Origin of the sequence: Chlorobaculum tepidum TLS, assembly GCF_000006985.1 — a bacterium.
In the GTDB taxonomy this organism is placed as follows: Bacteria; Bacteroidota; Chlorobiia; order Chlorobiales; family Chlorobiaceae; genus Chlorobaculum; species Chlorobaculum tepidum.
The window spans coordinates 147,501-205,035 of record NC_002932.3; the positions used below are offsets into that span (position 1 = coordinate 147,501).

Genomic DNA, 57,535 nt, shown 5'->3' on the forward strand with positions numbered 1-57,535 from the left:
CGTGCTCAACGGTGGCGCTCATGCTGACAATACGGTTGATTTCCAGGAGTTCATGATTATGCCGATCGGCTTCGAGCGCTATTCCGATGCGCTTCGGTGCGGAGCCGAGGTGTTTCACTCGCTCAAGTCCCTGCTACACGATCGCGGTCTGAGCACGGCGGTGGGCGACGAAGGCGGATTTGCGCCGAACGTGGAGTCCAACGAACAGGCCATCGAGCTGGTGATCGAGGCCATCGGCATGGCTGGCTACAAAGCTGGTGCGCCGACTGACAGGGGAGGCCTCGGCGATGGTCATGTCATGATCGCACTCGATCCGGCCAGCTCTGAGTTCTACGACGCCGAAAAGAAAAAGTACGTTTTCAAGAAATCCTCCGGACGCGAACTTTCGTCAGAAGAGATGGCCAGCTACTGGGCCGACTGGGCGAGCCGCTATCCGATCATCTCGATCGAAGATGGCATGGCTGAGGATGACTGGGAAGGCTGGAAGATGCTGACCGACAAGATCGGCGGCCGTGTGCAGCTTGTGGGTGATGACCTGTTCGTGACCAACAGCAAGCGCCTTGCCGAAGGTATCGAGAAGGGCGTCGGCAACTCGATTCTCATCAAGGTCAACCAGATCGGCACTCTGACCGAAACCCTTCAGGCCATCGAGCTGGCCAAGCGCAACGGCTACACCTCGGTCATCAGCCATCGCAGCGGCGAGACCGAAGACACCACCATTGCGCAGATCGCCGTGGCGACCAACGCCGGACAGATCAAGACCGGCAGCATGTCGCGCTCCGACCGCATGGCCAAGTACAACGAGCTGCTCAGAATCGAGGAAGAGCTTGGCAGCACGGCGCTCTATCCGGGCATCGGGGCCTTCCGGGTCTGACGGCGTCGGATTGCTGTTTTTGGAATCATTTCGAGGCGCCATGCCTGGCGATCTGGCAGGCATGGCGCTGAAAACTGCTACTGGCCCATGACGAAATACCTGACGGAACTCTGGGACCTCATCCGGCTGAATCCGAAAAAGTTCGTGATTCGGGCCCTCCTTGTGCTCGCAGCCATCGGATTTATCTTCGGTGATTTTGGCTTGGTGACCCGCATTAGCATGGAGTTGGAGAACCGGAAGCTCGAAAAGCTTCTGGCCGAAGAGCAGGAGAAGATCGTTGAGCTCCGTAGTACGATCAAAAATGCCTACCAGCCCGACAGCGTCGAAAAGGTGGCTCGGGAACGCTTCAATTTCCACAAAAAAGGCGAGACGGTATTTATCATAAGGGAGAAGTGACCCCGAACGAGGCCTGAAAGTGGACGTTGTGAACAGATGGTGAACTCAAAAGCATCGTCTTTCCGGTTTTCCTTTTTCATTCATAATTCGGCATTTATTATTCTCTTTCCCCCATCTTTCTCCCGCCTTTTATTTATCCCGGCCATTGGCTACCTTCAGGATCATCTTCAATCACTTTCAACCAGCCGTCTTATGAGCGAAGAGCGTCTTGTTTCAGGCAATATCATCGATTATCCGGCGCCAGTGTACAGTTATCGCCGGCGAGTCACCAGGGAAGTCCCTTTCGGGACGATCTTCCTTGGCGGATATTTGCCGATCCGGGTGGAGTCCATGATTACCGCTCACACGATGGATACGGCGGCTTCGGTGGAGCAGTGTCGGCGTTTGTACGAGGCGGGGTGTGAAATCATCAGGTTGACCGTGCCGACCGAGAAAGATGCGGAGAATCTCAAAAACATCCGTGAGCAGCTCCGGCGGGATGGTATCGACACGCCGCTGGTGGCGGATATTCATTTTTCAGCCAAGGCGGCGATGAAGGCGGTGGAGTTCGTCGAGAACATCCGTATCAATCCCGGCAACTACGCCACCGGCGCGAAGTTTTCGAGCAAGGATTACACCGATGACGAGTATCGCGCTGAACTCGACAAGGTACGTGAGGAGTTCACGCCGCTGGTGCGAAAGGCCAGGTCGCTTGGCGTCTCCATGCGCATTGGCACCAACCACGGTTCCCTCTCCGACCGCATCGTGAGCCGCTACGGCAATTCGCCGGAGGGCATGGTCGAGGCGGCGCTCGAATTCTCCAGAATCTGCGAGGACGAAGGCTATTACGACCAGCTCTTTTCGATGAAGTCATCGAACGTCAGGGTGATGATCCAGGCCTACCGGCTGCTCGTCGCCCGTGCCGATGCGGAGCTGCGCTACGCCTACCCGCTGCATCTCGGCGTGACCGAGGCGGGTGATGGCGACGAGGGGCGCATCAAGTCGGCGATGGGCATCGGCGCTTTGCTCGAAGATGGTCTCGGTGACACTATTCGCGTGTCGCTCACCGAAGATCCGGTCAACGAGGTGCCGGTTGGTTTCGCTATCGTCAAGAAGTACAACGACATGCTGCTGGTGCGGGGCGACCGGGCGCATCTTCCGGTCAAACACGTGATTGAGCACGAGCGCAAGAGCGCCGGACATGTGCAGCTGCCGTTCGAGCCGTTCAGCTACTCGCGGCGTCCTTCCATCAGCATCGATGGTGCGGGCATACCGGTCGGAGGCGATGCCTTGCCCGGGGTTGAAACTGCTGCCCATGCGCCCATCACTGATACGGAATCGCTCCGCGACGAGATTCTCGCGAGGCTCGATCCGGGCAAGCCGGAGGATGCGATCCGCTCGGAGCTGGTCAGTGTTGGCGTCGGTAGTGCCGAAGATATTTCGTTGCTCAAGGCATTGCTCGATTCGCTGGGAAATTTGCGCGAAAAGATTGTCGTTTCGACTGCCGATACCTCGATTGTTCCGGCGTTGTTGCCGCTCTGCGGGCGAGTGCGGCTCGATATCGTCGAAGGTGAAACGCTCGGCACCGGCTTGATTGAATCGCTCCACGACAGGAACGCCGCTATCGAGTTCTGCTTTATCCACGAAAAATCTTCGGAGAATGTGCCTGCCGAGGTGCTGGTCCGTCTTGCTGCCAAGCTGAAAGCGAGAGGGTTGCAGCGGGTCATGCTCTCTATCGTTTCCGATGCACCGCTCTATTCTACCAGAAAACTCGCGCTCGAGCTGAAAAAAGCCGGGCTCGACTATCCGATTGCCGTGCGTTACCGTCGGCTCGACGGTGAGCGCTCCGGCGTGCTCATCCAGAGTGCCATTCAGGCGGGCACCTTGTTCTGCGACGGTATCGGCGACCTCATTGCGCTTGAGACGAATATGCCAGCCAGCGAAGAGGTGAGCCTTTGCTTTAACATCCTTCAGGCGGCCAGAATCAGGATGTCCAAAACCGAGTTCATCTCCTGCCCTGGATGCGGACGAACCTACTTCGAGCTTGAGAAGACCACGGCGCTCATCAAGCAGCGTGTCTCGCACCTCAAGGGGTTGAAGATCGGCATCATGGGCTGCATCGTCAACGGCCCCGGCGAAATGGCCGACGCCGATTTCGGCTACGTTGGCTCCGGTAAGGGGCGCGTCAGCCTCTACGTCGGCAAAGAGTGTGTCGAGGAGAACATCCCGGAGGCAGAGGCGCTTGAGCGGCTGATTGAGCTGATCCGGCAGAACGGCAAGTGGGTTGATCCTGTATGAGCTTTTATACGCTGATTACGGGCGCGTCCACCGGTATCGGCCGGCGACTTGCTGAAGAGTTTGCCTCGATGGGCGACAACCTCGTGCTGGTTGCCCGCTCGCAGGATAAGCTTGAAACGCTGGCTGCGGAGTTGCGTCGCTCATGCGGTATCGAGGTGCAGGTCTGTTGCCAGGATCTTGCGGAGGTTGGCGCTGCGTTGAAGGTTTTCGGATTCTGCGAGGAGAGAGGGCTGCCCATCGATAAACTGGTCAACTGCGCCGGATTCTCCATAGCGGGCAACTTTGAGCGGATGGACGAAGAGACGTTCGTGCAGATGGTCTTGGTCAATATGGTCGCCGTGGCTGCGCTGACCCGCCGGTTTCTTCCGGCGATGCGCGCCCGCCGCCGGGGTGTGGTGATCAATATCGCTTCGCTCGCCGGATTCCAGGGTGTGCCGGGTATGGCCGGCTACTCCGCCAGCAAGGCGTTTGTGGTCAATCTGACCGAAGCGCTCTCTGTCGAGCTTCAGGGCACTGGCGTCCGAATCTTCGCCGTCTGTCCCAGCTTTCTCGACAACGATCTCTTTTACAGCCGTGCCGGTCATGACCGGAGCCGCATCGTCACGCCGGTTTCCAGTCCGGAGGTGGTCGTGAAGGCCGTCCACCGCGGACTCGACGGAAAACAGGTGCTGATTCTGCCGACCGTTCTGGATCGTCTCATGGTTTTTGTCCAGCGTTTCACACCACGGAAAATCGTGGTGTTGCTGGCCGATATCTTCGCCGGAGCCAGGGAGAGGGGGGGGAGTAATGGGTGATGACTGTACGTGCCGTGTGGTTTTCCTGTCGCGATTTCCGTCATTTATGCTCATTACGCCCATCAAGTTCACTTTGGCCGCGGTTTTTCATGAAATTTTTATTTTTTCCTTTTGCATTTTTTGATCAGGCTGTGTTATATTACCGGCCCTGTATTTTTGGTGAGCTGCTGGTGTAGCTCAATTGGTAGAGCAGCTGACTTGTAATCAGCAGGTTGCGGGTTCGAGTCCCATCACCAGCTCGAAGCGCCAGTACATGGGTAGGTAGCGAAGCGGTCAAACGCAACAGACTGTAAATCTGTCGACATATGTCTTCGGAGGTTCGAATCCTCCCCTACCCACTTGCTTTTGTTGGTGACAAGCTGATGTAGCTCAGTCGGTAGAGCACTTCCTTGGTAAGGAAGAGGTCATCGGTTCAAGTCCGATCATCAGCTCCGGTTCCTGGGGGAGCGGTATACGTCAGTAGCTTAATTGGTAGAGCAGCGGTCTCCAAAACCGCAGGTTGGGGGTTCGAGTCCCTCCTGACGTGCAGGCAGGCTGGATTTGAATGCTGTTCACGATCTTTTACCTCGTTGCTCAATCATGAAGAAATATATCGAGAAGGTTGATAAGTACTATCGTGATGTTGTTGGCGAGATGCGCAAGGTGTCGTGGCCGACAAGGGAGGAGGTGAAGGATATGACGATTGTTGTGTTGACGGTTTCAGGTATTCTTGCCTTGTTTACCTTTGTGGTGGATTGGGTCATCAGTACGGTGATGGGGAAATTATTGTAAGACTAAGGAGATTTTCGAGGTAACGAGATGAGCGCCAAAAAAAAGGTGGTGAAAGAACAGCATCCCCCGCAACTTCATTGGTACGCTCTCAGGATCTATTCTGGCCATGAGCGCAAGGTCAAAGAGAGTATCGAGATGGAGGTCGAGCGATGCGGTCTTTCCGAAAGCATCAAGCAGGTTTACATCCCCTACGAACGTTTCGTCGAGGTTAAAAACGGCAAAAAGCGCAGTCTGACCAAGAACGCTTTTCCCGGCTACGTGCTGATCGAAGCCGTGCTCGACAAGCAGACCCGAAACCTGATCATGGATATTCCGTCGGTCATGGGCTTTCTCGGCGTCGATGATAATCCCACTCCTTTGCGTCCCGATGAGGTAGAGAAGATTCTCGTCCCCGGTGGAGCGATCGAGCACCGTGCGGTGGTTGAAGCTCCTTTCAAGGTCGGCGATTCGGTCAAGGTGATAGATGGGCCATTCAGCTCGCTGACCGGGATCGTGCACGAGGTCTGCACCGAGCGGATGAAAGTCAAGGTCATGATCAACTTCTTCGGCAGGAGCACCCCGACCGAACTCGATTTTTCCCAGGTCAAGCCCGTTTCGCAATAACAGGGATCACAGAGGTCATAGTATTCATTCAAGCTGTTGAAAGAGAGATAATTTATGGCAAAAAAGATAACAGGGTTCATCAAGTTGCAAATTCCTGCAGGAGGCGCCAATCCTGCACCCCCCGTCGGTCCGGCGCTTGGTCAGAAGGGTGTGAATATCATGGAGTTCTGCAAGCAGTTCAACGCCAAAACGCAGTCTGAGGCTGGTATGATCATCCCTGTGGTGATCACGGTTTACTCCGACAAGTCTTTCACCTTTGTCACCAAAACGCCGCCTGCCGCCGTGCTCCTGCTCAAGGAGGCCAAGCTGCAAAAGGGTTCCGGCGAGCCGAACCGCAACAAGGTCGGTACGGTCACGATGGATCAGGTGCGCAAGATCGCCGAGCTGAAGAGGCCCGATCTGAACTCCATCGATCTCGAAGGTGCGACCCAGATGGTTATAGGCACGGCCCGCAGCATGGGTATCGTCGTCGAGGGCTGAGAAGCAAGTTTTTTTCGTGGGAGGCCTGACAAGCCGCTTTTACAACCACTAATATCATAAATGTCAATGGCAGGAAAGAATTACAGAAACGCAAGTGCAAAGGTGAACCGCGCTCAAGAGTATGAGCTCGCGGAAGCCATCGAGAAGGTTAAGGAGATCACCACCACCAAATTCGACGCCACGGTCGATGTTGCCATAAAGCTCGGGGTCGATCCCCGTCATGCCGATCAGGTCGTTCGTGGAACGGTCATGCTTCCTTACGGCACGGGTAAAACCGTTTCCGTCCTGGTTGTCTGCAAAGAGAACAAGGCGGAAGAGGCTCGCGAGGCTGGCGCTGATTTCGTTGGTTTCGAAGACTATATCGAGAAAATCCAGAACGGCTGGACCGATGTCGATGTGATCGTTGCGACTCCCGACGTTATGGGCCAGCTCGGCAAGGTTGCCCGAATCCTCGGCCCTCGCGGCCTGATGCCGAACCCGAAATCGGGTACGGTCACGATGGATGTCGCCAAAGCCGTCAAGGAGGTCAAGGCAGGTAAAATCGAGTTCAGGGTCGACAAAGCGGGCAACATCCACGCTCCGGTCGGCAAAGTTTCCTTCGATAGTGCAAACCTTGCTGGTAATATCACCAGCTTCATCAAAGAGGTCGTTCGCCTGAAGCCGTCGGCTGCAAAAGGTCAGTACCTCCAGGGGATCACCATTTCGAGCACCATGTCCCCCGGCGTGAAGGTGAAGAAGGATAAATTTGTTGCCTAACATTAAAGATTGTGCACCGATATGATGAAGCGTGATACAAAAGAGCAGATCGCTCAGGAAATAGCAGAGAAGTTCCAGAAGTCACAGGGCTTCTACTTTACCGAGTTTCAGGGGCTCGATGTCCAGAAGATGAGCCAGTTGCGCCTCGAGTTTCGCAAGGCCGGTATCGAGTACCGGGTGGTCAAGAACACCCTGATCAAAAAGGCGCTCAAGGATGCCGCCGACGTCGACAAGCTGGCTGCTGGTTTGAAGAACACCACCGCAGTAGCGTTCGCTTACGACGATCCGATCGCTCCGGCCAAGATCATCAAGAAGTTCAGCAAAGACAACGAAGCGTTGAAGTTCAAGATGGCCTCTATCGATGGACAGGTGTTTGGTTCCGATTCGCTGCCCCAGCTCTCCGAGATGCTCAGCAAGACCGAGAACATTGGTCGCCTTGCCGGCCTCTTGAACAACATGGTTGCTTCTGTGCCGATGGTCATGAATGCGGTGATGAGAAACCTCGTTTCCGTGATCGACCAGGTCGGAAAGCTCGAGAAATAAACGAATTACGCACTCAAAGCTTCAATATTTTCAATTCAAACTGAGAGAGGAAATAATGTCATCTATCGAAACCCTTGTAGAAGAGATTGGTAAACTTACCCTTACCGAAGCTTCCGAGTTGGTGAAAGCACTTGAGGAGAAGTTCGGCGTGAGCGCTGCTCCTGCCGTTATGGCTGGCGCCGTTATGGCCGCTCCTGCCGGTGAAGCTGCCGCTGCAGAAGAGAAGACCGAGTTCGACGTCGTACTCAAGTCTGCTGGCGCCAACAAGATCAACGTCATCAAGGTTGTTCGCGCAATCACCGGTCTTGGTCTGAAAGAGGCCAAGGACATGGTTGACGGTGCACCGAAGACCGTCAAAGAGGCTGTCTCCAAGGACGAGGCTGAAAAGATCGCCAAAGAGCTCAAGGACGCCGGCGCTGAAGTCGAGCTGAACTGATCGTTCGGCAGGTCAAGTAGCTGACAAGCTCCGTGCCGTTTCCGGTACGGAGCTTTGTCCTTTTGTGGTAAGAAATTTCTTTTCGCCGTTACGCGGCTTAAAAACCGCAGAACGATGACCCCACTTCGATAGGGTATTGACGAATCCTGTAATGACCAAAGAGTACCACTGATTACTGCCGTGAGCGATTCGAGTGAGCGGTTGTCGAAGTGCGGAGCCTGAATGTGCCGGCCTGTCGGGACATAAGGAGTGCAGCACCGGCTGACGTCGCCGGTCGCAAAACGGAGCAAAGCGGGCTCCAGATCGATGTCGCGAATACATATTGGTTGCGACTTCGAACGATGAGACCTGAAAGAGAATTGCCCATTAACTGTTAAGTACTCCCTGCAATTGACTAAAAGCGAGGTGCATGTGAAAGTGGCTGATGCAACACCAACACCGTGTATTGACTTTTCCAAGATCCAGAGTATCATAAATCCCCCCGACCTTCTCAAGGTACAGCTCGATTCGTTTCATAATTTCATCCAGGACAGCGTTCCCCTTGAAAAACGCAAGGATCAGGGGCTTGAAAAAGTGCTCAGGAGCGCCTTTCCCATTACCGATACCAGGGGGCTCTATCTCCTGGAATATATCTCCTACAGCTTCGACAAGCCGAAATATACCGTCGAGGAGTGCATTGAGCGCGGCCTGACCTACGATGTTTCGCTCAAGATCAAGCTCAAGCTCTCCTATAAGGATGAGGCCGACGAGCCGGACTGGAAGGAGACCATCCAGCAGGAGGTCTATCTCGGCAGGATTCCCTATATGACCGACCGCGGGACCTTTATCATCAACGGCGCCGAGCGCGTCGTGGTGGCGCAGCTTCACCGTTCGCCGGGCGTGGTGTTCAGCGAGGCCGTACACCCGAACGGTAAAAAGATGTACTCGGCCAAAATCGTGCCGACTCGCGGTTCCTGGATCGAGTTCCAGACCGACATCAACAACCAGATTTTCGTCTACATCGACCAGAAGAAGAACTTCCTGGTCACAGCGCTGCTCAGGGCGATCGGTTTTGCCAAGGATGAGGATATTCTCGGACTGTTCGATCTGGTCGAGGAGGTCGAGGTTTCGTCCAAGAGCTCGAAGCGCGAGCAGCTTCTTGGCCAGTATCTGGCTTCCGATATCATCGACATGACTACCGGTGAGGTAGTGCCTGCAAGGGCAGCCATTACCGAGGAGATCATAGACCAGATCGTCGCTGCCGGTTACAAAACGGTCAAGGTGATGAAGACCACCTCCCCCGAGAAAGGCGTGGACAAGTCGGTTATCATCAACACGATTCTCAATGACAGTTCCGCCACCGAGGAAGAGGCGCTTGAAATTGTCTACGAGGAGCTTCGCTCCAACGAAGCGCCGGACATCGATGCCGCCAGAAGCTTCCTCGAACGCACCTTTTTCAATCAGAAGAAATACGATCTCGGCGATGTTGGTCGCTATCGCATTCAGAAGAAGCTTCAGAACGAGCTTGCCGAGCTTTCGGCTTATCTTGAAAAGCGCCCTGAACTGAAGGAACTCTCCGACGCTATTTACGAGCGCATTCTCCAGACGATCAGCACCTACTCCGAGGAGCCGATCGGTGAGGATATTCTGGTGCTGACCCACTACGACATCATTGCGGTCATCAATTATCTGATCAAGCTGATCAACGGCATGGCCGAGGTCGATGACGTCGATCACCTGGCCAACCGCCGCGTGCGCTCGGTGGGCGAGCAACTCGCTGCGCAGTTCGTGATCGGTCTGGCGAGAATGGGCAAGAATGTTCGCGAAAAGCTCAACTCGCGCGATACCGACAAGATCGCTCCGGCTGATCTGATCAATGCGCGAACCGTGTCGAGCGTGGTGTCGAGCTTCTTTGCCACCAGCCAGCTCTCGCAGTTTATGGACCAGACCAATCCTCTGGCCGAAATGACCAACAAGCGCAGGGTTTCGGCTCTTGGCCCCGGTGGCCTGACCCGCGAGCGTGCAGGTTTCGAGGTTCGCGATGTTCACTACACTCATTACGGACGTCTTTGCCCGATCGAGACCCCTGAAGGCCCGAACATCGGTCTGATTTCGTCGCTGTCGGTCTATGCCGAAATCAACGACAAGGGCTTCATCCAGACCCCGTACCGCGTGGTCGAAAATGGTCAGGTCACCGACAAGGTCGTGATGCTCTCCGCAGAGGATGAGGAGAACAAGATCACCGTGCCGGTCAGCATCGAGCTTGACGAGAACAACCGCATCGCGGCCGAGTCGGTGCAGGCCAGAACCAAGGGTGACTACCCGCTGGTGCTTGCCGAAGAGGTCAACTACATGGACGTCTCTCCGGTTCAGATTGTCAGCGCGGCAGCCGCGCTCATCCCGTTCCTTGAGCACGATGACGGTAACCGCGCGCTCATGGGCGCGAACATGCAGCGCCAGGCAGTGCCGCTGCTCGTTTCCGAAGCGCCGATCGTTGGCACCGGCATGGAGGCCAAGGTGGCCCGTGATTCTCGCGCGGTGATCGTGGCCGAGGGGCCCGGCGTGGTGCAGTGCGTCACGGCGGATCGCATCGAAGTGCGCTACGATCTCGATCCGGAAAACAACACCGTTTCGTTGCTTGACCCAGACGAAGGCGTCAAGGTCTACAAGCTCATCAAATTCAAGCGCTCCAACCAGGACACCTGCATCTCGCAGCGCCCGCTGGTGCACAATGGCCAGAGGGTCAACGCCGGCGACGTGCTGGCCGACAGCTCCTCGACCGACAATGGCGAACTGGCGCTCGGTAAAAACGTGCTGGTAGCCTTCATGCCCTGGCGCGGTTACAACTTCGAGGACGCTATTGTGCTCAGTGAGCGCCTCGTCTATGACGACGTCTTTACCTCGATCCACGTGCACGAGTTCGAGTCGAGCGTGCGCGACACCAAGCGCGGCGAGGAGCAATTTACTCGCGACATCTACAACGTCAGCGAGGATGCGCTGCGCAACCTCGACGAGAACGGCATCGTGCGCATCGGCGCCGAGGTCAAGGAGCGCGACATTCTGGTCGGTAAGATCACCCCGAAAGGCGAGAGCGATCCGACTCCGGAAGAAAAGCTCCTGCGTGCCATCTTCGGCGACAAGTCGAGCGACGTGAAAGACGCCTCGATGCACGTGCCGGCCGGCATGAAAGGTATCGTCATCAAGACCAAGCTGTTCAGCCGCAAGAAAAAGATCGGCATGGACGTAAAAGAGCGCATGGAGGCGATCGACAAGCAGTTCGATCTGAAAGAGGCCGACCTGCGCAGCCGCTTTGCCAAATGGATGAAGCAGTATCTCAACGGCAAGAAGAGCGTTGCCATCACCAGCGACAAAGGCAAGGTGCTCGTTCCCGAAGGCACGGTCATCGATGAAGCGCTGCTGGCCAAGTTCAACGGCTTGCCGTTCCTCGAATCGATTGATCTGTCGAAAGGCATTGTGAGCGGAGCCAAAACCAACGAAAACGTCGTCCGCCTGATTCGTGAATACCGTCTCAAGCTGAAGGATCTGTCTGACGAGCGTGAGAACGAGAAGTACAAAATCAACGTCGGCGATGAATTGCCGCCCGGTATCGAAGAGTTGGCCAAGGTTTATATCGCCCAGAAGAGGAAAATCCAGGTGGGTGACAAGATGGCCGGTCGTCACGGTAACAAGGGTGTGGTCGGCAAGATTCTGCCGATCGAGGATATGCCCTTCATGGAGGATGGGACCCCGGTCGATATCGTGCTCAACCCGCTTGGTGTGCCGAGCCGTATGAACATCGGCCAGCTGTACGAAACCTCGCTCGGCTGGGCGGGCAAGAAGCTCGGTGTCAAGTTCAAGACCCCGATCTTCAGCGGTGCAACCTACACCGAGGTGCAGGAGTATCTTGAAAAAGCTGGTCTGCCTGGGCACGGCAAGGTCAAGCTGTTCGACGGACGTACCGGCGAGCAGTTCCACGACGAGGTCACGGTTGGTTATATCTACATGCTCAAACTGAGCCACCTGGTCGACGACAAGATTCATGCTAGGTCCATCGGACCATACTCGCTTATCACCCAGCAGCCGCTCGGTGGCAAGGCACAGTTCGGTGGCCAAAGGTTTGGTGAAATGGAGGTCTGGGCGCTCGAAGCCTACGGCGCGGCCAACATCCTGCGAGAGATGCTCACGGTCAAATCCGATGACGTGATCGGCAGGAACAAAACCTATGAAGCGATTGTCAAGGGACAGAATCTTCCGGAACCCGGAACGCCTGAATCGTTCAACGTGCTTATCAGGGAGCTGCAGGGGCTTGGCCTCGAGATCAGGATCGACGACAGAGTGCCCTGAAATGATGTAACGATATGCCGGATCGATCACTTCGGCAATTGAAAAGAAGTAACGAAGATAATTTCAAGGTTGTTTTAACAGGGATATCGACCATGATATTTTCACAGGGATCATCACCGCTCAAGGGTGATTTTTCGAAGATAAAGTTCAGCATCGCCTCTCCGGAGAGTATTCTGGCCCATTCGCGTGGCGAGGTGCTCAAGCCGGAAACCATAAACTACCGTACCTTCAAGCCGGAACGTGACGGCCTGATGTGCGAAAAGATATTCGGTCCTACCAAGGACTGGGAATGCTATTGCGGCAAGTACAAGAGGGTGCGCTACAAGGGCATCATCTGCGACCGCTGCGGCGTTGAAGTCACCACCAAGAGCGTGCGCCGCGAGCGCATGGGCCATATCTCGCTGGCCGTGCCGGTGGTGCACACCTGGTTTTTCCGCTCCGTGCCGAGCAAGATCGGCGCGCTGCTCGATCTCTCCACCAAGGAGCTGGAGCGCATCATCTACTACGAAGTGTACGTGGTCATCAACCCCGGCGAGCCGGGCGAGAAGCAGGGCATCAAAAAGTTCGACCGCCTGACCGAGGAGCAGTATTTCCAGATCATCACCGAGTACGAAGACAACCAGGACCTCGAAGATAACGATCCGGCCAAGTTCGTCGCCAAAATGGGTGGCGAGGCGATCCATATGTTGCTGAAAGGCTTGAACCTCGACGAGATCGCACTCAACCTTCGCAAGGTTCTCAAGGAGAGCGGCTCGGAGCAGAAACGCGCCGATGCGCTCAAGCGCCTCAAGGTTGTCGAGGCTTTCAGAAAGAGCTACGAGCCGCAGAAGCGCACCCGCAAAAAATCGACCGGTCTTTTCCCTGAGGAGGATTCTCCGGAGCTGTACATTTACGAAGGCAACAAGCCCGAGTACATGGTGATGGAGGTCGTGCCGGTGATTCCGCCGGAACTTCGTCCTCTCGTGCCGCTCGAAGGTGGCCGTTTCGCCACCTCAGATCTGAACGATCTGTATCGCCGCGTGATTATCCGCAACAACCGTCTGAAAAAGCTGATCGACATCCGCGCTCCCGAGGTGATTTTGCGCAACGAAAAGCGCATGTTGCAGGAGGCGGTCGACGCCCTGTTCGACAACTCGCGCAAGGCCAATGCGGTGAAAACCGGCGAGTCCAACCGCCCGCTCAAGTCGCTTTCCGACGCTCTTAAGGGCAAGCAGGGGCGTTTTCGCCAGAACCTGCTCGGCAAGCGCGTTGACTACTCCGGTCGTTCGGTTATCGTGGTCGGCCCGGAGCTGAAACTGCACCAGTGCGGTCTGCCGAAGAGCATGGCCATTGAGCTGTTCCAGCCGTTCGTTATCCGCCGCCTTGTCGAGCGCGGCATCGCCAAGTCGGTCAAGTCGGCCAAGAAGCTCATCGACAAGAAAGACCCGGTAGTCTGGGATGTGCTTGAAAAGGTGATCGACGGCCATCCGGTGCTTCTGAACCGTGCGCCGACCCTGCACCGCCTTGGTATCCAGGCTTTCCAGCCGACCCTCATCGAGGGCAAGGCGATCCAGCTCCATCCGCTCGTCTGTACGGCCTTCAACGCTGACTTCGACGGCGACCAGATGGCCGTGCACGTGCCGCTTTCGCCTGAAGCGCAGCTCGAAGCGTCGCTCTTGATGCTCTCGTCGCACAACCTCATTCTGCCGCAGTCCGGTAAGCCGGTTACGGTTCCGTCGCAGGACATGGTGCTCGGTATGTACTACCTGACCAAGGCGCGTTTCGGAGATGTAGGCCAGGGACAGCTCTTCTACTCGATGGAAGAGGTGATCATCGCTTACAACGAGGAGCGTGTAGGTCTCCATGCCCAGATTTTTGTTAAGTACGACGGCAAGGTCGACCAGGTCTCCGACCCGGTTCGCCTGGTTGATACGCTTGTCCCCGAAGAACAGGCAGAAAGGAGAGCGTGGCTGAAGAGCCAGATTGAGCAGAAGAAGCTGCTTGTCACCACGGTTGGTCGAGTGATTTTCAACCAGCATATGCCTGAAGAGATCGGCTTCATCAACAAGCTGATCAACAAGAAGGTGGCCAAGGAGCTGATCGCACAGCTCTCCAGCGAGGTCGGTAACGTTGAGACGGCCCGCTTCCTTGACAACATCAAAGAGGTCGGTTTCGACTACGCTATGAGAGGTGGCCTGTCCATCGGCCTGTCCGACGCGATCGTGCCTGAAACCAAGGTGAAGCACATCAAGAACGCCCAGCGTGACAGCGCCAAGATCATCAAGGAGTACAACCGAGGCACGCTGACCGACAACGAACGGTACAACCAGATCGTTGATGTCTGGCAGAAGACCTCCAACCTCGTGGCCGACGAGTCCTACGAAAAGCTCAAGAAAGATCGCGACGGCTTCAACCCGCTCTATATGATGCTCGATTCGGGTGCCCGAGGCTCCCGCGAGCAGGTTAGGCAGTTGACCGGTATGAGGGGTCTGATCGCCCGTCCGCAGAAGTCCATGTCTGGCCAGCCGGGCGAGATCATCGAGAACCCGATTATCTCGAACCTCAAGGAGGGGCTGACGGTGCTCGAATACTTCATCTCGACGCACGGTGCCCGTAAGGGTCTGTCTGATACCTCGCTCAAGACGGCTGACGCCGGTTACCTGACCAGGCGTCTGCACGACGTGGCGCAGGATGTGATCGTCACCATTGACGACTGCGGCACCACGCGCGGTCTGCACGTCGAGCGCAACATCGAGGAGGAGACCAGCGGACAGATCAAGTTCCGCGAAAAGATCAAGGGGCGCGTGGCGGCCCGCGACATCGTCGATGTCATCAACGACAAAGTTGTTGTCAAGGCCGGTGAAATTATCACCGATGAGCTTGCTGCCGCCATTCAGGACAACATTGGTGTTGAAGAGGCCGAGATTCGTTCCGTGCTCACCTGCGAGTCGAAGGTCGGTATCTGTGCGAAGTGCTACGGCACCAACTTGTCGGTGCACAAGCTCGTCGAAATAGGTGAGGCAGTCGGCGTGATTGCAGCACAGTCCATTGGTGAGCCGGGAACGCAGCTGACGCTTCGTACCTTCCACCAGGGCGGTGCGGCGCAGGGCGGTATCGCCGAGACCGAGACCAAGGCGTTCTATGAAGGCCAGGTTGAACTTGAAGATGTGAAGAGTGTCGAACACTCCATCATCACCGAGGACGGTATCGAGGAGACACGCCAGATCGTCATTCAGAAGAACGGCAAACTCAACATCATTGACCCAGATTCGGGCAAGGTTCTTAAGCGTTATGTGGTGCCGCATGGCGCGCATCTCAACGTCGAGCACGGTCAGATGGTGCGTAAGGAGCAGGTGCTCTTCAGCAGCGAACCGAACAGCACCCAGATTATTGCCGAGATGCCCGGTTTTGCGAAATTTATCGACATCGAAAAAGGCGTCACCTACAAGGAGGAAGTTGACCCGCAGACCGGTTTCGCTCAGCACACCATCATCAACTGGCGCTCCAAGCTGCGCGCATCCGAGACTCGCGAGCCGCGTGTTGCCATTGTGAGCGAATCGGGTGAAATCAGGAAGACCTATCCGGTGCCGATCAAGTCCAACCTCTATGTCGAGGATGGCCAGAAGATCGTGCCCGGCGATATTATTGCCAAGGTGCCGAGGAACCTCGATCGCGTCGGCGGCGACATTACCGCCGGTTTGCCAAAGGTGACCGAGCTGTTCGAAGCGCGTATTCCAACCGATCCGGCTATCGTCTCTGAAATCGACGGTTACGTGAGCTTCGGCTCGCAGCGCCGCAGCAGCAAGGAGATCAGGGTCAAGAATGACTTTGGCGAAGAGAAGGTATACTACGTCCAGGTCGGTAAGCATGTGCTTGCCACCGAAGGGGACGAGGTCAAGGCAGGTGATCCGCTGACCGACGGCGCGGTCTCACCGCAGGACATCCTGCGCATCCAGGGCCCCAACGCCGTGCAGCAGTATCTGGTCAACGAAATTCAGAAGGTGTATCAGATCAACGCCGGTGTGGAGATCAACGACAAGCACCTTGAGGTGATCGTGCGCCAGATGCTGCAGAAGGTACGCGTTGAAGAGCCTGGTGATACCGATCTGCTTCCGGGCGACCTGATCGATCGAAGCACCTTTATTGAAGCCAACGAAGCCGTGGCCGAAAAGGTCAGGGTGATCGACCGTGGCGATGCTCCGGCAAGGATCATCGAGGGCCAGCTCTACAAGCAGCGCGACATCACCAAGTTGAATCGCGAGCTACGCCGCAACGGCAAGTCGCTCATTACTATCGAGCCGGCGTTGCAGGCAACCTCGCATCCGGTGTTGCTGGGTATTACCAGCGCTGCCTTGCAGACCGAAAGCGTCATCTCTGCAGCCTCCTTCCAGGAGACCACCAAGGTGCTGACCGATGCAGCCGTGGCTGGCAAGGTTGATCACCTCGTCGGCCTGAAAGAGAATGTCATTGTCGGCAAGCTCATTCCGGCCGGTACGGGTTTGCGCAAATACCGCTCAATCCGGCTTCGCGACAACGAAGCTGAAGAGGCTGAAGCTGTTGAGGCAGCATCGGACGAGGAAATTTGAGCGTAAGGCGAGAGAAATAACGGCATCTTGTTGAGAGTAATGCCGCCCTGTAACTCAAACAGGGCGGTATTTTTTTTGTGCAATGTTGAGCCTTGTATGCAACAACTCCCGTTCTTGAAACCATTCGCGCCCGAAGCTCCCTGTAACGGAATTCGCTTGAGCGCAGGTTCAAGCCGCATCGGGCCAGTGCCCTGAGAATGCTTCGCGGTTTTCTCGAAAGGTGAAAAGTCCCGGAAATCCCGGCAAGCTTATCTAGCAAGAGAGAGTGGCGAATGTCAATAACAGCCGTGAGTTGACGGTCGGGGTGGGCGGAGGATCGATACAATCAAACCGTGGCTTCAAATGATCCGTCACCACGGCGCAGAGGTGTGGGGCGTGGATCAAATTGAGCCTCTGGGAAAGTCAGCAGGTATAGGGCTGGTTGTTTCGGGAATTTTCTGCCGGAAAAATAATGATCAAACCCTGCAGCCATTTAGTAAACAAATGGTTATTACATTACAGGGTTTGAAAATGGTCGGGTGCACTATGAAGAGAGGAGCGGCGTTCTCTTTGTTCAGGGTTACGGTTTCTCGAACCTGAAGCTGTCGAGGAAGCTCGTGTCGAACTCTCCGCTTCTGAACACCGGATCGTGCATCACCTGCTTGTGGAAAGGGATGGTGGTTTTGATGCCCATGATGATGAACTCGTCGAGAGCCCTCGACATGCGGGCGATCGCTTCGTCACGGTTGTGGGCAGTGACGATGAGCTTGCCGATCATCGAGTCGTAGTTCGATGGCACGACGTAGCTTGCGTAGCAGTGCGAGTCGATCCTGACGCCGGGGCCTCCGGGCGTATGAAAGACCTGAATCTCTCCCGGCGAAGGCCTGAACATGTGCTCAGGGTCTTCGGCATTGATGCGGCACTCGATGGAGTGGCCTCTCGGAATGAAGGTTTTCCCTTCCAGGCTTCCTCCAGCGGCGATGCTGATCTGTTCCCTGACGATATCGACGTCGTAGCGCTGCTCGGTTATGGGATGCTCCACTTGGATGCGGGTGTTCATCTCCATGAAGTAGAAGTTTTTGTGCTTGTCGAGCAGGAACTCGATGGTGCCGGCGCCTTCGTAGTTGATCGCCTTGGCGGCGGCCACGGCCGCTTCGCCCATCTTCGTGCGCAGGGCTTCATCGACTACCGGTGAGGGAGTCTCCTCGATCAGCTTCTGGTGGCGGCGCTGCACGGTGCAGTCGCGTTCGCCGAGGTGCACCACGTTGCCGTGCTGGTCGGCCAGAATCTGAATTTCGATGTGGCGGGGATTTTCAAGGAACTTCTCGATATAGACGCCGCTGTTGCCGAAGGCCATGCCGGCCTCGCTCTGGGCGGTCTTAAGGTTTTTTTCGAGCTGGCTCTCTTCGTGTACCACCCGCATCCCTTTTCCGCCACCCCCAGCTGTCGGTTTGATGATGACGGGATAGCCGATCTTTTTGGCGGTCTCAATGGCGTGAGCCACATCTTCGACCAGACCTTCACTTCCCGGGACGACTGGCACGCCTGCAGCAATCATGGTCGATTTGGCGGTGTTTTTGTCGCCCATCTTGTTGATCATCTCCGCGGAAGGGCCAATGAACTTGATGTTCGAGGAGCTGCATACTTCCGCAAAATCGGCGTTTTCGGCCAGAAAGCCGTAGCCAGGATGAATCGCGTCAGCGTTGGTGACCTCGGCAGCGGCGATGATGCGCGGAATATTCAGGTAGCTTTCTCTCGAAAGCGGCGGTCCGATGCAGACCGCTTCGTCTGCGTACCTGACATGAAGGGAATCGGCATCGGCGGTCGAATAGACGGCCACGGTGCAAATGCCCATCTCGCGGCAGGTATGCATGACCCGCAAGGCGATCTCCCCACGGTTTGCTATGAGTATTTTTTTAAACAAGGTGCAGTGAGTATTGAAGTTATGGCTTGACTCGGAAGAGAGCCTGATTGTATTCGACCGGCTGGCCGTTTTCGACGAGAATCTCGACAATGGTTCCTGAAACCTCCGACTCGATCTCGTTCATCAGCTTCATGGCTTCGATAATGCAAAGTACATCACCGGGTTTGACCTTGTCGCCTTCGTTGACGAACGGAAGAGAATCCGGAGATGGTGAGCGGTAGAAGGTGCCCACGATAGGTGAATAGATTTCGATCAGATCACTCACGGCAGGTTCTGCGGCAGCCGGGGCCGGTTGTTCCTGCACGGCCTGACGCACTGCAGGCAGGGGGGCCGGGATGGGTTGCGCGACGACGGGAGCGGTTGGTAAGACAGCCTGTGCCTTCGAGTTGTTTCGTCTCAGTGTGATTTCGGACTGGCCATCCTTGATGATCACTTCATCAAGAGCAGATACGTTGACGATCTCGATAAGCTGCTGAATTTCCTTGAGGTTCATGATTGTGGTCTTAAGATTTTACGCGCAATTCGGTAATAACATAACAACAGTCAAAACAGTCACTTTTTAACCCGCTCCATGTACTCGCCGCTACGGGTGTCGATGCGGATGATGCTGCCGGTCTGGATGAACATCGGCACGTTTACCTCGGCGCCGGTTTCGACGATGGCCGGTTTGGTGCCGCTAGTGGCGCGGTCGTCCTTGCTTGCCGGGCTGGTTTCTGTGACTTCGAGTTCGACAAAGGTTGGCAATTCAACTTCGAGGATCGATCCGTCATCGGCAAAAACGATATCGACCATCACGGAATCCTTGAGGAAACGTGAGGCTGGCCCAATGGCCACTTCTGGCACATTGATCTGATCGAAGGTCTCGGTGTCCATCATGACATAGTCTTCACCATCACGATAAAGGTACTGGTATTTCTTTCTCTCGGTGACGATGACATCGACCTGTTCGGTGGCGCTGAAGCGGTATTCGACGTTGCGGCCAGTCTTGAGGTTTTTCATGCTGGCCTGGTAGAAGGCGCGAAGGTTGCCGGGGGTACGGTGGACAAGGCTTTCGATGCTGTGTGGCGCCCCATTCCAGCGGATGATGGCACCTCTTGAGACATTGCTGATTGAAACCATGACTTGACTTGCAGATAGGTGATACAGTACTGAGTCTGAATATCGATGTTGAAAAGTTAAAGACACATAATATAACACAGCCAGAACTGAATAACAATGACAAGCCAAAACCCGCTTGGCACAAGGGAGAAAAACAAATTGGATGTTTGTTGGGCAGTCTTTAAATTGAATTATTGTAGTAATTGGAAATAGGCAACCTGATTTTCCTCAAACATTTAAACGGTAAACTACTTATTATGTCGAAAGCCGAGTTAGCAGAAAAGATTGCAGAGCAGACCGGTTTGACCAAGGCTGATGCTGAAAGAGCGGTCAATGCATTCATCAATGTGGTGACCTCGACCCTGAAAAGCGGTGATGATGTGACCCTGGTGGGCTTTGGTACTTTTACCACCGGCGACCGGGCAGAGCGCCAGGGCCGCAATCCCCAGACAGGCAAGACCATTACCATTGCCGCCAAGAAGGTTGTCAAGTTCAAGCCTGGCAAAGCGCTGAAAGAAGAGGTCGGTGGCTGAGCCATTACCGGAGCTTACAAGCTCATCGAACGAGTTTTCAAGGTCCATCATTGGCATGAGCAGTGATGGACTTTTTTTTAAGGAGCAAGCATACTATGGCGGCGAAAGTAGTTCTCGATTTTGAAAAACCCCTTTATGAGCTTGAAGAGAAGCTCAATGAAATGAGGGTTTACTTGAAAAGCGGCGAGGTCGATTCAATGTCGGAAGGCCGCGCAGGCCTGAAGCGCGAGATCGAATCGCTTGAAGCAAAGGTCGAATCGCTTCGCAAAACGATCTACAAGAATCTGACCCGCTGGCAGAAGGTGCAGCTGGCCCGGCACCCGGAACGCCCCTATACGCTCGATTACATCTACATGATGATGAAGGATTTCGTCGAGCTGTCAGGTGATCGTAACTTTGGCGATGACAAAGCGATCATCGGCGGCTTTGCCCGGCTTGAGGACGAATCAGCCGGTTTCTCGCAAAGCGTGATGGTCATCGGCCACCAGAAGGGGCGTGACACCAAATCGAACCTTTACCGCAACTTCGGCATGGCGCAGCCCGAGGGCTACCGCAAGGCGCTGCGTCTCATGAAGCTCGCGGAGAAGTTCCGCAAACCCGTCATCACGCTGATCGATACTCCGGGTGCGTTTCCTGGCATCGAGGCCGAGGAGCGCGGACAGGCCGAGGCCATTGCTCGCAACCTTTATGAAATGGCTGCTCTGAAAGTGCCGGTCATCTGCGTTATCATCGGCGAAGGGGCCAGCGGGGGAGCTATCGGCATCGGCGTCGGCGACCGTATTCTCATGGCTGAAAACGCCTGGTACTCGGTCATCTCGCCGGAAAGCTGTTCATCAATTCTCTGGCGGAGCTGGAACTTCAAGGAGCAGGCCGCAGAAGCGCTCAAGCTCACGGCGGACGATCTGCTCGCTCAGGGCATCATCGACCGGATCGTGACCGAACCTCTCGGTGGCGCGCATCACAACCCCGAACAGATGGCCTCAACGCTCAAGTCGATTTTGATCGAGGAGTTGCAGGGCTTGCTCACAAAAGATGCTCGTACACTGGTGGACGAACGAATCGCGAAGTTCTCAGGAATGGGCGTGTGGGAAGAGAGCTGACCGTTTTTCAAAGCGAAACCCGAAAAGCAGTCTCGACTTGTCGGGACTGTTTTTTTTACGTCATCGTTTTCTTGTTCTGTTCACGCCATTTACCAAGTCCACATCGTCCATCGAAGTTTTGGGCCAATAAAAACCCCCGGCGATGAACCGGGGGTTTTTGTGCGTATGTCGGATCGTGATCAGTTGATCGTCCAGGTGCTGTTGCCAGCAAGCAGTTCTTCGAGGGTGCCTTCGCCTTTTTCCTGCGCCTTGTCGATCTGGGCGCTCAGAGCCTGTTCGTAGGTGAAGCGATCCTCCACATAGAAGATACCGAACGGCCTCGGGAGGAACTCCTCGGTGCTGTTCGGATCGTCGAAGAAGCGCGACAGGATGTTTGCCTTGATGAGGTCGTTTTCGTCGTGAATCCAGAGGTCATCTTTTGAAACGCCCGATTTTTCGAGGTCAATCACCGTTGGTTTGAAACCGTCGAGGTAGATGCCCTTCGAGCCGTTCGCACCGAACACCAGCGGCTGGCCCTGTTCGAGGTAAAGCGTCGTGTCGTCCTTCCGCTCCTTGTCGCTGAAGGCTCTAAACGCGCCGTCGTTGAAAATCGGGCAGTTCTGGTAAATCTCGACGATCGAGGTGCCTTTGTGGTTGTGGGCGCGCTTGAAAATCTCCTTCATCAGCTTGCCGTCGCGATCCATGACGCGGGCCACGAAGGTGCCTCCTGCGCCAAGGGTGAGGGCGATGGTGTTGATCGGATAATCCACCACGCCGGTCGGAGAGGTGACGGTTCTCAAACCCACTTTCGAGGTCGGCGAGTACTGTCCCTTGGTCAGGCCGTAAATCTCGTTGTTGAACAGCACGACGTTGATGTCGAGGTTCCGTCTGACCGTGTGGATGTAATGGTTGCCGCCGATGGAGAGGGCGTCGCCATCGCCGGTGCCGACCCAGACGCTGAGGTCAGGGCGGGCAACCTTCAGACCGGAAGCCATCGCCATGGCGCGCCCGTGGATGCCGTGCACGCCGTAGGTGTTGATATAGTATGGCAGCCTTGACGAGCAGCCAATGCCCGATACCACGACAACCTCTTCGGTTTTCAGGCACAGTTCAGCCATCGCGTTCTTGAGTTGCTGGAGAACCATGAAGTCACCACAGCCGGGGCACCATTTCGGTTCCTGGTTCGACGTGAAATCCTTGGCGGTAAGGCAGGTATGTGTATCGGTCATGATTCAGAGCTCCTTTAAGATATCGGTGATTTTTTCTTCGATTTCCATCTCGTTGAACGGCAGGCCCTGAACCTTGCTGAAGCCGACCGGTTCGATGAGGAACTTGTCCCTGATGAGGCTGAGCAGCTGCCCGCAGTTGTTTTCGGGAATCAGCACTTTTTTGAAGTTTCCGAGCATCGCGCCGAGATTTTTCGGGAACGGGTTGATATAGCGGAGGTGCGCGTGGGCAACGTCAAGTCCGCCTTCGCGAGCCTGCTCGACGGCTTTCTTGATGGCGCCATAGGTCGAACCCCAGCCGAGGACGAGCAGATCGCCTTTTTCCGGGCCGTTGTCGATGGTGAGATCAGGAATAATATCGGCGACCTTTGCAACCTTTTCAGCACGCAATCTGGTCATGAGTGCATGGTTTTCCGGATCGTGCGAAACGTGGCCGGTTTCATTCTGCTTTTCGAGACCGCCGATGCGGTGTTCGAGACCAGGTGTGCCGGGGATGCCCCACGGCCTGACGCAGCGCTCGTCGCGCTTGTACGGCAGATACGGCGGATCGTCGGCTTTGCGCTCTGGCGAGAACATGGGAGTGATCGAGGCCAGCTCGTCCGGCGATGGCACCAGCATCGGCTCAGAGCTGAGTGCGAGGTAGCCGTCGGTGAGGCAAAGGACAGGAGTCATGTACTCGACGGCGATCTTCGCGGCTTCGTAGGCGGCGTAGAAGCAGTCAACCGGCGACATGGCCGCGATGACCGGCATCGGCGCTTCGCCGTGACGTCCGTACATAGCCATGAGCAGATCGGACTGCTCCGGCTTGGTCGGCAGACCGGTGGACGGGCCGCCGCGCATCACATTGATGATCACCAGCGGAAGTTCGAGGATAACCGCCAAACCCATCCCTTCGGTTTTGAGCGCCAGACCGGGGCCGGAGGTGTTGGTGGCGGCAAGCGCACCTCCATAGGCCGCGCCGATGCTGGTCAGGATACCGGCTATTTCGTCTTCAGCCTGGAACGTTTTGACGCCCCACTTTTTCAAGCCGGCAAGGGTCTGGAGAATTTCGGAAGCCGGGGTGATCGGATAGGAGCCGAGAAAGAGTTCCAGTCCAGCCTTTTGGGCGGCAGCGGCAAGACCGATAGCCGAAGCTTCGTTGCCAGTCACGCGGCGATAAACACCCTTTTTTTTCTGGGCCGGAGGGACACAAAAACGACCATGCTGTGAGAACATTTCGGTTTCATCGCCGAAGTTGTAGCCTGCCTTGACGGCTTTGATGTTGGCCTCGGCAATGTCCTGTTTATTCTTGAATTTTGACTGCAATGCCTCGATCGTGGTTTCGAGTGGCAGGCTGTAGAGCCAGTAGAGCACGCCGAGCACGAACATGTTTTTGCAGCGGTCGATGATCTTGGTGCTCAGGCCTGTATCGGCAAGCGCCTGGCGGGTGAGGCTGATTACCGGAATTTTGAATACGGTATAATCAGTCAGCGTGCCGTCTTCGAGCGGATTGTTGGTTTCACCGTAACCAGCAAGGTTCAGGTTCTTTGCGTCGAACCCGTCGGTATCAGCAATGATGATGCCACCATGGTGCAGGTTCTTCAGGTTTGCCTTCAGCGCGGCAGCGTTCATGGCGATCATGACATCGAACTTCGCGCCCGGAGTATAGACGCCGGTTGTGCCAAACTGCAACTGAAAGCCCGATACGCCTGCCACAGTACCGGCAGGAGGTCTGATTTCCGAAGGAAAGTTCGGAAAGGTGTTCAAATCCGAGCCGTAAACGGCCACCGTGTTGGCGAACTGGGTGCCGGTAAGCTGCATGCCGTCACCGGAGTCACCGGCAAAAAGCACTGACACGTTGGTTTTTGATATTACCATGTCATTGTTGTTTAAGATTACGGTGTCACTCATGGGTATCCCCTCTTCCTTTTTTCAGAAAAAAGTTTTGGACGGCAAAAAAACTCCCGCATATGACCTGGTCACAGCAAAGAGATGATGTCGTGGTTGTATGGAGAAATTCTCTTAACGGCGGGTTCGGGCAGACAATACTTAACCCTAGGCAATTTTTCGCCTTAACAAAAATATACGGCACGACGGCTGTCGATGCAAGAGTATGCGTGGGTTATTCTGCTTTTTTCTTCTCGATCACTATGTTGTGTTCTTTCAGCCATGCCTGCCACTCCTCTTCCTCCCTGACCGGACACTGGCTGCTCAGATCGCAGATGTCGCAGCGCATCAGGCCGTAAATCTGGTCCATCCAGCAACCGTTGGTGCTTTTGGGTACCTCGTTGACATAATTTGGATTGGCCATGGTTTTTCTGACGCCAATATCCATCAGGTCGAGGATGTCTTTCCTCTTTTTCGAATTTTCGATTCCCCAGCTCATAACATGACTTCCCGTTTGCCGTTGACAGCAAAAGATTTTTTTTTCGCAGGATTTTTTGCAGGATTACGAATAGCTAACCAAATAATATAGTGTCTTTTTTTTTAACATCATTATCAAGCCGTGAAATGGCTGGGTTCCCTGCTAAAATTGCTCCTCACAAAATCCGTTGGCATCGAGCCTGAAAAACCGTAAATTTCGAGCCGAAAACTGCTGCGGTTGGCTCTTTGCCGCGCATCGCAGCTCAACCCACAAGGGTGTCGCAGGATTGCCGTTCATGTGTTTCCCGATGCCCGCAAGCTACAGATAAGCTACAGATACTTATGAATTCAAGAGAGATACGGCAGTCGTTCCTCGATTTTTTTGCAGGCAAGGAGCACCGCATCGTGCGTTCTGCGCCGGTCATTCCGGCGGAAGACCCGACGCTGCTGTTCACCAATGCCGGTATGAACCAGTTCAAGGACGTGTTTCTCGGCAAGGGCACGCGGGAGTACACTCGCGCTGCCGACACGCAGAAGTGCATCCGCGCTTCGGGCAAGCACAATGATCTCGAAGATGTCGGTCGCGACACCTATCATCACACTTTTTTCGAGATGCTCGGTAACTGGTCGTTCGGTGACTATTACAAAAAGGAGGCGATCGGCTGGGCGTGGGAGCTGATGACCGAGGTCTGGAAGCTTCCCAAAGAGCGCCTCTATGCCACGGTTTATCACGACGACGAGGAGAGTTTTAAGCTCTGGCAGAGCGAAACGGACATCGAGCACTCGCACATCCTGAAGTTCGGCGACAAAGACAACTTCTGGGAGATGGGCGAAACCGGACCGTGCGGCCCCTGCTCGGAAATCCACATCGATCTCACTCCCGACGGTTCGGGCGGCCCGCTCGTCAACGTTGGCGACCACCGGGTGATCGAGCTCTGGAACCTGGTCTTCATCCAGTACGACCGTCAGGCCGACGGCACTCTTGTGCCGCTACCGCAGAAGCATGTCGATACCGGCATGGGCTTCGAGCGCGTGGCCGCTGTGCTTCAGGGCAAATCCTCGAACTACGACAGCGACGTCTTCGCGCCGCTTTTCGACCGTATCACCGAGCTGACCGGTACGGTTTACACCGCCTCGCTCGACAGCCCGTCGGATATCGCCATGCGTGTCATCGCCGACCACTGCCGCACGCTCACCTTCGCGCTCTCCGACGGCGCGATGCCGGGCAACGAGGGGCGCGGCTACGTGCTGCGCCGCATCCTGCGCCGCGCCGTGCGCTACGCGGGCACGCTCGGCTGCCACGAGCCGATCATCTATAAAATGGTCGAGGTGCTGGTGCGCACGATGGGCGACGTCTTTCCGGAGCTGGAGAAGCAGCAGGCGACGGTCGAAAAGATCATCCGCGCCGAAGAAGAGAGCTTCCTCGTCACCCTCGGACGCGGCACCGAAATTTTCAACGAGGTGGTCGCAGACATGAAAACGGCCGGAAGCACCACCATCTCAGGCGCGGACGCTTTCAAGCTGTACGACACCTTCGGCTTCCCGCTTGACCTGACGCGCCTGATGGCCGCCGAAGTTGGCCTCGGCATTGACGAAGCGGGCTTCGAGCACTGCATGATGGAGCAAAAGACCCGCGCTCGCATGGATCGTAAGGGCAAGATGCAAATGCAGGACGACGGCGGCGAGTGGCAGTGGTTCGCGCCGGAAGCGCCGACCACTTTTGTCGGCTACGACATGCTCGAAACGGAAGCGACGCTTGTCGCCGCCCGGGTCAGCGGCGACAAGCTTCTCATGGTGCTCGATCAGACGCCCTTCTACGCCGAAAGCGGCGGTCAGGTTGGCGACCACGGTACGCTCGAAACCGCCGGATACCGCCTCGACGTGACCGATACGCGCAAGGATGGCGAGCAGATTGTCCACGTCGTCACCTCGGCGCATGACAAGGTGCGCGACTGCGCCGTTACGCCAGCCGACGTCAGCTTTGACGGCGTGGTTTCCGTCAAGGCCGCCGTTGACCGCGATCGCCGCGTCGCCACCGAGCGCAACCACACGGCCACGCACCTGCTGCACGCTGCGCTGCGCAAGGTGCTTGGTGAGCACGTGCAGCAGAAGGGCTCGCTGGTTACGCCGGAGCGGCTGCGCTTCGACTTCAGCCACTTCTCGAAGGTGAGCGCCGAGGAGCTGGAGCAGGTCGAGCACGAGGTTAACGCCGAGATTCGCAAAGCGGCCAGCGTCACCAAGCACGCCGACGTGCCCTACGAAGAGGCGCTCGCTCTCGGTGCGCTTGCCTTCTTCGGCGACAAGTACGCCGACCGCGTGCGCGTGGTTGAGGTGCCCGGTATCTCAATCGAGCTGTGCGGCGGCACCCACGTCGGCAACATCGGCCAGATCGGCATGGTCAAGATCGTCAGCGAATCATCGGTCGCCGCCGGCATCCGCCGCATCGAGGCGGTCACGGGCGCGGCTGCCGAAGCGCTGCTCTGGCAGGAGTACCGCGATCTTCAGGAGATCAAAAATCTGTTGAAGCTCAAGGCAGACGAAGAGGCTGGGCCGAAAATCAAAGAGCTGCTCGAAGAGAAAAAAGCGCTCGACAAGCAGCTTCAGGAGAGCCGTCTCGCCGGACTGCTCGATCGCTTGGCCGCATCGCTGGCCGGTGGCGAAGAGGTCAACGGATGCCGCATTATGACAGAACGGCTCGACGGCGTCAGTGGTGATGAACTCCGCCAGGCGGCAGTGGCGCTTCGCGAGCGGGTGCCGTGCGCGGTCGGACTGCTGTGCGGCGTGGCCGACGGCAAGGTATCGCTGGTCGCCTTTGCTTCGGACGAGGCGGTCAAGTCGCTGAAACTCGACGCGGGCAAGCTGGTCAAAGAGGCAGCGGCCTCGGTCAAGGGCGGCGGCGGCGGAAAGCTTGAACTGGCGACGGCGGGCGGCAAGGAGCCTGCCGGAATCGACAAAGCCATCGAGGTTTTCGTCGCGTCGGTGAAGTCTGCGTTACAGTGATGAACGGTTTGAACATGAATGAGTGATGCTGATTTTTGACTGTTTTTTCGGACGATGTGAAAAACCCTCGTGCGATGGTTGCGGCCTGGTGCCCGTCCGCAATTTGCGGCGTGCGCTCAAGTCGCGCTCGATGAATAAAACCGAGGAGTCGTGCGTCGATCCGGACAACTCCTGGAAAAAAGCGGTGGACGCGACGCTTGCCGGAAAGTCACCGACGGCGAGCAAGGCATCGGCGAAGCGCAAAAAGCGCCTGCTCGTGCCGCGCGAGGAGATTCCGTGGTTTCCGGTCATCAAGCCGGAGCTTTGCAACGGCTGCGGCGACTGCAAGGTGCTTTGCAAACCCGGTGTCTTCGAGCTTGGAGAACCCGACCCGACCGGCATTCACCGCCCGAAACTCATCGTTGCCCACCCCATGAACTGCCTCGTTCTCTGCGACCGCTGCGTTCCCATCTGCACCTCCGGCGCGATTGTCCTGCCAAAGAAAGAGGATTTTGAGAAGTATGTGGAGTATCTGGATTAGTTGAAAGTTGATAATTGATAATCGGGAGGGGTATGAGGAAACGATTGCTTGCGCCGAGGGAGGAGATTGCGTGGTATCCGGCTATCGATGCGGACATTTGCAATGGTTGCGAAGCCTGCGCTGAGTTCTGCCGTCCCGGAGTGTTCGCGCCCGGTGCTCCTGAACCGGACGCCGCAGTGGTGAAACGTCCGAAAATGCAGGTTGCCCATCCCATGAACTGCCTCGTTCTTTGCACCCGCTGCGTGCCCGTCTGCCCCTCCGGCGCGATCACCCTGCCCGATCCGCTCGACTTCGAGCGCTTCGTGGAGTATATTGAGTAATCTCAGCGGCAAGACACTGGCTTTACAGGAGTTGCAACCAGATTCCCAGCAATGTTCTGATATGTTCTGGAATATGGTCTTGAGGATTATAACGAAGACTTTTTGAATATGGTATTCGGGATATGAATGATGGCCATCATGATATATTTCCAGAACCACGGGGTATAAAGCACGTCCTTTTTCTTTTCAATTGCATTGACAATATCGCTGGCGATCTGCTCTGGCTTCGCTAAAAGCATGTCCGGTGCGGAAATGCCTTCTGTCATAGGTGTTTCGACCATGCCGGGCTTGATGGTCAGCACGTGAACGCCGCTTTTGTGAAGGCGGGCACGAAGTCCCTCGCAGAAGGTCGTAACGGCGGCCTTTGCTGTTCCATAGACATAGTTGGATGGCCGTCCCCGATCACCCGCAACGGAACTGATCACGGCGATTGTACCATGATGCTGTTGTTCCATGGTGTTCGCTGTATGGGTAAGTAACGATATCGTGCTCAGGGCATTGGTCTGCAGTTCTTTCAGCGCCAGCTCAGGGTTGGTTTCACACTCTTTTTGATTGCCAAGAGTGCCGTGGGCAATAAGAACTATGTCGAAAGAGCCTATTGTCGCTTTTGCTTTTTCAAGTACAGTCCGGTGGTTCACTGTGTCGTTCGCATCAAATAGGGCGGTTTCAACAGCAGATGCTCCTCTGACAAGCAGATCTGAAGCGATGGTCTTCAGGCGCTCTTCATTGCGGGCGAGCAGATAAAACCGATGGCCTTTTGCAGCAAATTGTTGAGCCGTTGCTTCGGCGATAGCTGATGTTGCGCCGATGATAAGGATATTCTGCATTAGTCAAGTCCCAGGCGTTGTGATTGCATTGAGAGGAATGTATGTCGGGCACCATATTGCTGCCTGATATTCTGAAACTGTTCCCATTTTGGGTAGCATTTTCTGAAGGTTTCAGCGTTCATCCTTGCGTCTTTTGTCAGATAGAGCCTGCCCCCATGATCGAGTACCATGGCATCAAGCCGGTCCAGAAGCGGAAACAGATCCGGCTCGATTTTAAAATCGAGAGCCAGGGTATAACCTTCCATTGGAAAGCTCAGCAGGTTCCGGTTCTCTTTGCCGAATGCTTTGAGCACGGCAAGAAATGAGCCTTTTTTCGAGTTCACAATGGTACGAAGAATCAAGTCCATGGCCTGTAGGCCGGCCTCTTTCGGAATGACGAACTGATACTGGGTAAAGCCGTTTTTGCCATACATCCGGTTCCAGTGACCAATGCCGTCAAGCGGATAAAAAAACGGATCGTAATGAACCGTTGCATGCGTTTCCCGTTGCCTTGCTTTGTGATAGTACAGTGTATTGAATGCTTTTATGGAGTATGGATTCAGGATGAACGACGGCAGGTCAAGAGGTACCGAAAGCCCTGGATTATGATGGGCGGCAAGTGCTCCATGCTGTGCGTGCTTGCCGGTCATGAGCAGTGACCGGCCAAGCTTGTCACCGCTGGAGATACAATCGATCCAGGCTACGGAATAGGGCTGTTCAGCCTGTTTTTCAAAGAGTTCAAAACTTTCTCCGAGGTTGGCTGATTTGAAGGTGACCTGGTCGATGTAAGCGCTTTTTATTGGTGTGAGGCGAATCGCTGCTGAAAGGATGATTCCGGTAAGTCCCATGCCGCCACAGGTCGCATGGAAGAGTTGCGCCTGCTCATGAGGAGAGCAGCGGATGATCTCCCCTGAGCCGGTCAGGAGATCAAGAAAATCGACGTGATCACAGAAGCAGCCGTCGATGTGGTGATTTTTTCCGTGGATGTCACTGGCGATGGCCCCGCCAACAGTCACCAGTTTTGTGCCGGGTGTTACCGGTAAAAACCAGCCACGCGGCACGAAAACTTCCAGAATTTCGGCGAGGCTGACGCCTGACTGACAATGAAGCAGACCCGATTGCAGCTCAAAAGAGAGCATATGGTTCAAACGGAGCGTTTTTACCATCAGCTTGCCGAGTGAGCTGTCACCATAACTCCGCCCAAGTCCTCGCGGCGTAACGCCATCATAACTTCCGGTTCCGATGAGGTCTTGCAGTGCTTTTTCGGAAGAAGGGGTCAGTACTTGTGCCTCAATTTCAGGGTATTTTCCCCATCCGGACGTGTTCATGAAGCGCCCTCCTGTTTAAAAACAAATCGCTTGTCGAGCTGGTATTTTGATGCGTATCCGATCGCAAGGCCGATAACGGCACCAAGATATCTTGACTCTTTTGTGTGGTAAAGATGGTTGAATCCGAACTCAAAGCCCCAGAAAATCAGTGTGGTGACCGCTCCCATCATGCTATAAAGTAGGAATGTCCGGGTGTCATGAATCGGGTTTTCAGCTTTAAACCGAAAGATATAGCGCTTGTCAAGCATGTATTTGAGCAACAGACCGGCAAGAGTGCCTAAGCCAACTGAAATGGCTATGGCATACTGGCCGGAATAGTATCTGATAGATATATCCTGAACTTCTATATTTGCGGCGGTCGCCAATATGGCAAAGAGAGTGTACAACGTAGAAATTTTCATTGCGCATCAAAATATCTTAAACAAGAATGGCCAGGAAAAATATACACGCAAAAAGGGTGGCGGTTATCAGGCTTGTGCGATCTTTGATGGCAAACAGGACAGGATCATCGTGCATCTGGCCACGGTGAGTGAGCATCCACATGCGGCTGATCCAGAAAAGCAGGATAGGGCAGGCAAGCCAGATCAGCTCATGAGTTTTGTACATCGCAATGGTTCTGGCATCCTGGATGTACAGCGCAAGCACCAGTATTGACAGGTATCCCGAGGCCGTACCGAGACTGGCGATGATTTGAATGTCGCTGGGGTAGTAGCCGCGGCCGCTGGTTTTTGCCGTATCGCCTTTTGTCTGCAGATCCAGTAATTCAGCATAGCGTTTGAGCATGGCAAGGCTGAGGAAAAAGAAGACGGAGAATGCGAGTATCCAGAATGTCGGTATAATAGAGCAGGCAAATGCACCAGCAAGAATCCGCACGGTATAAAGACCGGCGAGCATGATGGTGTCAACCAGAGGGATTTTTTTCAGGTACTGGGAATAGACAACGCTCAGCAGGTAATAGGTGACGAGCGAAATCGTGAATGTCGCGGATAACAGTATCAGCGATGCGGATAATGAAGCCAGGAAAAGCAGCGGAGCTGAAATCAGTCCAATCAGAATTGGCAGTTCGCCCGAAGCGAGCGGCCGGTTGCGTTTTCTGGGATGGTATCGGTCGCTTTCCAGATCGAGCAGGTCGTTGATCAGGTAGCCGCTCGATGCGGTCATCGAAAAAAGGACGAACGCCAGCAGCGCATCGGCGATCAGGGTGATATTGGTGAGCTGATGCGAAGCGATGAGCGGAATGAAGAGCAGCAGATTTTTTAGCCACTGGTGCGGACGCAAGGCCCGGAAAAAGGTTCGCAGCGAGCTTTGCCTCGTTTGGAAAACGCGGGCAACGCCTCCTTGCAGGTCCATCTTCTTTTTGACTCCGGGCTCGGGATCGGCAAGGTAGGTCTTATCGGCCGCATTCCAGACGACCACATCATCATGGGAATTGCCGATGTAGTCGAATCCCTTTTCACCGAACTGATCGATCAGGCAGTCTCTTTTGGATCGCGCTGACAGATTGATGCCGTTTTCAGTGGCGATGACAAGATCGAACAATCCCAAATGTTCGGCGATCTTCTCGGCAAACATCTTATGTGTGCCGGTGGCAAGGACGATCTGGCGCTGCTCCCGCTTTGCCTGTTTGATGAAATCGATAACCTCTGTGTTATAGGGCAGTACCTCAACCGACAGGTCAACCCTGTCCGCAAGCCGGGCTTTCAGGATCGCTTTTCCCTCCAGCAGCCAGAACGGAAGGTGAAACACAGGTCTGATTCCCTTTTTCGAATAGGCGAGCACGGACTCGATGAGCATGTCCGAACGTAAAAGGGTCCCGTCAAGATCCACAACCAGCGGTTTGTTCATGGGAGCAAAACTCTGTTATAGATTGAGGATAGTGCCGATCAGCTGGTTTCATGAACAATATATCATAAAAGAACTGTTCTTCGGGAACATGAGGAGGGGGCTGACAGGCCTCATGATTTCCGTACGCCGGGAATGCTGGATTCTCTACACCGCCAGCGCGTCGCGGTCGCGGAATCCCATCAGATAGAGAATGGCGTCGAGGCCGAGCGTTGAGATCGCCTGTTTTGCGGTTTCGCGTACGATTGGCTTGGCGCGGAAGGCGATGCCGAGTCCGGCTTTGCCGAGCATTGGCAGGTCGTTGGCGCCATCGCCGACCGCAACGGTCTGTTCGAGGCGGATGTTTTCCGTGGCGGCGATCTGCTCGAGCAGCTCCGCCTTGCGCTTGCCATCGACCACCTGACCGATGACGTTGCCGGTCATCTTGCCGTCCACGATTTCAAGCTCGTTGGCGAAGACGTAGTCGATGTTGAGCTTTTTCTGCAAGTAGCGCCCGAAGTAGGTGAAGCCGCCGGAGAGGATGGCGGTTTTGAAGCCGAGGCGATGCAGGTTGTAGAAGAGGTGCTCGGCGCCTTCGGTCAGTTGCAGCCGCTCGGCCACCTTCTGCAGCGTCGATTCTTCCAGCCCCGCCAGCGTGCCGACGCGCTTTTTCAGGCTCTCGGTGAAGTCGAGTTCGCCGCGCATCGCCTGCTCGGTGATCGCCGCCACCAGCTCGCCTGATCCGGCCTCTTTGGCCAGTTCGTCGATCACCTCTGACGTAATCAGCGTTGAGTCCATGTCGAACACCACGAGCCGTCGCGTCCGCCGGAAGATGTTGTCCTCCTGGAAGGCGATGTCGATGCCGAGGCTGTCGGTGATGGCCAGCATTTCAGTTCTGAACTGTTCTTCGTTTGCGGGTGCACCCCTCAGCGAAAACTCGATGCAGGCTTTTGTTTTGCCGGAATCGCCCTCGTCCTTGAGCGGCAGACGGCCCGAGAGGCGGTTGATCGTGTCGATGTTGAAGCCGTGGCTGGCGACCAGCGTGGTGACCCGTTCGAGATGTTCCGACGTGATTTTTCTGCCGAGCAGCGAGAGCAGGTAGCGCGGCTTGCCCTGTTCGCCAACCCATTTGTGGTAGTCGCGCGTGGAGATGGGTGAAAACTCGATCTCCAGCTTGAGCGTGTGCGCCGTGAAGAGCAGGTCTTTCAGGATCGGCGCGGAGGCGGAGGCTTTCGGCACCTCGATGAGCATCCCGAGCGAGAGGTGGTTGTGAATGACCGACTGGCCGATGTCGAGCACCGGCACGTTGTATCGTGCAAGCACTTCGGTAATTTTGGAGGTCAGGCCCGGCTTGTCCGGCCCGGAAATGTTGATGAGCAGCAGTTCGTGCATGTGCTGAAATTCTCGGTTAGTCCTCGTCGGTGGAGGGGAAGAGGCAAGGCGTTGCCTTGTAATGATTTATGATTCCGCCCAGTTTGCGGACAAAGCATGGGGAAAGATAGCGTTGTTTTGGGAAGGTTCAAAAAGTGGGGATGGCGGGTTGGTCCGGTGTTTTGGGTGGTCCGCGAAGGTTGCTCACATTTCATAGGAAAGAAAAATGAGATAATTAAAACCGAGGCGGACAGGATTCTGAGCAGTGCGCTCAGGCAAAAAGATTCCGAACGGGCGCGGATAGCGGAGGCTTTGATCGCCAGTCTTGAGGTGCTAACAGATGGGCTACAAGCCCCACCTTCGTAGGTTCGCAGACATCATCTATAAAATTCTCTTTAGACCATCAAAACATCTTTCTAATGAAATACCCAATATTAGTATTTCTTCTCATCCTGTCTTTTCTGATGACCTCTTATAAGATTACATATTCAGAAGAATCTCTATCGCCAGAATACATTTCATCTACCGGTGAAGAGTTTGTTTTCGCAACTACATACCCCGGTGGTGAAAAGTATGGTTATCCCTTATGGCATAAATGGCCAATGGTATTAGGAGGAGAATTGTCCTATCAAGATTATGTTGGTCGAAAAGGAAAGCTTGAAGACAGAATAATTTATGAACCATCCGGTATTTCAAAGTTTCGTAAAGCCGTGATGGAAAATGGTGAGGTTTTGTATCTTGATGTTGCTGGAAATATACCTCCTAATGGAATTTATTTCCAACTCGCCACCTTGAACCTGTCAGAGTGATTGATGTCGTCCTTGAAAGTTATGGATACGCGTATGGAAGTGGTCCATTCTTTTTAAAGGTAAAGAAGTTATCGGGAGAAGAGGGGCTAATCAAGTATATAGTTATTATAGCACATCAAACCCGTTTCCACCGGGAACTCCAATAAAAATAAAACAGGCTATTGAGCAACGAAAGATTATGATCGGAATGACCCGTAAACAGGCAAGCCTATCATGGGGAGAACCAGATAAAATCAATAAAAGTGTTGGATCATGGGGGGTAAAAGAACAATGGGTATATGGCAATCAATATCTCTATTTTACTAATGGAAAGTTAGATAGTTTTCAGACTAGTAATTGACCGAGTACCTTCCTTCCCTACTCCCCAACACAACAAAACCCCGCCGAAATCGACGGGGTTTTTTCATATCCAATAAATCGTTCTCCCTTCTCACTCCCACTCGATCGTGGCTGGCGGTTTCGAGGAAATATCGTATACCACACGGTTGATGCCTCTCACTTCGTTGATGATGCGGTTCGAGACTTTGGCGAGGAAGTCGTGGGGGAGGTGCGCCCAGTCGGCGGTCATGCCGTCGGTGGATTCCACGGCTCGCAAGGCGAGCACGTTTTCGTAGGTGCGTTTGTCGCCCATCACGCCGACCGACTGCACCGGCAGGAGCACCGAGAAGGCCTGCCACACCTTCGAGTAGAGGCCGCTCGACTTCAGCTCGTCGATGAAAATCTGGTCGGCGTCGCGCAGCACGTCGAGGCGCTCCCGCGTGAGCGAGCCGAGCACGCGCACGGCGAGGCCGGGGCCGGGGAAGGGGTGGCGCATCAGGATGTCCTCGGCGATGCCAAGCTCGCGTCCGACGGCGCGGACTTCATCCTTGAACAGCTCGCGCAGCGGCTCGATGAGCTTGAGCTTCATGCGCTTCGGCAGGCCGCCGACGTTGTGGTGCGACTTGATCGTCTCGGACGGTCCTTTCACGCTGACGCTCTCGATCACGTCCGGGTAGAGCGTGCCCTGCACGAGGAACTTCTCGTCGTGAATGTTCTTTTCGAACACCTGAATGAAGGTGCGCCCGATGATCTTGCGCTTCTTCTCTGGCGAGGCTACGCCTTTGAGTCGCCCTAAAAAGAGATCGCTGGCGTCGACGAGCGAAATGTTCAGACCGAGCGGCTTGAGGAACTCCATCACCTTCACCGCTTCATCCTTGCGGAGCAGGCCGTTGTCAACAAAGACGCAGTGCAGCTTGTCGCCGATCGCCTTGCTGACGAGCACGGCGGCCACCGTGGAATCGACGCCGCCGCTGATGCCGCACACCACGGTCGAGTCGCCCGCAACCCGCTTGATCTCCTCGATCTGGTGCTGGATGAAGCTCTTCGGCGACCAGTCCGGCGTGATGCCCGCGATGTCGATCAAAAAGTTCGAGAGCAGCTGCTTGCCGTAGAGCGAGTGTTGCACTTCGGGGTGAAACTGCAAGCCATAGACCTTGAGCGCGGCTTTGCTGCCGAAGCTCTCGATGGCGCACACCTCGGCATTCGCGGTGCTCGCCGTCACGCGGAAGCCCTCCGGCAGCTGCGTCACCTTGTCGCCATGGCTCATCCAGACGTCCGAATCGGGGATGTCGCGGAAGAGCAGGCTCTCGCTCTCGTCGTGGTTCACCAGCATCTTGGCGCGTCCGAACTCCTGCTTCGAGGAGCTTTCGACGTTGCCGCCGAAGTGCTTGGCGATGGCCTGCAGGCCGTAGCAGATGCCGAGCACCGGCACGCCGAGGCTGAACACCTCCGGGTCGGGCATGAATGCTTTTTCGTCATAGACGCTGTTCGGGCCGCCGGAGAGGATGATCGCTTTCGGCTGATGCGCCCGGATGGTTTCGGCCTTTGTGTGGTACGGAAAAATCTCGGAGTAGATGCCGATCTCGCGGATGCGCCGTGCGATGAGCTGAGTGTACTGTGAACCGAAATCGAGGACGATGACCGATTGCAGGGATGTTGCCATGGTTGATGTGAAACCGGTAAAGTATTGTTTAAAAATTATCTGCGGGCGCGGCTGCCGGTGCTGTCGGTGCTTGCCGGTGCTGTCGGTGCTGTCGGTGCTGTCGGGACAGGCGGTTGCTGCGCGCCGGTGCTGTCCGGATTGCCAACCGCGCCGGAATTGACCGGTTGCGGCGCTCTGTTGAAATCGCCAGCCTGGTAGCGTGCGTAGCCTTTTGGCGTGAAATATTCGACAGAGACGTTACGGTTTAGCACGTCGGACGGCTCGGTCGATGAGCCTGCAATCGGCACGGCAATAACGTTGTCGGGCATCGGGAAGTAGGTTTTTTCAAGCTTGAGCGAAGGATCGGAGTAACACTTTTTCATGAAGTTCGCCCACGCCGGAAGCGCGGCTCTGGCGCCCTGTCCATACTCCATCGAGGTGAAATGAATCCGTTCGTCATCGAATCCCGCCCAGACTACGGCTACGAGCTTTGGGGTGAACCCGGCGAACCAGGCGTCGCGCTGGCTCTGGGTGGTGCCGGTTTTACCGGCCACCTCCATGTCGAGGCCGTAGCGCGTCCTGGCGGCGATACCCGTGCCTCGGTCGATCACATCCTTGAGCATGGTGACCATGACGTAGTTGGTCGCCGGATCGAGTCCCAGATGGCTGCTGGGCTGGTGTTCGGCAATCACCCGGCCGTGCTTGTCGAGCACTTTGGTTACGGGAAGCACGTCGCACCAGGCGCCGTTATTGGCAAAAGTGGTATATGCCCTGGCCAGTTCGAGCGGCGAGACCTCTGATGTGCCGAGCGCGATCGACAGGTTGGGCTGCATGGGGGAGGTGATGCCCATGCGACGGGCGTAACTGATGATTTCCGAAGGACTCAGGAACTCGTAGGCGAGCCTGACGGTGACCTGGTTGAGCGAGTGGGCCAGTGCGTCGCGCAGCGTCGTCATGCCGCCGGAGCCGCCCTCGGCGTTCCGGGCTACCCAGACGCCGCCGTTGCCGCTTTTCAGCGCGAGGGGCTGGTCAAGAATCCTGTAGTTTGCCGGTATGCCCTGGTCGATGGCAGCCGCATAGACGAAGGGCTTGAAGGCCGAACCGGGCTGACGCTTGGCCTGCCAAACATGGTCGAACTGGTAGCGATAGTCATCTGGCCCGAAATTGGTGCCGCCAACCCACGCTTTGACATGGCCGTTCGACGGGTCAAGGGCGATGAGCGCCATCTGCACCCGCGTTTTCTGGTGAAGCAGATTGTTCAGCCAGGCGCTATCGGCCTTCAGCCGGGCAAGCGCCGTGTTTGCGGGAACACCCTCCTCGTTTACCATCTCCTTGTACCGGGCGCTCTCCTTGATGAACTGGATCTTGAGCGACTCGGGGCAGCGCCAGCTCCGGTCAAACTGCGCTTGCAGGGCCGCCGCCTGTTCGCCGATGGCCTGTTGCGCGTATTGCTGCATCCGGCTGTCGAGCGTGGTCTGGATGGTCAGACCGTCGCGGTAAACGTTGACGCCTTCAAGCATGGACGACGATTTGATGGTCTGCCGGATGTACTCGGTGAAGTAGGGGGCCAGGCCCTGTTGGGTGACGGGCGTGTAGTGCAGCACCAGCGGCGTGGCCTTTGCCCTGACGGCCTGGGCGTGGGTGATGAACCCCGCCTTTTCCATCAGCCCGATAATCAGGTTGCGCCGAGCCAGCGACGACGAAGGGTCTTTGGACGGATCGTAGGCCGTCGGATTTTTCAGCGTTGCGATCAACGTGGCGCTCTCGGGAATGGTGAGCTGGCTGGCCGGTTTGCCGAAATAGGTCTGGGCTGCCGACTCGATGCCGTAAGCGCCCGATCCGAAGTAGACGGTGTTCAGATAGAGGGCCAGAATCTCGTTTTTGGTATAGGTGCGTTCGAGCTGAACCGCCGTGACGAGCTCCTTGGCCTTGCGGCTCAGGGTGCGCTCCTGGGTCAGGAAAAGGTTTTTGGCGAGCTGCTGCGTGATGGTGCTCGCGCCTTGCCAGCGGGTGCGACCCTTGATGATATTTTCGCCTAAGGCGATGGCCAGACGCCGGAGGTCAACGCCCCAGTGCTGGTAGAAGGTCACATCCTCGGTGGCGATGAGTGCCGCAGGCGCCCACCTGGATATTGACCTGAGCGGTACGAAGGTTCTGTTTTTCAGGAAAAACTTGTGCAGGAGTTTGCCGTCTTCCGAATAGACCAGCGAGGCCAGTTCCGGCTTGGGATTTTCAAGCTCCTGAACGCTTGGAAGGCCTTTGAAAAGATCGAGTCCGAACACAGCGCCGGCTCCAAGAAGAACGACAAGAAGAAGACCGGCAATTTTCATAACAAATTTTTTACTCACGTTGACAAAGGTTCAGAATGGTGAATCATAAGCGTCTGTTTTCAACAGGAACATTTTTTCCGTTGAATCATTTCATTGAATCTGCACCCGGTCGGCCAGAGGCGTGGCAGGCTGAGTCTTTTTATAAAAATGTTCCGCAAAATCAAAATGTTTTTTCAGCTGCTCGACAAAGCACGGCGTGTCTTCGAGCATGGGCAGATGGCCGAGGTGCATGAACTGTACGAGCCTTGTTGGCGATGTCGCTGACGCCTTGCGCTTCTCGAACAGCGTGATGGTGCCTTCGGGCGGAATGGTGTGGTCGGCCATGCCGACGCAGCAGAGCACCGGCGAGGCGATCTCGATGACGCTCCGGGTGTAGGTTCGCAGCGCTTCGGGATCGATTGAGAAATGGCCCACCGCGTTGGTGGCCGCCTTGTCGGATGTGGTGAAATCCTCGATGATGATGTCGCTGTACTCCTTGCTGATGTGCCCGGTGGCTGCACGCTTGATGAAGAGTGTGCGCAGCGGTTCAACCCGGAACATGTTCCGGAAGTTCATCGAAACGTCGATCAGTCCGCCGAGGAACATCAGGCCGAGCGAGGTGAACGGCGTCTCCTCGAAAATACCGCAGGCCAGAATCGTTGCCGAGAGTAGCGCGTCGCGGTAGCGCAAGCACAGCTCCGTGGCCACCATGCCTCCCATCGAGTGGCCGACGATGTGCAGGTTTCGGCTTTTGTCGAGCCCGAGATGCTCGATCAATGCGCCGGCCTCATCGGCGAATCCGCCAATCGTCAGATCGGGCTGGCACCCGTCGATGGAGGTTTTGCCCGTGCCGCTCTGGTCGTAGGTGACGCAGCGGAAATCCTGCCTGAGCAGGTCGATAGTGGGCCTCCAGTACCGGGACGAAATCGCCCAGCCGTTGACGAAGAGAATCGCCGGTTTGTCCTTCAGCGAAGGATTCTGTTCGGCGGTATCCTCATAGAAAAGTTTGCAACGTGACGAAGTAAGGTAACTCATAGGCTCGGCCGGTTTGATCTCTGCGAAAAACTGAACTCAAATATACCATATAGAAATATACCATATAGAATATAGAATGCTGAATGATGAATGAACATCAGGTTATGGCGCATGACAAGAGCAATATCTGTCTGCTTCAGGCTCGATATTGATTTTATACCGGTATATTAATCGCTTGCCGCACGGATTTCGTCAACCAGATGAATTTCGCTGTAATGCGTTTATTGACAAATACTTACCATAGATTTTACTTCAATGGAGCTTTTCTCGAAACTTGCCGATTTTATTCTGCACATTGACAGGCACCTTCAGCTTCTCGCTTCGGAGTATGGTCTGTGGCTTTATGGAATCCTTTTTCTGATTGTATTCTGCGAAACCGGTCTGGTGGTTTTTCCGCTTTTGCCAGGTGACTCGCTGCTCTTCGCCGCCGGATCGCTCGCCGCGATTCCGATGTCGCAGCTCAGCCCGCACTGGCTCTTCGTCATCTTCACGACTGCGGCGCTTTTGGGCGATACGGTCAACTACTGGATCGGCAGAAGTCTTGGGCCGAAGGTGTTCCATTTTGAAAAGTCCGCGTTTTTCAATCCGGAGCACCTGCAAAAGACGCGCGGCTTTTTCGAAAAATACGGAGGCAAGACCATCATCATCGCCCGTTTTATTCCTATTGTCCGCACCTTTACGCCATTCGTGGCTGGCGTCGGGGCCTTGCCCTATCCGAGATTTATCATGTTCAGCATTGTCGGGGCGCTGCTCTGGGTGGGGGTCTTCAGCTATGGCGGGTACTTTTTCGGACAACTGCCGGTAATCAAGGCCAACCTGAAACTGATGATTGTGGGCATTATCGCCGTATCGCTGTTGATACCAGCCATCGAGTTCGTGAAGCATCATTTTCGGCGCAAGGCCAGTCTGGATGCGGATTGAGGAGTTTGCCGGTTAAAAAATAATTATGGTAATTTCCCGAAACTTCTTATAATCCAGTCCTTAATCGGCGTATAGCGCAGCCTGGTAGCGCACTACCTTGGGGTGGTAGGGGTCGTGGGTTCAAATCCCGCTACGCCGACAAGTTTTTCCCTCCTTCACTATCCGGAAGAGTTCCTTTCTCAACAAAAACCGGAAATTATGTATGGACTTTGAATGCCAGTTCGTGTGTGAGCTGAAAGAGCTCGCGCCGGTTCCAGCCCTGCTTATTCGCACACAAACCACCATGAGCGAGCTCGGCTCTTTGTTTGAAGCCGGCTACCATGATATCCTGCAACTGCTTGCAGGCCAGGGCAAATCGCCGTCGGGACCGCCTTTCGCGCGCTACTTCGGCATGAGTGCCGGGACGTTCGAGGTCGAATTCGGTTTTCCTGTCGAGGGAGGCGTCGAAGGCAGTGGCCGGGTCGTCACCGGGTTGACTCCCTCGGGCAAAGCCGCGAGTAGCCTCTACATCGGCCCGTATGGCGAAATCGAAGCGGTCTACGACGCGCTCATGAAGTGGGTTGACGATAATGGCTTTGACCTGAGTGGCGAGGCATATGAAATTTATCTCGACAATCCTGCCGAAACAGCGCCTGACCAGCTCAGAACGCGAGTCTCTCTGATGCTTCACGAAAGCTGACGGGAATTCTCTTTTCGTGGCGGCGATTATGAAAAGAAACTTTTCTCATTCAATCGCCGCGAGCCTCTCATGAACGTAAGCAATCTGCACTGTATCGTTATCGGAGCCGGAATCGGCGGGCTTGCCGCTGGAGCGTTGCTGGCTCGCCAAGGTATGCAAGTGGTGGTGCTCGAAGCGCAGCGCTATCCCGGCGGCTGTGCAGCAACTTTCACTTTCGGCGCTTACCGCTTCGATGCGGGAGCAACCGTTGGGTGTGGCTTTCACCCTGGCGGGCCGCTCGACCTGCTTGGCCGCGAACTCGGCATTGACTGGCCGGTGCACGCCGAACCGCTCGCCTGGCAGTACCGCCACCGCGACCTTCGGCTTGATCTTCTCTCCTCGCGTGACTCGATAATTTCTCGATTTCCGCGCTCGAAACCGTTCTGGGACGAACAGGCTCGGCTCGCCCGAACGCTCTGGCGTTTGTCCGCCGATGCGCTGCCGTGGCCGGTCTCGAACTTGCAGGATGTTGCCGGGCTTGCTGGCCGAGCGCTTGCCACTTTACCGGACTCCGCCTTTCTCCTGTCCTTCATGCAGCGCACAGCGCTTGCCTGGCTTGCTTCGCACGGCCTCGATTCCGATGCGGAGTTTGTGCGTTTTATCGACGCTCAACTCATGATCTCCGTCCAGACCACCTCGCGCCACGCCAACGCGCTCAACGCGGCGATCGCGCTCGACCTGCCGGTGGCGGGAACGTGGCGCGTCGAGGGCGGCATCGGCACTGTCGCCCAATGCCTGGCCGACTCCATCGGGCGCGATGGCGGAGCGGTGCTGTACGGCAAAAAGGTGATCCGTCTCGATACGATCAAGCGCGGGGCGCTCGGCGTCGAAACCGCCGATGGCGACGCCTTGGCAACCGATGCGCTTGTCGCGAATCTCACGCCGGAGTCTCTCGACATTCTCGATGAATTCCGTCCGGAGAGCGAACAGGATGCGCCGCCATCCGACGGCTGGAGCGCCTTCATGCTCTACCTCGGCGTCGATGCGTCACTGTTCAAGAAAGCCGGAGCTGATCACCTGCAAATCGTCGCGCCGGAGGGCGAGCTTGGCGAGTGCCGGAGTCTGTTCGTTTCCGCCTCACCGGCGGGCGATGCCGGACGGGCGCCTGAGGGGCAACGTGCGGTGACTGTTTCAACCCACACGAAGCCCGAACGCTGGTTTGAAGCGATGCGGCAGGGTCGCGAGGTGTATGAAGCGCTGAAGCAGGAGTACACCGATAAAGTGCTCGCACTGCTTTACGAGCAGCTTCCGGATGCTCGCGGTGCGATCCGTTCGATGACAGCCGCTACGCCGCACTCGTGGCAACAGTGGACGGGCCGGCATCACGGGCTGGTCGGCGGCTACGCACAGACCTCGCTCTTCGGTGTGCGCGGACCAGCTACGAAGTACGACAACCTCTTCCTCGTCGGAGACTCGATTTTTCCGGGCCAGTCGCTGCCGGGTGTGGTTACCGGAGCGCGCCGGACGGTGGAGCTGCTCTTGCGCCGCGCCGGGAAGCTGGGGCGGTTATAGCGGAGCGTTCAGGGCAACCGCAAGGGTTGCCCCTACAATTTTCCGCCTGCTCTCGTATATTCGGTTTATGGAGCTTCAGGAAAAAATCACCATCCTTTCGGGGGCCGCGCGGTATGACGCTTCGTGCGCGTCGAGCGGTTGCAGCAATGACACGCCGTACCGGGGAACGGGCAACACCTCGCAGGGCGGCATCTGCCACTCGTGGGCGGATGACGGGCGCTGCATTTCTCTTCTGAAAATCCTGCTCTCCAATGACTGCCGGTACGACTGCGCCTACTGCGTCAACCGCTCGTCGAATCCGGTGCCTCGTGCGTCGTTCACCGCGCGGGAGGTGGTTGATCTGACCATGGAGTTCTACCGGCGCAACTATATCGAGGGGCTGTTCCTCAGCTCCGCGGTGTGGGATAGCCCCGACCGCACGATGGAGGAGATGGTGCGCGTGGCGGAAATCCTGCGCAACGAGGAGCGCTTCGGCGGCTACATCCACCTCAAGGTCATTCCCGGCAGTAGCGCCGACCTGATCCGGCGCGCGGGGTTGGCCGCCGATCGCATCAGCGTCAACATCGAGTTGCCGTCGAACGAGTCGCTGAAACGGCTCGCTCCACAGAAAAGCAAGGAATCGATTCTGACTCCGATGAAACTCATCGGCGCGGAGGCTGGCTTCAGCCTCGTCGAGCGCACCAAGAGCCGCAAGGCTCCACGCTTCGCTCCGGCGGGGCAGAGTACGCAGATGATTATCGGTGCAAGTCCCGAAACCGATCTCCAGATTCTCCAGCTTTCGCAGAGTTTGTATCGCAAGATGAACCTCAAGCGCGTCTATTACTCGGCCTTCGTGCCTGTCAACGATGACAACCGCCTGCCGGTGCTCGCTGCGCCGCCGCTTCTGCGCGAGCATCGCCTCTACCAGGCCGACTGGCTTTTGCGTTTCTACGGCTTTTCAGCAGAGGAGATTCTTTCCGACGACGCGCCGAACCTCGACGAATCGTTCGATCCCAAAACCGCCTGGGCGTTGCGCCATCCGGAGTTTTTCCCGGTCGAAATCAACCGCGCCGATTACGCCACACTGCTCCGCGTTCCCGGCATTGGCATCACCTCGGCCAAGCGCATCATTGCCGCCCGTCGCTTCGCGCCCGTCACGCACGAGGGCATGAAAAAGATTGGCGTGGTGATGAAACGGGCAAAATACTTTATCACCTGCTCGGGCCGCCCGTTCGAGAAGATCGACCAGCAACCCGCTCGCCTCCGCCAGCGGCTGCTGCTTGGTGATGGCAGTGAGCAGAAACAGCCGCAGCAGCTTGTGTTGCCTGGGCTTTTCGCCTGATTGCCATGAACAAGTATTTCTACGACGGAACGCCAGAAGGACTGGTATCGGCCATTGGCGCGATTCTCGAAAGCGGCGATGATCCGGAGCAAACCGTGCTCTCCATCCGTCAGGATACGCTCTTCGAGGAGGGGTTGTTCCTGCGCACCGACTCCGCTGTTGCCGAAGCGCTTTTCCAGCGGCTCCGGGAGCGAGCGCCCGACGCGGTGCAGACGCTCTGGTACTTCACGATGACCGAGGTCGATGGGCTGGCGACGAGCCTCTTGCGCTACATCGCGCTCGCCTTCGAGCACGGCGACCAGGTCAACGGCTACCTGACGCATCCTGACGTCAAGGCGGTTGTCGCCACCGCTCGCAAAGTCGGACGTGAACTGCACCGCATGAAAGGACTGCTGCGTTTCGAGCAGCTCCGCGACGGTACCTGGCTGGCGCGGATGGAGCCCGACCACAACGTCATCCAGCCCCTGGCACGCCACTTCAGCCGCCGCTTGCGTACGCAAGAGTGGTTCATCTACGATGCCCGCCGCCACAGCGCCGCTCACTGGGACGGCCACGCACTCAGCTTCGGTACTCTCGAACGGTTTAGCCGCCCGGAACTCTCCCCGGAGGAACGGGTCATGCAGCAGCTCTGGCAAACCTTCTTCAAAACCATCGCCATTCCCGAACGAAAAAACCCCCGCCTTCAGCAATCCAACATGCCAGCGAAGTACTGGAAATATCTGACTGAAAAGCAGGGGGAGTGAGGGGGTATTACTGCACAATCCTCGGATAGAGTTTCGAGGTCACGACGATCAGCGCGATGAGCATTCCGGTTAACATCAAAAAATCTGTCCCGATGCCGAAGGTGCTGGTGCCAGCGGTCACCATCAACGCGCGGAGGAGGTCAACCTGGTAGGTGAGCGGGTTGATGTGGGCGATGATTTTGAGCCAGGTGGGCATGATCGAGATCGGGTAGATGGCGTTGCTGGCGAAGAAGAGGGGCATGGTCATGACCTGGCCGATGCCCATGAACCGTTCGCGCGATCGCACCAGGCAGGCGATCATGAGCGAAAAGGTCGAGAAGAGCGCCGCGCCGAGCACGATGGCGACGAGCACGCCGCAGAGTGCGAGAGGTGACCAGTTCAGATCGACGCCCGCGACGAGCGCCATCAGATAGACGATGGCCGCCTGCGCGATGGCGCGCATTCCCGCCGAGACCGCCTTGCCGAAGACGAGCGAGCTCCGCGGGGCGGGGCTGGCGAGCAGCTTCTGCAAAATGCCGAGGTCTTTTTCCCAGATGACGTTGATGCCGTAGAAAATCGCGATGAAGAGCACGCTTTGCGCGAGGATGCCCGGCGCGAGGAAGCTGAAGTAGTCGAGGTTACCGGTGGGGATGGCGCGCATTCGCCCGAACACTTGGCCGAACACCAGCAGCCAGAGCGCGGGCTGGATCGAGCGGCTGAGGATTTCCGATGGGTCGCGGCGCAGCTTGGCCAGCTCCGTGGCGACGATGGCTGCCGTGTCGCGCAGGAACCCGGTGGGGTCGAACTTGTCAGCCCAGCCGTTTGGCCGTCCGGCGGGCGCGGTTGATGTCGCGGAAGTTTGGCTTGCTGTCACTGAACTCTCCTGCAAAGTGAATGAAAACCTGGTTCATCGATTCGGTTCCGGCGCGCTGCTTCAGCTCCTCCGCCGATCCCTCGGCGGCGATGACCCCCTCTTTCATGATGGCGATCCGGTCGCACAATTCTTCGGCCTCTTCCATGTCGTGCGTGGTGAGCAGAATCGTGGTGCCGAAGGTTTCGAGCAGCTCCTTCAGCCGCTTCCAGACCTGGAGGCGGGCGGCGGGATCGAGGCCGATGGTCGGTTCGTCGAGGAAGAGCACTTCCGGACGGTGAAGCATCGAGAGGGCGATTTCGAGCCGCCGGATCATGCCGCCGGAGTAGGTGCACACCAGCTTGTCACGCGCTTCGGTGAGGCCCATGAAGGCGAGCGTTTCGTCGATGCGCTGCGTTCGCTTGCGGCGCGGCACGTTGTAGATGCGGGCGAAGAGCAGGAGGTTCTCGAAGCCGGTCAACGCCCCGTCCGCCGAAATCATCTGCGACACGTAGCCGATCCGCTTGCGCACGCCGATGCTGTCGCAGAGGATGCTGTGCCCGGCCACGGTCGCCGCGCCGCTTGACGGCGGCAGCATGGTGGTGAGCATCTTGATGGTCGTCGTTTTGCCCGCCCCGTTTGGCCCCAGAAGACCGAAGATTTCGCCCGACCGCACTGTCAGATTCAGCTCCCTGACGGCGACATTCGAGCCGAACGAGCGGGTGAGCCGGTCGGTCTGGATAGCGATGTCTGTTGTCGGTAGCTGCATGGTCGAGGTTTGTCGAAATGAGTTTCAGATGTGCCTGCAAGTTAAGATTCAGCAACGCGTTGCGCAACTCTCGAATCGTCCGCAGATCGGATTTTTCAGGTGAATCGGTATCTTGCTTTTAGCTGCACGTTGAACCTTTCCTCGCAAATCCTATGGCTATTCTTTCCATCGATCAGGGCACGACCGGCACCACCTGCATGATCTACGACCGGACGGGCAGCGTGCTCGCCCGCGCGTATCGCGAGTTGACGCAACACTATCCGCAGGCGGGGTGGGTGGAGCATGATCCGGAGGAGATCTGGCGGACGGTGGTCGAGTGCGTGGCCGAGGTGCGGGGCGCATATTCGGGTCACATCGAAGCTATCGGCATCACCAACCAGCGCGAGACCACCGTGGTGTGGGATCGGCGGAGCGGCCAGCCCGTGCACCGCGCCATCGTCTGGCAGTGCCGGCGGACGGCCAAATTGTGCAACCGCTACCGCAGCGAGGAGGCGGCGATCCGCGCGAAGACAGGACTGCCGGTGGACGCCTACTTCAGCGCCACCAAGATTCGCTGGATTCTCGACGCGCATCCCGAAATCGATCCATCAAATCTCCTCTTCGGCACCATTGACACGTGGCTCATCTGGAAGCTGACCGGCGGCGAGGTTCACGCGACCGACCTGACGAATGCTTCGCGCACGCTGTTGTTTGATATCCACGAGCGGCGCTGGTCGCCCGAGCTTTGCGAGTTGTTTGGCGTGCCGCTCTCAATGCTACCGGAGGCGCGTCCGTCGATGGGCGGGTTCGGCTCGGTGCGCACGATTCCGGCGCTCGATGGCGTGCTGATTGCGGGCGTGGCGGGCGACCAGCAGGCGGCGCTTTTTGGCCAGTGCTGCTTTGCGCCGGGGTCGGTCAAGAACACCTACGGCACCGGCTGCTTCATGGTGATGAACACCGGAGAAAAGTTTGTGAGTTCGAGTCACGGCTTGTTGACGACGCTCGCGCTCGACGGCGCTGGCCGGAGCTGCTACGCGGTCGAGGGGTCGGTGTTCATCGGCGGCGCGGTGATGCAGTGGCTGCGCGACGGCTTGCAGCTCATCGGCAGCGCCGCCGAGTCTGAGACGATTGCCCGCTCGGTTGAATCGAATGGAGGGGTCTATCTCGTGCCCGCCTTCGTCGGTCTCGGCGCACCGCACTGGAACATGGAGGCGCGGGGCACGATCACCGGCCTGACGCGCGGCTCGTCGCGGGCGCATATTGTCCGCGCGGCGCTGGAGTCGATCGCCTTCCAGTCGCACGACGTGTTTCGTGCGATGGTGGCCGACATCGGCATTCAGCCGCAGTCGCTCACGGTCGATGGCGGCGCGGTGAGCAACGAGTTTCTGATGCAGCTCCAGGCCGACCTGCTCGGCGTGCCGGTGCACCGTCCGCGCAACATCGAATCCACTGCCCTCGGCGCGGCCTGCCTTGCGGGTCTCGAAGCCGGAGTGTGGGGTTCCGCCGCCGAACTGCGTGTGCTCAACAGCGTCGAGCGGGTCTTCACTCCCGCGATGCCGGAGGGCGAACGCGAGGCGTTGCTGGCGGGCTGGCAAAAGGCGCTGCGGCAGACGCTCACATCATAAACCATTCATCAAAAAGAAGATGACACACAATGATCATCCCGGCGAAGGCACGCCGAAAACCGTCGTTTGCCCCATGTGCGGCGAGCCATTCACCTGCGGCATGTCCACCTCATGCTGGTGTGCCACGCGCGTGGTGCCCGATTCGGTCAGGAACTACCTCGCCGAGCGCTACGAAACCTGCGTCTGCAGCACCTGCCTCGACCGGCTCATCGCTGAGGCGAAAGAGGAATTGAGGGGAGCGTAACTTGGGCAGGTGGACTTCTTGGGCAAATGGTCTTACTCATTCGCCGACTCCACCACCATGCCGGCATAACCCGCCTCTACTGGATACGGCAGCTCTTTGCTGAAGCGTTCTACAGCTGCCTGACCGGTGCAGTGGCAGGCAATGAGGCGGGAGATGTCTCGATTGGCGAGCGATGCTACGGTGCGGTTGAGGCGCTCCGGGCTGGCTGCCGAGAGGTGCATTCCGCCGATAAGCGTCGCGATCCGTTTTTGCCCGGTGATGCTCTCGATGTAGTCAAGCGTGTTGACGATGCCGGCATGGCAACATCCTGCGAGCACGATCAGCCCTTCCGGCTTCTCGATCCAGAGCGACAGATCGTCTTCGATGGGGTCAGGCGTTTTTCCGTCCGGATCAAAGAAAAATGGGCCGCCGGTGTCCTCGAAGGTTGTCTGGCGGGGGACTGGGCCGGTCAGGAAGGCGCCATCGGTCAGGCGGGTCGGCTCAGTGACCCATACGACCCGCTCTTTCGGAAGTCCGTTAATTGCTTGCTTGGCGGTTTCGGGCATGTCGATGGGTTTGGGCTTGTCGTTGCGGATGCTGTAGCGTTCGATGAGCGCTGACGGGTGGAGGTAGAGCGTGGCGCGGTCGGCGATTCGGAGCACGTCGGCGAGGTTGCCGGTGTGGTCGTAGTGCCCGTGGCTGAGTACGATGATGTCGATGTCCGACAAGTCGATGCCGAGCGCACGGCAGTTGGCATCGATCGCCGTGAGCTGGCCGGTGTCGAACAGGATGCGCTTGCCGCCGGTTTCAATCAGCACCGCGAAGCCGTGTTCGCAGGTGAGTCCGGGTGCGGCGCGGTTGTCGGTAAGAATGGTGAGTTTCATGATGCAATCAAATGTCGATGCAATGTTTTGCGGCGTTTAGCCGTTTTCTGACAAGTTAAGGTTCTTTTCAGAGAACAACTCTGTGATGGAGGCGCAGTTTTTATTTTTCAGGAGTTGTCCGGCTGTTCTGAAGGGATGCGTTTTTTTCGGAAACTATAATCAACAAGGAGCATTTCAAATGATGAAGTCAGTGAAAGCGGCGATGCTTGCCACGACTATGGTGGCTATGAGCCTGACTGCCCATGCGGCGGAAACTCCCTCCGTGGCGCTGGGTAAAAAACTGTTCAACGATCCATCGCTTGGCGGCGCTGCCGGCGCCAAAACCTGCGCGAGCTGCCATCCGAACGGCAAGGGAGTCGAAAATGCGTGGAAGAATCCGAACCTCGCCAAGCAGATCAATACCTGCATCCTTGGCGCGCTGAAGGGCAAACCACTGCCGCTGGAGTCGGTTGAGATGAAATCTCTTGTTCTTTACCATCAGTCGCTTAAACCGGCTTCGATAAAGCCATGAATTTTGAAGTGTTATGAGTGAGAAAAAAATATCGATTCTCGGTTGCGGGTGGCTCGGTTTGCCACTGGCCCGTTTTCTGGCTGGCGAGGGGTATACCGTCAAGGGTTCGACTACCAGCGAAGCGAAAATTACCAAGATGAAAGAGGCCGGTGTCGAGCCTTTCCGGATTGTCATCGATGAGAGCATTGAAGGCGATATTTCCTCGTTTTTGGACAGCGAAATCCTCGTGGTGAACATTCCTCCCAAGCGGCGTGAAGATGTGGTCGAATACCATGTCGGCCAGATTTCGCTGCTGATCGACGCTCTTGCCGATTCGCCGGTGAAGCATGTGTTGTTCGTCAGCTCGACCTCGGTCTATCCCGCGTCGGGTGGTGAAGTGGTCGAATCTGACGCCGCAGATCCCGACGCGGCGGACTCTCCAGCCGGTCGGGCGTTGATGTACGTCGAGGAGATGCTGCGTTCGGAGTCTGCGTTCAACACCACGGTGGTGCGCTTCGGTGGTCTGATCGGCCCCGGACGCAATCCGGCGGAGTTCATCCAGCGCATGACAGAAATCACGAGTCCCGCTCATCCGGTGAACCTTATTCATCTCGATGATTGTGTGCACGTGATCGCTGAAATCATCCGGCAGGAAGCCTGGGGCGAAACCTTCAACGCCTGCGCGCCGCTCCACCCGACTCGAAGCGAACTCTATGCCGCCGCTGCTGAAAGTCACGGCCTCGCCGCGCTGCAGGAAGAACGATCCAGTGACACCAATTTCAAGATCGTCAACAGTGACAGGATTGTCGAGAAACTGGGATACACGTTCCTGCATCCTGATCCGCTGGCAATGGCAAGGGGAGGCAATTGACAGTTGCATTGTCGGGGCAGACCTTTGTGTCTGCCCTGTTCCGCAGTTGCCAGGCCGTTGCAGTTACAGAATGAATTCGAGGTCGTAGCCCTCTTTCGCTGCTTTAGCGGCGAACTTTTGGAAATCCCTTAGAAAACCGAGAGTCTCTGCTGGATCGATTTCGCGCCAGTAGGCAATGCGTTCCGGGTCGTCCTGCCAGCCGAGCATCACCTTTTCGGGGCTTTTCCCGCGTATCTCGCCGACGCATTCGTCGATAATTTCAATCATTCTGCCAATCGCGCCAGAGGGTAGAAATGCCTCGTCCCAGCTGTCGAGCCCGTTATTCGATTCGGAGATGAACGGCAGCGCGTTGAGCTGTTCGATGACGCCGTAGTAGAACAGGGCGGTGTAGTCGTGGGCGGAAATTTCCATCGAATCGTAGATCTTGTAGCTCTTGTCGGCAAGCCTGACGGTGTTGATCTTGCCGCTTCGATAAATCGGCAGTTCGCGGTGCAGGGGGTTCTGGTCGTCAAGGAGAATATGGGTGACGGTCATGGTGTTCGATGCGGGCTGAAACGATTAATTTCTCACCACTGTTTTGATCGAAGGAATTGGTTTGAGATGACGTCTTAATTATAGTTATTTAACTGAATGTAGCGATAACAGATTGGTTGTGCCCACTCGTACTTCATAGCCAGAGTTACAGCGCATTTCAGGGAGCTTCCCGTCAATTTTAGCGATACAGGATCATAAATGGAAGGAAATTTCTCGAATAGAGTTCAGGACGTGATCAGGCTCAGCCGCGAAGAGGCGCTGCGTCTGGGGCACGACTATATCGGCACCGAACATCTTCTGCTCGGACTGATCCGGGAAGGAGAGGGCATAGGAGCCAAAATTCTCAAAAACCTCAAAGTCGATCTTTTCCAGCTGAAGCAAAAGATCGAGGAGAACACCCATCCCAAGGTTCCGGCCACGCAGATGGGCAATGTGCCGCTAACCAAGCAGGCTGAAAAGGTGCTCAAGATCACTTATTTGGAGGCCAAGATCTGCAAGTCAACCATCATCGGCACGGAGCATCTGTTGCTCTCGATTCTCAAGGGTGACGACAACATTGCCGCCCAGATTCTCGAACAGTTCGGTGTCACCTATGACCAGGTGCGCGACGAGCTGATGACCATTACGACCGGGCGCAGCGAGGCTTACGAGCCGCCGATGGAGGGTTCCTATTCGTCGGGTTCGGGAAGCCCCGCGCGTCCGTCGAAAAAGTCCGAGACGAAGCGCGGTGAACGCACCAAAACGCCGGTGCTCGACAATTTCGGGCGCGACATCACGCGCTTGGCGATGGAGGACAAGCTCGACCCGATCATCGGGCGCGAAAAGGAGATCGAGCGCGTGGCGCAGGTGCTCAGCCGCCGCAAGAAAAACAATCCGGTGCTGATCGGCGAGCCTGGCGTTGGCAAAACGGCCATCGCCGAAGGGCTGGCGCTCAAGATCGTGCAGCGCAAGGTTTCGCGCGTGCTTTACGACAAGCGCGTCGTGGCGCTCGACCTCGCGGCGCTCGTCGCGGGCACGAAGTACCGCGGCCAGTTTGAGGAGCGCATGAAGGCGCTCATGAATGAGCTGGAGCGTTCGCGTGACGTGATCCTCTTCATCGACGAGCTGCACACCATCATCGGTGCTGGCGGCGCTTCGGGTTCGCTCGATGCGAGCAACATCTTCAAACCCGCGCTCGCTCGCGGCGAGTTGCAGTGCATCGGCGCGACCACGCTCGATGAGTACCGCCAGTACATCGAGAAGGATGGTGCGCTGGATCGCCGTTTCCAAAAGATCATGGTTGAGCCGACCTCGGTCGAGGAGACCATCCAGATTCTGAACAACATCAAAAACAAGTACGAAGCGCATCACCACGTGCATTACTCGGAGGATGCCATCGAGAAGGCGGTCAAGCTCTCGGAGCGCTACATCACCGACCGTTTTCTGCCTGACAAGGCGATCGACGTCATGGACGAGGCGGGCGCGAGAGTGCACCTGAGCAACATCCACGTGCCGCAGGAGATTCTCGAACTTGAGAAGTCCATCGAGGAGATCAAGAGCGAGAAGAACAAAGTGGTCAAGATGCAGAACTTCGAGGAGGCGGCACGCCTGCGCGACAAGGAGAAGAACATGCTTGAAGCGCTCGACCACGCCAAGCAGGAGTGGGAAGAGCAGTCGATGGAGAGCGTTTACGACGTGACCGAAGCCGACATCACCTCGGTGATCGCGATGATGACCGGCATTCCGGTGGCGAAGGTGGCGCAGTCCGAATCGAAGAAGTTGCTCACCATGGAGGCGGAGCTGAAAAAGGAAGTCATCGGCCAGGACGAGGCGATCAAGAAGATCACCAAAGCGATCCAGCGCACCCGTGCGGGCCTCAAGGATCCGTCGCGCCCCATCGGCTCGTTCATCTTCCTCGGCCCGACCGGCGTCGGCAAGACCGAGCTGGCCAAGGCGCTGACCCGTTATCTGTTCGACAGCGAGGATGCGCTGATCCGCGCCGACATGAGTGAGTACATGGAGAAGTTCTCGGTAAGCCGCCTGGTTGGAGCGCCTCCCGGATACGTTGGCTACGAAGAGGGCGGCCAGCTCACCGAAAAGGTGCGCCGCAAACCCTATTCGGTGGTGCTGATCGACGAGATCGAAAAGGCGCATCCCGACGTGTTTAACATTCTGCTCCAGGTGCTCGACGAGGGCGTGCTGACCGACGGACTTGGCCGCAAGGTCGATTTCCGCAACACGATCATCATCATGACCTCGAACATCGGTGCCAAGGAGATCAAGAGCTTCAGCACCGGCGGAGGCATGGGCTTCGCGCCGCCTTCGGATGCGACGGGTGATTACAAGGCGATGAAGTCCACCATCGAGGATGCATTGAAGCGCGTGTTCAATCCGGAGTTCCTGAACCGCATCGACGACACGATCGTGTTCCACCAGCTCGAAAAGTCGGATATCTTCAAGATTATCGACATCACGGCAGGCAAGCTCTTCAAGCGCCTGAAGGAGATGGGCATCGAGGTTGAGATCGACGAGAAAGCCAAGGAGTTCCTTGTCGAGAAGGGTTACGACCAGAAGTACGGAGCACGCCCGCTGAAACGCGCGTTGCAGAAATATGTCGAGGATCCGCTCGCGGAGGAGATGCTCAAGGGCCGCTTCACCGAGGGCAGCGTGATTCAGATCACCTTCGACGAAAAGGAGAAGGAGCTGCGCTTTCTTGATGGCGCGTCTTCCGCCGAACCGACTCCCAAAAAGAGCAAGAAAGAGGAGACGCTCGACAAAGAGTGATGCCCCGGATCGCAAGATTTTAATTTCTCCCGAAGCCCCGCTGAAACGATGATTTCAGCGGGGCTTTTTTTGGGGGGGTATTTCGTACAAGTGTCTGAACCGGGGGTGATTTGGAGATTATAACTCTTATACAATTGCCCCGGACTTCAGTCCGGGGTTTGCGGATAACACAAAATAATTCAGGGCTTTAGCCCGATTTCTTTTTTCGGATATGATCGCTATTCCACACTACCCCGGCTTTCAAGCCGGGGCAACATGAATGTAAACGGTTGGAATGTCCAGAGGGTTAAAACCCTCCTGAATGGATGATCGATTTCTGCGCCTGTTCAGCAGCCCGGCACCGGCGGATGGCCTTCGAGCGAGGCGGCGATGGAGCGTTGCAGCAGCTCCTCCGGCAGCGGGTAGTCGCTGATTTTGCCCGACATGTAGGCGTCGTAGCCCTGCAAGTCCATCAGTCCGTGGCCGGACCAGTTCATCAGGATCACCTTCTCCTTGCCCTCCTCCTTGGCCTGCTTTGCTTCGCGGATGGTCTGCGCGATGGCGTGCGAAGTCTCCGGCGCGGGGATGAACCCTTCGGTGTGGGCGAAGAGCAGGGCAGCTTCGTAGCACTCGGTCTGCGGCAGCGCGGTGGCTTCGATCAGCCCGAGCTGCTTGGTGTGGCTCACCAGCGGAGCCATGCCGTGGTAGCGCAGGCCGCCCGCGTGGATGGCCGGCGGAATGAAGGTGTGGCCGAGGCTGTGCATCGGCAGGAGCGGCGTCATCATCGCCACGTCGCCCGAATCATAGGCGTAGGGCGCGCGGGTCAGCGTCGGGCACGCCTCCGGCTCGGTTGCGATCACCTGCACATCCTTGCCGTGAATCTTGTCGTACAGGAACGGGAAGCTGATGCCCGCGAAGTTCGAGCCGCCGCCCGCGCAGCCGATCACGATGTCCGGGTAGCGCCCGATCTTGTCGAACTGTTTCCTGGCTTCGAGGCCGATGATGGTTTGGTGCAGCATCACGTGATTCAGCACGCTGCCGAGGGCGTAGCGGGTGTCGTCGCGCTCGACTGCTTGCTCGATTGCCTCGCTGATGGCGATGCCGAGGCTGCCCGGCGTGTCGGGATCCTCTTCGAGAATCCTGCGCCCAACCGCTGTCAGCGGGCTCGGGCTGGGGATGCACTCCGCGCCCCAGGTGTTCATCATGATCTTGCGGAACGGCTTCTGGTCGAAGCTGATGCGCACCATGAACACCTTGCACTCGATGCCGATCAGCTTGCAGCTCATCGCCAGCGCGCTGCCCCATTGGCCCGCGCCGGTTTCGGTGGTGAGGTACTTGATACCGAACTCCCGGTTGTACCACGCCTGCGCCACCGCAGTGTTGGGCTTGTGGCTCCCGGCGGGCGAGACCCCTTCGTTCTTGTAGTAGATTTTGGCCGGAGTGCCGAGCGCCGCTTCGAGTCGCCGCGCGCGGTAGAGCGGCGAAGGCCGCCACAGCTTGAGGATGCCGAGAATTTCTTCCGGAATATCGATCCAGCGCTCGGTGCTCACCTCCTGCTCGATCAGGTTCATCGGAAACACTTTGGCCAGCGCATCCGGCCCGATCGGATTGCCATCCAGCCCCACCGGCGGCGGCATGGGCGAAGGCAGGTCGGCCTGGATGTTGTACCACTGACGGGGCATTTCATCCTCGCTCAGGAGGATTTTGGTAGGCTCTGTACTCATGCGTGTAATGCTTTGAAGTAAGAGAAAAGAGAGCGGCGACGGCTCTCATGGCCGGGATGTCCGGTGGCCATCATGAAAGGTAGGGAGAGCGCAGGCGGATTGCAACGATTTGGGGCGGGGATTTTTTGGGAGCAGAGCTGGATGAGCAACGTTAGGCGAATCTGAAAAACGCTTGACAACTGGTCAGGTTTAGTGTACACTCAAGGAAGCGCTACGATGAAAACCATATCATTATCATTAAGCAATTTTTGGAAGGTTCTTCGCAGAATACCGTGGGTAAATGGTGAATATGGGTCAATCGACTGAGGCACGGCCAAAACGAATGCGCTCTGCAAAGAGTGTCCGGCCAAAGGATAAATCACCTTAACGCTTTATTATATGATGAGTTATAAATGTCTTTGACCGAACTGTTAAACTTGTTCATCAGGGATGGTCATGTGAGCATTAGCCATTGTTTCGCAAACAGTGCTCCTTACGGGCTGTAGTTTAGCTTGGCGTTAAACTTCTTCAGCCCAAAAACCTAATTTCCTATTTCAATCGTAGCTGATGGCTTTGAGGAGAGGCCGCAAGCGATTTGGAGGCAAGGAAAGAATGAGGGATGAGAGCGTGGGTGCCGAAGGCAGGAATCGAACCTGCACGTCCATTGCTGAACACGGGATTTTAAGTCTCGGGCGTTTACCAGTTCCGCTACTTCGGCAACCTTTTTGGAAAATCAGAGGTTGTGCAAATCAATATCCCTCCGCCCACTCTTCCTCCTAATTCCTTCCTAACTCTCACGTCGTACTATTACTCCTGACGCGGATGATCGCGTTGATAATTCAATCGATAATTCAATCAACAAGGAGTGATGATTATGAAACGTTATGGTTATGTGGCTGTTGGCGTTATGCTTTCGGCTGGGGTGTTTGGCGGCATGTTCGCGCATTCGGCTTATGCGGCGGAATCCGGGAATGATGCGCTTGAGTTTCAGAAACCGGCAATCAGCCTGTCGCAGGCGGTCAATGCTGCCGAGACGTTTACGCGGGGACGGGCGGTTCGCGCCGAGCTTGAAAAGCATGGCGGGCAGCCGGTTTACGATGTCGAGGTGGTCAATGGTGCGAAGGTGCTGGATGTCCGGGTTGACAAGGACAACGGCCGGATACTCGCAGCCAATGTGGACAAAGCGGATCATGACGATGCCGGGGACGCCGAGGATTGAGGCGTTCCGGCATGGATGTTTTTCGCGTTGTGTGTATGGTAACGCAGCTCACGGAACACTCTGTTCCGGTTGCATGTTCTTTGTTGTGCATGTGTTTGCGTTGTGCTGATGCAACGCCGGGGTGAAGTCCGGGGGTGGTGGTTTTCTGCCGCTCCTCCGGACCCGGCTCCGGA

Annotated in this window: 49 protein-coding genes and 6 tRNA genes (1 of these 55 running past the window's edge); 35 read left to right on the plus strand and 20 right to left on the minus strand. The window is 56.5% G+C overall.

Translation table 11 applies throughout. The features are described from left to right. The 16 genes from eno to rpoC form a co-directional block, all read left to right on the plus strand. Positions 1-874: the 3' portion of a phosphopyruvate hydratase gene (gene eno, locus AYT24_RS00715; RefSeq protein WP_010931839.1), read on the plus strand. The gene continues 440 nt to the left of window position 1, outside the view; 874 of the gene's 1,314 nt are visible here — the last part of the coding sequence; the start codon falls outside the window, past its left edge; it ends in the stop codon at positions 872-874. Positions 875-961: 87 nt separating this feature from the next. Then, positions 962-1,270, plus strand: coding sequence for a septum formation initiator family protein (locus AYT24_RS00720; RefSeq protein ID WP_010931840.1), 309 nt, complete (start codon positions 962-964; stop codon positions 1,268-1,270). 192 nt (positions 1,271-1,462) lie between these two features. After that, positions 1,463-3,547 (plus strand): (E)-4-hydroxy-3-methylbut-2-enyl-diphosphate synthase, encoded by a 2,085-nt coding sequence (gene ispG / locus AYT24_RS00725; protein WP_226986827.1) that lies wholly within the window; start codon positions 1,463-1,465, stop codon positions 3,545-3,547. Further along, complete coding sequence (locus AYT24_RS00730) at positions 3,544-4,341, plus strand: SDR family NAD(P)-dependent oxidoreductase (RefSeq protein ID WP_010931842.1); 798 nt, start codon at positions 3,544-3,546, stop codon at positions 4,339-4,341. Before ispG ends, AYT24_RS00730 begins: the two co-directional genes overlap by 4 nt. Before the next feature lie 166 nt (positions 4,342-4,507). After that, a tRNA-Thr gene (locus AYT24_RS00735) sits at positions 4,508-4,580 on the plus strand. Between the two features lie 16 nt (positions 4,581-4,596). Beyond that, a tRNA-Tyr gene (locus AYT24_RS00740) sits at positions 4,597-4,679 on the plus strand. A gap of 20 nt (positions 4,680-4,699) precedes the next feature. After that, positions 4,700-4,772 (plus strand) — tRNA-Thr (locus AYT24_RS00745). A gap of 22 nt (positions 4,773-4,794) precedes the next feature. Then, positions 4,795-4,867, plus strand: a tRNA-Trp gene (locus AYT24_RS00750). Positions 4,868-4,920: 53 nt separating this feature from the next. Then, complete coding sequence (gene secE, locus AYT24_RS00755) at positions 4,921-5,112, plus strand: preprotein translocase subunit SecE (RefSeq protein ID WP_010931843.1); 192 nt, start codon at positions 4,921-4,923, stop codon at positions 5,110-5,112. A 27-nt stretch (positions 5,113-5,139) separates the two neighbouring features. Continuing rightward, complete coding sequence (nusG, locus tag AYT24_RS00760; RefSeq protein WP_010931844.1) at positions 5,140-5,715, plus strand: transcription termination/antitermination protein NusG; 576 nt, start codon at positions 5,140-5,142, stop codon at positions 5,713-5,715. Positions 5,716-5,769: 54 nt separating this feature from the next. Next, on the plus strand, positions 5,770-6,195 hold the full coding sequence (rplK, locus tag AYT24_RS00765) for a 50S ribosomal protein L11 (protein ID WP_010931845.1): 426 nt from the start codon (positions 5,770-5,772) through the stop codon (positions 6,193-6,195). A gap of 66 nt (positions 6,196-6,261) precedes the next feature. Further along, a complete protein-coding gene (gene rplA, locus AYT24_RS00770) occupies positions 6,262-6,951 on the plus strand; it encodes a 50S ribosomal protein L1 (protein ID WP_164927191.1) in 690 nt (229 codons plus the stop codon). Positions 6,952-6,975: 24 nt separating this feature from the next. After that, positions 6,976-7,494: a 50S ribosomal protein L10 gene (gene rplJ, locus AYT24_RS00775; RefSeq protein WP_010931847.1), complete on the plus strand. Its 519-nt coding sequence runs from the start codon at positions 6,976-6,978 to the stop codon at positions 7,492-7,494. Positions 7,495-7,549: 55 nt separating this feature from the next. After that, positions 7,550-7,930 (plus strand): 50S ribosomal protein L7/L12, encoded by a 381-nt coding sequence (rplL, locus tag AYT24_RS00780; protein ID WP_010931848.1) that lies wholly within the window; start codon positions 7,550-7,552, stop codon positions 7,928-7,930. 417 nt (positions 7,931-8,347) lie between these two features. Next, positions 8,348-12,253 (plus strand): DNA-directed RNA polymerase subunit beta, encoded by a 3,906-nt coding sequence (gene rpoB, locus AYT24_RS00785; protein WP_164927192.1) that lies wholly within the window; start codon positions 8,348-8,350, stop codon positions 12,251-12,253. A gap of 92 nt (positions 12,254-12,345) precedes the next feature. Continuing rightward, positions 12,346-16,818: a DNA-directed RNA polymerase subunit beta' gene (rpoC, locus tag AYT24_RS00790; protein ID WP_010931850.1), complete on the plus strand. Its 4,473-nt coding sequence runs from the start codon at positions 12,346-12,348 to the stop codon at positions 16,816-16,818. Positions 16,819-17,377: 559 nt separating this feature from the next. Here the strand turns inward: rpoC and accC are convergent. The 3 genes from accC to efp are packed head-to-tail and all read right to left on the minus strand — an operon-like array spanning position 17,378 to position 19,840. Further along, positions 17,378-18,721, minus strand: coding sequence for an acetyl-CoA carboxylase biotin carboxylase subunit (gene accC / locus AYT24_RS00795; protein ID WP_010931851.1), 1,344 nt, complete (start codon positions 18,719-18,721; stop codon positions 17,378-17,380). Between the two features lie 19 nt (positions 18,722-18,740). Next, on the minus strand, positions 18,741-19,214 hold the full coding sequence (gene accB / locus AYT24_RS00800) for an acetyl-CoA carboxylase biotin carboxyl carrier protein (protein ID WP_010931852.1): 474 nt from the start codon (positions 19,212-19,214) through the stop codon (positions 18,741-18,743). A gap of 59 nt (positions 19,215-19,273) precedes the next feature. After that, a complete protein-coding gene (efp, locus tag AYT24_RS00805) occupies positions 19,274-19,840 on the minus strand; it encodes an elongation factor P (RefSeq protein ID WP_010931853.1) in 567 nt (188 codons plus the stop codon). A 236-nt stretch (positions 19,841-20,076) separates the two neighbouring features. On the opposite strand from efp, the gene AYT24_RS00810 reads away from it, so the two are divergent. Continuing rightward, positions 20,077-20,352: an HU family DNA-binding protein gene (locus AYT24_RS00810; RefSeq protein WP_010931854.1), complete on the plus strand. Its 276-nt coding sequence runs from the start codon at positions 20,077-20,079 to the stop codon at positions 20,350-20,352. A gap of 95 nt (positions 20,353-20,447) precedes the next feature. Further along, complete coding sequence (locus AYT24_RS00815; RefSeq protein ID WP_010931855.1) at positions 20,448-21,452, plus strand: acetyl-CoA carboxylase carboxyltransferase subunit alpha; 1,005 nt, start codon at positions 20,448-20,450, stop codon at positions 21,450-21,452. A gap of 179 nt (positions 21,453-21,631) precedes the next feature. On the opposite strand, the gene AYT24_RS00820 is transcribed toward AYT24_RS00815, so the two are convergent. From AYT24_RS00820 to AYT24_RS00830, 3 genes are all read right to left on the minus strand, one after another. After that, on the minus strand, positions 21,632-22,660 hold the full coding sequence (locus AYT24_RS00820; protein ID WP_010931856.1) for a 2-oxoacid:ferredoxin oxidoreductase subunit beta: 1,029 nt from the start codon (positions 22,658-22,660) through the stop codon (positions 21,632-21,634). Positions 22,661-22,663: 3 nt separating this feature from the next. Beyond that, positions 22,664-24,547: a 2-oxoacid:acceptor oxidoreductase subunit alpha gene (locus tag AYT24_RS00825; RefSeq protein ID WP_010931857.1), complete on the minus strand. Its 1,884-nt coding sequence runs from the start codon at positions 24,545-24,547 to the stop codon at positions 22,664-22,666. Positions 24,548-24,758: 211 nt separating this feature from the next. After that, the gene (locus AYT24_RS00830; RefSeq protein WP_010931858.1) at positions 24,759-25,022 is read right to left on the minus strand and encodes a hypothetical protein; all 264 of its coding nucleotides are present in this window, start codon (positions 25,020-25,022) and stop codon (positions 24,759-24,761) included. A gap of 320 nt (positions 25,023-25,342) precedes the next feature. Between AYT24_RS00830 and alaS the strand changes: the two genes are divergently transcribed. Genes alaS through AYT24_RS00845 form a run of 3 tightly spaced genes read left to right on the plus strand, consistent with a single transcriptional unit; the run spans position 25,343 to position 28,840 of the window. Then, complete coding sequence (gene alaS / locus AYT24_RS00835) at positions 25,343-28,000, plus strand: alanine--tRNA ligase (protein ID WP_010931860.1); 2,658 nt, start codon at positions 25,343-25,345, stop codon at positions 27,998-28,000. 25 nt (positions 28,001-28,025) lie between these two features. Continuing rightward, positions 28,026-28,520, plus strand: coding sequence for a 4Fe-4S dicluster domain-containing protein (locus AYT24_RS00840; protein WP_164926805.1), 495 nt, complete (start codon positions 28,026-28,028; stop codon positions 28,518-28,520). A gap of 32 nt (positions 28,521-28,552) precedes the next feature. Further along, positions 28,553-28,840 carry a 4Fe-4S dicluster domain-containing protein gene (locus AYT24_RS00845; protein WP_010931862.1) on the plus strand — a complete coding sequence of 96 codons (288 nt, stop codon included), beginning with the start codon at positions 28,553-28,555 and terminating at the stop codon, positions 28,838-28,840. 86 nt (positions 28,841-28,926) lie between these two features. On the opposite strand, the gene AYT24_RS00850 is transcribed toward AYT24_RS00845, so the two are convergent. The 5 genes from AYT24_RS00850 to serB all read right to left on the minus strand — a co-directional run bounded on the left by AYT24_RS00850 (position 28,927) and on the right by serB (position 34,187). After that, on the minus strand, positions 28,927-29,667 hold the full coding sequence (locus AYT24_RS00850) for an SDR family oxidoreductase (RefSeq protein ID WP_010931863.1): 741 nt from the start codon (positions 29,665-29,667) through the stop codon (positions 28,927-28,929). After that, positions 29,667-30,974: an FAD-binding oxidoreductase gene (locus AYT24_RS00855; RefSeq protein WP_010931864.1), complete on the minus strand. Its 1,308-nt coding sequence runs from the start codon at positions 30,972-30,974 to the stop codon at positions 29,667-29,669. The genes AYT24_RS00850 and AYT24_RS00855 overlap by 1 nt, the downstream gene beginning before the upstream one ends. Then, on the minus strand, positions 30,971-31,375 hold the full coding sequence (locus AYT24_RS00860; RefSeq protein ID WP_010931865.1) for a GtrA family protein: 405 nt from the start codon (positions 31,373-31,375) through the stop codon (positions 30,971-30,973). Before AYT24_RS00860 ends, AYT24_RS00855 begins: the two co-directional genes overlap by 4 nt. Before the next feature lie 16 nt (positions 31,376-31,391). Beyond that, a complete protein-coding gene (locus AYT24_RS00865) occupies positions 31,392-32,819 on the minus strand; it encodes a UbiA family prenyltransferase (RefSeq protein ID WP_010931866.1) in 1,428 nt (475 codons plus the stop codon). A 144-nt stretch (positions 32,820-32,963) separates the two neighbouring features. Next, a complete protein-coding gene (gene serB / locus AYT24_RS00870; RefSeq protein ID WP_010931867.1) occupies positions 32,964-34,187 on the minus strand; it encodes a phosphoserine phosphatase SerB in 1,224 nt (407 codons plus the stop codon). A 398-nt stretch (positions 34,188-34,585) separates the two neighbouring features. Here serB and AYT24_RS00875 point away from each other — a divergent pair, with 398 nt between their 5' ends. Further along, positions 34,586-34,975, plus strand: a complete 390-nt coding sequence (locus AYT24_RS00875; protein WP_010931868.1) for a hypothetical protein — start codon at positions 34,586-34,588, stop codon at positions 34,973-34,975. Between the two features lie 178 nt (positions 34,976-35,153). Then, positions 35,154-35,315: a hypothetical protein gene (locus AYT24_RS00880; RefSeq protein ID WP_164926806.1), complete on the plus strand. Its 162-nt coding sequence runs from the start codon at positions 35,154-35,156 to the stop codon at positions 35,313-35,315. A gap of 90 nt (positions 35,316-35,405) precedes the next feature. On the opposite strand, the gene guaA is transcribed toward AYT24_RS00880, so the two are convergent. From guaA to AYT24_RS00895, 3 genes are all read right to left on the minus strand, one after another. Then, entirely contained in the window at positions 35,406-36,944 is a 1,539-nt protein-coding gene (gene guaA, locus AYT24_RS00885) for a glutamine-hydrolyzing GMP synthase (RefSeq protein ID WP_165439265.1), read from the minus strand. Between the two features lie 47 nt (positions 36,945-36,991). Then, entirely contained in the window at positions 36,992-39,265 is a 2,274-nt protein-coding gene (locus AYT24_RS00890; protein WP_164927193.1) for a penicillin-binding protein 1A, read from the minus strand. 90 nt (positions 39,266-39,355) lie between these two features. Beyond that, on the minus strand, positions 39,356-40,279 hold the full coding sequence (locus AYT24_RS00895; RefSeq protein WP_010931871.1) for an alpha/beta fold hydrolase: 924 nt from the start codon (positions 40,277-40,279) through the stop codon (positions 39,356-39,358). A gap of 255 nt (positions 40,280-40,534) precedes the next feature. On the opposite strand from AYT24_RS00895, the gene AYT24_RS00900 reads away from it, so the two are divergent. The 6 genes from AYT24_RS00900 to AYT24_RS00925 all read left to right on the plus strand — a co-directional run bounded on the left by AYT24_RS00900 (position 40,535) and on the right by AYT24_RS00925 (position 45,494). Then, on the plus strand, positions 40,535-41,200 hold the full coding sequence (locus tag AYT24_RS00900) for a DedA family protein (RefSeq protein ID WP_010931872.1): 666 nt from the start codon (positions 40,535-40,537) through the stop codon (positions 41,198-41,200). A 65-nt stretch (positions 41,201-41,265) separates the two neighbouring features. Then, positions 41,266-41,339: transfer RNA gene (locus AYT24_RS00905), tRNA-Pro, on the plus strand. A gap of 63 nt (positions 41,340-41,402) precedes the next feature. Then, on the plus strand, positions 41,403-41,879 hold the full coding sequence (locus AYT24_RS00910; RefSeq protein WP_010931873.1) for a GyrI-like domain-containing protein: 477 nt from the start codon (positions 41,403-41,405) through the stop codon (positions 41,877-41,879). 69 nt (positions 41,880-41,948) lie between these two features. After that, the gene (locus AYT24_RS00915) at positions 41,949-43,430 is read left to right on the plus strand and encodes a phytoene desaturase family protein (RefSeq protein ID WP_010931874.1); all 1,482 of its coding nucleotides are present in this window, start codon (positions 41,949-41,951) and stop codon (positions 43,428-43,430) included. A 67-nt stretch (positions 43,431-43,497) separates the two neighbouring features. After that, positions 43,498-44,751 (plus strand): putative DNA modification/repair radical SAM protein, encoded by a 1,254-nt coding sequence (locus AYT24_RS00920; protein WP_164926807.1) that lies wholly within the window; start codon positions 43,498-43,500, stop codon positions 44,749-44,751. Between the two features lie 5 nt (positions 44,752-44,756). After that, complete coding sequence (locus tag AYT24_RS00925; RefSeq protein WP_010931876.1) at positions 44,757-45,494, plus strand: TIGR03915 family putative DNA repair protein; 738 nt, start codon at positions 44,757-44,759, stop codon at positions 45,492-45,494. A 7-nt stretch (positions 45,495-45,501) separates the two neighbouring features. On the opposite strand, the gene AYT24_RS00930 is transcribed toward AYT24_RS00925, so the two are convergent. Both AYT24_RS00930 and AYT24_RS00935 read right to left on the minus strand, forming a co-directional pair. Then, positions 45,502-46,347 carry an ABC transporter permease gene (locus AYT24_RS00930; protein WP_010931877.1) on the minus strand — a complete coding sequence of 282 codons (846 nt, stop codon included), beginning with the start codon at positions 46,345-46,347 and terminating at the stop codon, positions 45,502-45,504. Further along, positions 46,283-47,092: an ATP-binding cassette domain-containing protein gene (locus tag AYT24_RS00935; protein WP_010931878.1), complete on the minus strand. Its 810-nt coding sequence runs from the start codon at positions 47,090-47,092 to the stop codon at positions 46,283-46,285. Before AYT24_RS00935 ends, AYT24_RS00930 begins: the two co-directional genes overlap by 65 nt. A gap of 152 nt (positions 47,093-47,244) precedes the next feature. Here AYT24_RS00935 and glpK point away from each other — a divergent pair, with 152 nt between their 5' ends. Further along, positions 47,245-48,696, plus strand: coding sequence for a glycerol kinase GlpK (gene glpK / locus AYT24_RS00940; RefSeq protein ID WP_010931879.1), 1,452 nt, complete (start codon positions 47,245-47,247; stop codon positions 48,694-48,696). Between the two features lie 19 nt (positions 48,697-48,715). After that, entirely contained in the window at positions 48,716-48,940 is a 225-nt protein-coding gene (locus tag AYT24_RS00945) for a cysteine-rich CWC family protein (protein WP_010931880.1), read from the plus strand. 32 nt (positions 48,941-48,972) lie between these two features. Here AYT24_RS00945 and AYT24_RS00950 read toward each other — a convergent pair whose 3' ends face one another. Then, positions 48,973-49,803: an MBL fold metallo-hydrolase gene (locus tag AYT24_RS00950; RefSeq protein WP_010931881.1), complete on the minus strand. Its 831-nt coding sequence runs from the start codon at positions 49,801-49,803 to the stop codon at positions 48,973-48,975. A gap of 178 nt (positions 49,804-49,981) precedes the next feature. On the opposite strand from AYT24_RS00950, the gene AYT24_RS00955 reads away from it, so the two are divergent. Both AYT24_RS00955 and AYT24_RS00960 read left to right on the plus strand, forming a co-directional pair. Then, a complete protein-coding gene (locus AYT24_RS00955) occupies positions 49,982-50,314 on the plus strand; it encodes a c-type cytochrome (protein WP_164926808.1) in 333 nt (110 codons plus the stop codon). A 13-nt stretch (positions 50,315-50,327) separates the two neighbouring features. After that, positions 50,328-51,164 (plus strand): SDR family oxidoreductase, encoded by an 837-nt coding sequence (locus AYT24_RS00960; protein ID WP_164926809.1) that lies wholly within the window; start codon positions 50,328-50,330, stop codon positions 51,162-51,164. A 63-nt stretch (positions 51,165-51,227) separates the two neighbouring features. Here the strand turns inward: AYT24_RS00960 and AYT24_RS00965 are convergent, their stop codons facing one another. Next, on the minus strand, positions 51,228-51,698 hold the full coding sequence (locus tag AYT24_RS00965) for a hypothetical protein (protein WP_010931884.1): 471 nt from the start codon (positions 51,696-51,698) through the stop codon (positions 51,228-51,230). Positions 51,699-51,896: 198 nt separating this feature from the next. On the opposite strand from AYT24_RS00965, the gene AYT24_RS00970 reads away from it, so the two are divergent. Beyond that, positions 51,897-54,461 (plus strand): ATP-dependent Clp protease ATP-binding subunit, encoded by a 2,565-nt coding sequence (locus AYT24_RS00970; RefSeq protein WP_010931885.1) that lies wholly within the window; start codon positions 51,897-51,899, stop codon positions 54,459-54,461. Positions 54,462-54,787: 326 nt separating this feature from the next. Here AYT24_RS00970 and AYT24_RS00975 read toward each other — a convergent pair whose 3' ends face one another. Next, complete coding sequence (locus tag AYT24_RS00975) at positions 54,788-56,164, minus strand: TrpB-like pyridoxal phosphate-dependent enzyme (protein WP_010931886.1); 1,377 nt, start codon at positions 56,162-56,164, stop codon at positions 54,788-54,790. 611 nt (positions 56,165-56,775) lie between these two features. Next, positions 56,776-56,861: transfer RNA gene (locus tag AYT24_RS00980), tRNA-Leu, on the minus strand. A gap of 156 nt (positions 56,862-57,017) precedes the next feature. Here AYT24_RS00980 and AYT24_RS00985 point away from each other — a divergent pair. Next, positions 57,018-57,362, plus strand: coding sequence for a PepSY domain-containing protein (locus AYT24_RS00985; RefSeq protein ID WP_164926810.1), 345 nt, complete (start codon positions 57,018-57,020; stop codon positions 57,360-57,362). Positions 57,363-57,535 lie beyond the last annotated feature (173 nt).

Coding starts and splice junctions, on each gene's coding strand:
- AYT24_RS00865 (WP_010931866.1), bottom strand. CDS start 32,819: ATGAACAAACCGCTGGTTGTGGATCTTGACGGGACCCTTTTACGTTCG.
- AYT24_RS00945 (WP_010931880.1), top strand. CDS start 48,716: ATGACACACAATGATCATCCCGGCGAAGGCACGCCGAAAACCGTCGTT.
- AYT24_RS00920 (WP_164926807.1), top strand. CDS start 43,498: ATGGAGCTTCAGGAAAAAATCACCATCCTTTCGGGGGCCGCGCGGTAT.
- rplL (WP_010931848.1), top strand. CDS start 7,550: ATGTCATCTATCGAAACCCTTGTAGAAGAGATTGGTAAACTTACCCTT.
- AYT24_RS00730 (WP_010931842.1), top strand. CDS start 3,544: ATGAGCTTTTATACGCTGATTACGGGCGCGTCCACCGGTATCGGCCGG.
- AYT24_RS00900 (WP_010931872.1), top strand. CDS start 40,535: ATGGAGCTTTTCTCGAAACTTGCCGATTTTATTCTGCACATTGACAGG.
- AYT24_RS00845 (WP_010931862.1), top strand. CDS start 28,553: ATGAGGAAACGATTGCTTGCGCCGAGGGAGGAGATTGCGTGGTATCCG.
- AYT24_RS00815 (WP_010931855.1), top strand. CDS start 20,448: ATGGCGGCGAAAGTAGTTCTCGATTTTGAAAAACCCCTTTATGAGCTT.
- efp (WP_010931853.1), bottom strand. CDS start 19,840: ATGGTTTCAATCAGCAATGTCTCAAGAGGTGCCATCATCCGCTGGAAT.
- AYT24_RS00960 (WP_164926809.1), top strand. CDS start 50,328: ATGAGTGAGAAAAAAATATCGATTCTCGGTTGCGGGTGGCTCGGTTTG.
- secE (WP_010931843.1), top strand. CDS start 4,921: ATGAAGAAATATATCGAGAAGGTTGATAAGTACTATCGTGATGTTGTT.
- alaS (WP_010931860.1), top strand. CDS start 25,343: ATGAATTCAAGAGAGATACGGCAGTCGTTCCTCGATTTTTTTGCAGGC.
- serB (WP_010931867.1), bottom strand. CDS start 34,187: ATGCACGAACTGCTGCTCATCAACATTTCCGGGCCGGACAAGCCGGGC.
- AYT24_RS00975 (WP_010931886.1), bottom strand. CDS start 56,164: ATGAGTACAGAGCCTACCAAAATCCTCCTGAGCGAGGATGAAATGCCC.
- AYT24_RS00965 (WP_010931884.1), bottom strand. CDS start 51,698: ATGACCGTCACCCATATTCTCCTTGACGACCAGAACCCCCTGCACCGC.
- AYT24_RS00950 (WP_010931881.1), bottom strand. CDS start 49,803: ATGAAACTCACCATTCTTACCGACAACCGCGCCGCACCCGGACTCACC.
- AYT24_RS00830 (WP_010931858.1), bottom strand. CDS start 25,022: ATGAGCTGGGGAATCGAAAATTCGAAAAAGAGGAAAGACATCCTCGAC.
- AYT24_RS00955 (WP_164926808.1), top strand. CDS start 49,982: ATGATGAAGTCAGTGAAAGCGGCGATGCTTGCCACGACTATGGTGGCT.
- AYT24_RS00850 (WP_010931863.1), bottom strand. CDS start 29,667: ATGCAGAATATCCTTATCATCGGCGCAACATCAGCTATCGCCGAAGCA.
- AYT24_RS00935 (WP_010931878.1), bottom strand. CDS start 47,092: ATGCAGCTACCGACAACAGACATCGCTATCCAGACCGACCGGCTCACC.
- rplK (WP_010931845.1), top strand. CDS start 5,770: ATGGCAAAAAAGATAACAGGGTTCATCAAGTTGCAAATTCCTGCAGGA.
- AYT24_RS00820 (WP_010931856.1), bottom strand. CDS start 22,660: ATGACCGATACACATACCTGCCTTACCGCCAAGGATTTCACGTCGAAC.
- AYT24_RS00860 (WP_010931865.1), bottom strand. CDS start 31,375: ATGAAAATTTCTACGTTGTACACTCTCTTTGCCATATTGGCGACCGCC.
- AYT24_RS00810 (WP_010931854.1), top strand. CDS start 20,077: ATGTCGAAAGCCGAGTTAGCAGAAAAGATTGCAGAGCAGACCGGTTTG.
- AYT24_RS00910 (WP_010931873.1), top strand. CDS start 41,403: ATGGACTTTGAATGCCAGTTCGTGTGTGAGCTGAAAGAGCTCGCGCCG.
- rplJ (WP_010931847.1), top strand. CDS start 6,976: ATGAAGCGTGATACAAAAGAGCAGATCGCTCAGGAAATAGCAGAGAAG.
- AYT24_RS00880 (WP_164926806.1), top strand. CDS start 35,154: ATGATCGGAATGACCCGTAAACAGGCAAGCCTATCATGGGGAGAACCA.
- AYT24_RS00825 (WP_010931857.1), bottom strand. CDS start 24,547: ATGAGTGACACCGTAATCTTAAACAACAATGACATGGTAATATCAAAA.
- AYT24_RS00855 (WP_010931864.1), bottom strand. CDS start 30,974: ATGAACACGTCCGGATGGGGAAAATACCCTGAAATTGAGGCACAAGTA.
- rplA (WP_164927191.1), top strand. CDS start 6,262: ATGGCAGGAAAGAATTACAGAAACGCAAGTGCAAAGGTGAACCGCGCT.
- accB (WP_010931852.1), bottom strand. CDS start 19,214: ATGAACCTCAAGGAAATTCAGCAGCTTATCGAGATCGTCAACGTATCT.
- ispG (WP_226986827.1), top strand. CDS start 1,463: ATGAGCGAAGAGCGTCTTGTTTCAGGCAATATCATCGATTATCCGGCG.
- AYT24_RS00840 (WP_164926805.1), top strand. CDS start 28,026: ATGCTGATTTTTGACTGTTTTTTCGGACGATGTGAAAAACCCTCGTGC.
- glpK (WP_010931879.1), top strand. CDS start 47,245: ATGGCTATTCTTTCCATCGATCAGGGCACGACCGGCACCACCTGCATG.
- AYT24_RS00970 (WP_010931885.1), top strand. CDS start 51,897: ATGGAAGGAAATTTCTCGAATAGAGTTCAGGACGTGATCAGGCTCAGC.
- AYT24_RS00925 (WP_010931876.1), top strand. CDS start 44,757: ATGAACAAGTATTTCTACGACGGAACGCCAGAAGGACTGGTATCGGCC.
- rpoC (WP_010931850.1), top strand. CDS start 12,346: ATGATATTTTCACAGGGATCATCACCGCTCAAGGGTGATTTTTCGAAG.
- AYT24_RS00890 (WP_164927193.1), bottom strand. CDS start 39,265: ATGAAAATTGCCGGTCTTCTTCTTGTCGTTCTTCTTGGAGCCGGCGCT.
- AYT24_RS00875 (WP_010931868.1), top strand. CDS start 34,586: ATGAAATACCCAATATTAGTATTTCTTCTCATCCTGTCTTTTCTGATG.
- AYT24_RS00915 (WP_010931874.1), top strand. CDS start 41,949: ATGAACGTAAGCAATCTGCACTGTATCGTTATCGGAGCCGGAATCGGC.
- AYT24_RS00985 (WP_164926810.1), top strand. CDS start 57,018: ATGAAACGTTATGGTTATGTGGCTGTTGGCGTTATGCTTTCGGCTGGG.
- AYT24_RS00895 (WP_010931871.1), bottom strand. CDS start 40,279: ATGAGTTACCTTACTTCGTCACGTTGCAAACTTTTCTATGAGGATACC.
- nusG (WP_010931844.1), top strand. CDS start 5,140: ATGAGCGCCAAAAAAAAGGTGGTGAAAGAACAGCATCCCCCGCAACTT.
- AYT24_RS00720 (WP_010931840.1), top strand. CDS start 962: ATGACGAAATACCTGACGGAACTCTGGGACCTCATCCGGCTGAATCCG.